Annotated in this window: 51 protein-coding genes and 1 pseudogene (1 of these 52 only partly in view); 18 read left to right on the top strand and 34 right to left on the bottom strand. The window is 71.9% G+C overall.

What is annotated here, in order from left to right; all coding sequences use genetic code 11:
- The first annotated feature begins 17 nt into the window (after nucleotides 1–17).
- Complete coding sequence (locus ACZ3I4_RS31790) at nucleotides 18–854, top strand: CAP domain-containing protein (protein ID WP_465385733.1); 837 nt, start codon at nucleotides 18–20, stop codon at nucleotides 852–854.
- A 43-nt stretch (nucleotides 855–897) separates the two neighbouring features.
- Here the strand turns inward: ACZ3I4_RS31790 and ACZ3I4_RS31785 are convergent, their stop codons facing one another.
- From ACZ3I4_RS31785 to ACZ3I4_RS31775, 3 genes are all read right to left on the bottom strand, one after another.
- Nucleotides 898–1,623, bottom strand: a complete 726-nt coding sequence (locus ACZ3I4_RS31785; RefSeq protein ID WP_465385732.1) for an esterase family protein — start codon at nucleotides 1,621–1,623, stop codon at nucleotides 898–900.
- Between the two features lie 135 nt (nucleotides 1,624–1,758).
- Nucleotides 1,759–2,688 carry an SIS domain-containing protein gene (locus ACZ3I4_RS31780; RefSeq protein WP_465385731.1) on the bottom strand — a complete coding sequence of 310 codons (930 nt, stop codon included), beginning with the start codon at nucleotides 2,686–2,688 and terminating at the stop codon, nucleotides 1,759–1,761.
- Complete coding sequence (locus ACZ3I4_RS31775) at nucleotides 2,685–3,131, bottom strand: MarR family winged helix-turn-helix transcriptional regulator (RefSeq protein ID WP_465385730.1); 447 nt, start codon at nucleotides 3,129–3,131, stop codon at nucleotides 2,685–2,687. Before ACZ3I4_RS31775 ends, ACZ3I4_RS31780 begins: the two co-directional genes overlap by 4 nt.
- Nucleotides 3,132–3,206: 75 nt before the next feature.
- On the opposite strand from ACZ3I4_RS31775, the gene ACZ3I4_RS31770 reads away from it, so the two are divergent.
- From ACZ3I4_RS31770 to ACZ3I4_RS31760, 3 genes are all read left to right on the top strand, one after another.
- Nucleotides 3,207–3,641 (top strand): MarR family winged helix-turn-helix transcriptional regulator, encoded by a 435-nt coding sequence (locus ACZ3I4_RS31770; RefSeq protein WP_465385729.1) that lies wholly within the window; start codon nucleotides 3,207–3,209, stop codon nucleotides 3,639–3,641.
- A 553-nt stretch (nucleotides 3,642–4,194) separates the two neighbouring features.
- A complete protein-coding gene (locus ACZ3I4_RS31765; protein ID WP_465385728.1) occupies nucleotides 4,195–4,602 on the top strand; it encodes a hypothetical protein in 408 nt (135 codons plus the stop codon).
- A 730-nt stretch (nucleotides 4,603–5,332) separates the two neighbouring features.
- Entirely contained in the window at nucleotides 5,333–7,378 is a 2,046-nt protein-coding gene (locus tag ACZ3I4_RS31760) for a cellulase family glycosylhydrolase (RefSeq protein WP_465385727.1), read from the top strand.
- Here ACZ3I4_RS31760 and ACZ3I4_RS31755 read toward each other — a convergent pair.
- The gene (locus ACZ3I4_RS31755) at nucleotides 7,359–8,270 is read right to left on the bottom strand and encodes a DMT family transporter (protein WP_465385726.1); all 912 of its coding nucleotides are present in this window, start codon (nucleotides 8,268–8,270) and stop codon (nucleotides 7,359–7,361) included. The genes ACZ3I4_RS31760 and ACZ3I4_RS31755 overlap by 20 nt on opposite strands.
- A 114-nt stretch (nucleotides 8,271–8,384) precedes the next feature.
- Between ACZ3I4_RS31755 and ACZ3I4_RS31750 the strand changes: the two genes are divergently transcribed.
- Complete coding sequence (locus tag ACZ3I4_RS31750) at nucleotides 8,385–9,566, top strand: cellulose-binding domain-containing protein (protein ID WP_465385725.1); 1,182 nt, start codon at nucleotides 8,385–8,387, stop codon at nucleotides 9,564–9,566.
- A gap of 2 nt (nucleotides 9,567–9,568) precedes the next feature.
- Here ACZ3I4_RS31750 and ACZ3I4_RS31745 read toward each other — a convergent pair whose 3' ends face one another.
- Together ACZ3I4_RS31745 and ACZ3I4_RS31740 are read right to left on the bottom strand one after the other, a co-directional pair.
- A complete protein-coding gene (locus ACZ3I4_RS31745) occupies nucleotides 9,569–10,987 on the bottom strand; it encodes a diguanylate cyclase domain-containing protein (protein WP_465385724.1) in 1,419 nt (472 codons plus the stop codon).
- An 8-nt stretch (nucleotides 10,988–10,995) separates the two neighbouring features.
- Nucleotides 10,996–11,514: a MarR family winged helix-turn-helix transcriptional regulator gene (locus ACZ3I4_RS31740; RefSeq protein ID WP_465385723.1), complete on the bottom strand. Its 519-nt coding sequence runs from the start codon at nucleotides 11,512–11,514 to the stop codon at nucleotides 10,996–10,998.
- 90 nt (nucleotides 11,515–11,604) lie between these two features.
- On the opposite strand from ACZ3I4_RS31740, the gene ACZ3I4_RS31735 reads away from it, so the two are divergent.
- Nucleotides 11,605–12,180, top strand: coding sequence for an NADPH-dependent F420 reductase (locus ACZ3I4_RS31735; RefSeq protein WP_465385722.1), 576 nt, complete (start codon nucleotides 11,605–11,607; stop codon nucleotides 12,178–12,180).
- 39 nt (nucleotides 12,181–12,219) lie between these two features.
- Here ACZ3I4_RS31735 and ACZ3I4_RS31730 read toward each other — a convergent pair whose 3' ends face one another.
- Nucleotides 12,220–14,016: a flavin-containing monooxygenase gene (locus ACZ3I4_RS31730; protein ID WP_465385721.1), complete on the bottom strand. Its 1,797-nt coding sequence runs from the start codon at nucleotides 14,014–14,016 to the stop codon at nucleotides 12,220–12,222.
- A gap of 75 nt (nucleotides 14,017–14,091) precedes the next feature.
- On the opposite strand from ACZ3I4_RS31730, the gene ACZ3I4_RS31725 reads away from it, so the two are divergent.
- Nucleotides 14,092–15,258 carry a GAF domain-containing protein gene (locus ACZ3I4_RS31725; RefSeq protein WP_465385720.1) on the top strand — a complete coding sequence of 389 codons (1,167 nt, stop codon included), beginning with the start codon at nucleotides 14,092–14,094 and terminating at the stop codon, nucleotides 15,256–15,258.
- Between the two features lie 44 nt (nucleotides 15,259–15,302).
- Here ACZ3I4_RS31725 and ACZ3I4_RS31720 read toward each other — a convergent pair whose 3' ends face one another.
- From ACZ3I4_RS31720 to ACZ3I4_RS31695, 6 genes are read right to left on the bottom strand one after another with little or no spacing between them, the layout of a single operon-like run.
- Nucleotides 15,303–16,004 (bottom strand): cation efflux transmembrane domain-containing protein, encoded by a 702-nt coding sequence (locus ACZ3I4_RS31720; protein WP_465385719.1) that lies wholly within the window; start codon nucleotides 16,002–16,004, stop codon nucleotides 15,303–15,305.
- Nucleotides 16,004–16,333: an ArsR/SmtB family transcription factor gene (locus ACZ3I4_RS31715; RefSeq protein ID WP_465385718.1), complete on the bottom strand. Its 330-nt coding sequence runs from the start codon at nucleotides 16,331–16,333 to the stop codon at nucleotides 16,004–16,006. Before ACZ3I4_RS31715 ends, ACZ3I4_RS31720 begins: the two co-directional genes overlap by 1 nt.
- A 50-nt stretch (nucleotides 16,334–16,383) precedes the next feature.
- A complete protein-coding gene (locus ACZ3I4_RS31710; RefSeq protein ID WP_465385717.1) occupies nucleotides 16,384–18,552 on the bottom strand; it encodes a molybdopterin oxidoreductase family protein in 2,169 nt (722 codons plus the stop codon).
- Nucleotides 18,553–18,594: 42 nt separating this feature from the next.
- A complete protein-coding gene (locus ACZ3I4_RS31705) occupies nucleotides 18,595–19,329 on the bottom strand; it encodes an SDR family NAD(P)-dependent oxidoreductase (protein WP_465385716.1) in 735 nt (244 codons plus the stop codon).
- A complete protein-coding gene (locus tag ACZ3I4_RS31700) occupies nucleotides 19,326–20,186 on the bottom strand; it encodes a fumarylacetoacetate hydrolase family protein (RefSeq protein WP_465385715.1) in 861 nt (286 codons plus the stop codon). The genes ACZ3I4_RS31705 and ACZ3I4_RS31700 overlap by 4 nt, the downstream gene beginning before the upstream one ends.
- A 19-nt stretch (nucleotides 20,187–20,205) precedes the next feature.
- Nucleotides 20,206–21,057 (bottom strand): SMP-30/gluconolactonase/LRE family protein, encoded by an 852-nt coding sequence (locus tag ACZ3I4_RS31695; protein WP_465385714.1) that lies wholly within the window; start codon nucleotides 21,055–21,057, stop codon nucleotides 20,206–20,208.
- Between the two features lie 76 nt (nucleotides 21,058–21,133).
- Here ACZ3I4_RS31695 and ACZ3I4_RS31690 point away from each other — a divergent pair, with 76 nt between their 5' ends.
- Nucleotides 21,134–22,849: a dihydroxy-acid dehydratase gene (locus tag ACZ3I4_RS31690; RefSeq protein ID WP_465385713.1), complete on the top strand. Its 1,716-nt coding sequence runs from the start codon at nucleotides 21,134–21,136 to the stop codon at nucleotides 22,847–22,849.
- 25 nt (nucleotides 22,850–22,874) lie between these two features.
- On the opposite strand, the gene ACZ3I4_RS31685 is transcribed toward ACZ3I4_RS31690, so the two are convergent.
- Nucleotides 22,875–24,485, bottom strand: coding sequence for a serine/threonine-protein kinase (locus ACZ3I4_RS31685; protein WP_465385712.1), 1,611 nt, complete (start codon nucleotides 24,483–24,485; stop codon nucleotides 22,875–22,877).
- A gap of 148 nt (nucleotides 24,486–24,633) precedes the next feature.
- Between ACZ3I4_RS31685 and ACZ3I4_RS31680 the strand changes: the two genes are divergently transcribed.
- Nucleotides 24,634–25,428 carry a universal stress protein gene (locus ACZ3I4_RS31680; protein ID WP_465385711.1) on the top strand — a complete coding sequence of 265 codons (795 nt, stop codon included), beginning with the start codon at nucleotides 24,634–24,636 and terminating at the stop codon, nucleotides 25,426–25,428.
- Nucleotides 25,429–26,163: 735 nt separating this feature from the next.
- Nucleotides 26,164–26,544 (top strand): hypothetical protein, encoded by a 381-nt coding sequence (locus tag ACZ3I4_RS31675; protein ID WP_465385710.1) that lies wholly within the window; start codon nucleotides 26,164–26,166, stop codon nucleotides 26,542–26,544.
- Nucleotides 26,545–26,600: 56 nt separating this feature from the next.
- Here ACZ3I4_RS31675 and ACZ3I4_RS31670 read toward each other — a convergent pair whose 3' ends face one another.
- Nucleotides 26,601–28,124: a class I SAM-dependent methyltransferase gene (locus tag ACZ3I4_RS31670; RefSeq protein ID WP_465385709.1), complete on the bottom strand. Its 1,524-nt coding sequence runs from the start codon at nucleotides 28,122–28,124 to the stop codon at nucleotides 26,601–26,603.
- 76 nt (nucleotides 28,125–28,200) lie between these two features.
- Here ACZ3I4_RS31670 and ACZ3I4_RS31665 point away from each other — a divergent pair, with 76 nt between their 5' ends.
- From ACZ3I4_RS31665 to ACZ3I4_RS31655, 3 genes are all read left to right on the top strand, one after another.
- Nucleotides 28,201–28,560, top strand: coding sequence for a YciI family protein (locus ACZ3I4_RS31665; protein WP_465385708.1), 360 nt, complete (start codon nucleotides 28,201–28,203; stop codon nucleotides 28,558–28,560).
- Nucleotides 28,561–28,709: 149 nt separating this feature from the next.
- Complete coding sequence (locus ACZ3I4_RS31660) at nucleotides 28,710–29,036, top strand: hypothetical protein (RefSeq protein WP_465385707.1); 327 nt, start codon at nucleotides 28,710–28,712, stop codon at nucleotides 29,034–29,036.
- A gap of 13 nt (nucleotides 29,037–29,049) precedes the next feature.
- Nucleotides 29,050–30,843, top strand: a complete 1,794-nt coding sequence (locus tag ACZ3I4_RS31655; RefSeq protein ID WP_465385706.1) for a RiPP maturation radical SAM C-methyltransferase — start codon at nucleotides 29,050–29,052, stop codon at nucleotides 30,841–30,843.
- Here the strand turns inward: ACZ3I4_RS31655 and ACZ3I4_RS31650 are convergent, their stop codons facing one another.
- Nucleotides 30,844–31,314 (bottom strand): hypothetical protein, encoded by a 471-nt coding sequence (locus ACZ3I4_RS31650; RefSeq protein WP_465385705.1) that lies wholly within the window; start codon nucleotides 31,312–31,314, stop codon nucleotides 30,844–30,846.
- On the opposite strand from ACZ3I4_RS31650, the gene ACZ3I4_RS31645 reads away from it, so the two are divergent.
- Both ACZ3I4_RS31645 and ACZ3I4_RS31640 read left to right on the top strand, forming a co-directional pair.
- The gene (locus ACZ3I4_RS31645; protein WP_465385704.1) at nucleotides 31,313–34,207 is read left to right on the top strand and encodes an AfsR/SARP family transcriptional regulator; all 2,895 of its coding nucleotides are present in this window, start codon (nucleotides 31,313–31,315) and stop codon (nucleotides 34,205–34,207) included. The two genes, ACZ3I4_RS31650 and ACZ3I4_RS31645, sit on opposite strands and share 2 nt — an antisense overlap.
- A gap of 69 nt (nucleotides 34,208–34,276) precedes the next feature.
- On the top strand, nucleotides 34,277–34,699 hold the full coding sequence (locus ACZ3I4_RS31640; protein WP_465385703.1) for a hypothetical protein: 423 nt from the start codon (nucleotides 34,277–34,279) through the stop codon (nucleotides 34,697–34,699).
- Between the two features lie 110 nt (nucleotides 34,700–34,809).
- Here ACZ3I4_RS31640 and ACZ3I4_RS31635 read toward each other — a convergent pair whose 3' ends face one another.
- The 5 genes from ACZ3I4_RS31635 to ACZ3I4_RS31615 all read right to left on the bottom strand — a co-directional run bounded on the left by ACZ3I4_RS31635 (nucleotide 34,810) and on the right by ACZ3I4_RS31615 (nucleotide 38,690).
- Nucleotides 34,810–35,007, bottom strand: coding sequence for a hypothetical protein (locus ACZ3I4_RS31635; protein WP_465385702.1), 198 nt, complete (start codon nucleotides 35,005–35,007; stop codon nucleotides 34,810–34,812).
- 41 nt (nucleotides 35,008–35,048) lie between these two features.
- Nucleotides 35,049–35,849 carry an AfsR/SARP family transcriptional regulator gene (locus tag ACZ3I4_RS31630; RefSeq protein WP_465385701.1) on the bottom strand — a complete coding sequence of 267 codons (801 nt, stop codon included), beginning with the start codon at nucleotides 35,847–35,849 and terminating at the stop codon, nucleotides 35,049–35,051.
- Nucleotides 35,850–36,153: 304 nt separating this feature from the next.
- Nucleotides 36,154–36,747 (bottom strand): bifunctional 4-hydroxy-2-oxoglutarate aldolase/2-dehydro-3-deoxy-phosphogluconate aldolase, encoded by a 594-nt coding sequence (locus tag ACZ3I4_RS31625; RefSeq protein WP_465385700.1) that lies wholly within the window; start codon nucleotides 36,745–36,747, stop codon nucleotides 36,154–36,156.
- Between the two features lie 114 nt (nucleotides 36,748–36,861).
- Nucleotides 36,862–37,686 (bottom strand): alpha/beta hydrolase, encoded by an 825-nt coding sequence (locus ACZ3I4_RS31620; protein WP_465385699.1) that lies wholly within the window; start codon nucleotides 37,684–37,686, stop codon nucleotides 36,862–36,864.
- Nucleotides 37,687–37,751: 65 nt separating this feature from the next.
- Nucleotides 37,752–38,690, bottom strand: coding sequence for an SDR family NAD(P)-dependent oxidoreductase (locus ACZ3I4_RS31615; RefSeq protein ID WP_465385698.1), 939 nt, complete (start codon nucleotides 38,688–38,690; stop codon nucleotides 37,752–37,754).
- Nucleotides 38,691–38,799: 109 nt separating this feature from the next.
- Between ACZ3I4_RS31615 and ACZ3I4_RS31610 the strand changes: the two genes are divergently transcribed.
- Entirely contained in the window at nucleotides 38,800–39,465 is a 666-nt protein-coding gene (locus ACZ3I4_RS31610) for a TetR/AcrR family transcriptional regulator (RefSeq protein WP_465385697.1), read from the top strand.
- A gap of 295 nt (nucleotides 39,466–39,760) precedes the next feature.
- On the opposite strand, the gene ACZ3I4_RS31605 is transcribed toward ACZ3I4_RS31610, so the two are convergent.
- The 4 genes and pseudogenes from ACZ3I4_RS31605 to ACZ3I4_RS31590 form a co-directional block, all read right to left on the bottom strand.
- Nucleotides 39,761–40,279, bottom strand: coding sequence for a GrpB family protein (locus tag ACZ3I4_RS31605; protein WP_465385696.1), 519 nt, complete (start codon nucleotides 40,277–40,279; stop codon nucleotides 39,761–39,763).
- On the bottom strand, nucleotides 40,260–41,387 hold the full coding sequence (locus tag ACZ3I4_RS31600; RefSeq protein WP_465385695.1) for a sensor histidine kinase: 1,128 nt from the start codon (nucleotides 41,385–41,387) through the stop codon (nucleotides 40,260–40,262). The genes ACZ3I4_RS31605 and ACZ3I4_RS31600 overlap by 20 nt, the downstream gene beginning before the upstream one ends.
- Before the next feature lie 906 nt (nucleotides 41,388–42,293).
- Entirely contained in the window at nucleotides 42,294–42,785 is a 492-nt protein-coding gene (locus ACZ3I4_RS31595; RefSeq protein ID WP_465385694.1) for a YciI family protein, read from the bottom strand.
- Between the two features lie 71 nt (nucleotides 42,786–42,856).
- A pseudogene (locus ACZ3I4_RS31590) lies at nucleotides 42,857–44,116 on the bottom strand (M14 family metallopeptidase); the annotation flags it as partial.
- Nucleotides 44,117–44,318: 202 nt separating this feature from the next.
- On the opposite strand from ACZ3I4_RS31590, the gene ACZ3I4_RS31585 reads away from it, so the two are divergent.
- Nucleotides 44,319–44,786 (top strand): GNAT family N-acetyltransferase, encoded by a 468-nt coding sequence (locus tag ACZ3I4_RS31585; RefSeq protein WP_465385693.1) that lies wholly within the window; start codon nucleotides 44,319–44,321, stop codon nucleotides 44,784–44,786.
- 111 nt (nucleotides 44,787–44,897) lie between these two features.
- Here the strand turns inward: ACZ3I4_RS31585 and ACZ3I4_RS31580 are convergent, their stop codons facing one another.
- Nucleotides 44,898–45,359: a VOC family protein gene (locus tag ACZ3I4_RS31580; protein WP_465385692.1), complete on the bottom strand. Its 462-nt coding sequence runs from the start codon at nucleotides 45,357–45,359 to the stop codon at nucleotides 44,898–44,900.
- Nucleotides 45,356–45,919, bottom strand: coding sequence for a DinB family protein (locus ACZ3I4_RS31575; protein WP_465385691.1), 564 nt, complete (start codon nucleotides 45,917–45,919; stop codon nucleotides 45,356–45,358). Before ACZ3I4_RS31575 ends, ACZ3I4_RS31580 begins: the two co-directional genes overlap by 4 nt.
- A 62-nt stretch (nucleotides 45,920–45,981) precedes the next feature.
- On the opposite strand from ACZ3I4_RS31575, the gene ACZ3I4_RS31570 reads away from it, so the two are divergent.
- The gene (locus tag ACZ3I4_RS31570; protein ID WP_465385690.1) at nucleotides 45,982–46,917 is read left to right on the top strand and encodes a helix-turn-helix transcriptional regulator; all 936 of its coding nucleotides are present in this window, start codon (nucleotides 45,982–45,984) and stop codon (nucleotides 46,915–46,917) included.
- Here the strand turns inward: ACZ3I4_RS31570 and ACZ3I4_RS31565 are convergent.
- From ACZ3I4_RS31565 to ACZ3I4_RS31535, 7 genes are all read right to left on the bottom strand, one after another.
- A complete protein-coding gene (locus ACZ3I4_RS31565) occupies nucleotides 46,904–50,155 on the bottom strand; it encodes a hypothetical protein (protein ID WP_465385689.1) in 3,252 nt (1,083 codons plus the stop codon). The genes ACZ3I4_RS31570 and ACZ3I4_RS31565 overlap by 14 nt on opposite strands.
- A 35-nt stretch (nucleotides 50,156–50,190) precedes the next feature.
- Nucleotides 50,191–50,811 carry a cupin domain-containing protein gene (locus tag ACZ3I4_RS31560; RefSeq protein WP_465385688.1) on the bottom strand — a complete coding sequence of 207 codons (621 nt, stop codon included), beginning with the start codon at nucleotides 50,809–50,811 and terminating at the stop codon, nucleotides 50,191–50,193.
- A 32-nt stretch (nucleotides 50,812–50,843) separates the two neighbouring features.
- Nucleotides 50,844–51,707, bottom strand: coding sequence for a phosphotransferase (locus tag ACZ3I4_RS31555; RefSeq protein WP_465385687.1), 864 nt, complete (start codon nucleotides 51,705–51,707; stop codon nucleotides 50,844–50,846).
- Nucleotides 51,708–51,722: 15 nt separating this feature from the next.
- Nucleotides 51,723–52,316 carry a hypothetical protein gene (locus ACZ3I4_RS31550; protein WP_465385686.1) on the bottom strand — a complete coding sequence of 198 codons (594 nt, stop codon included), beginning with the start codon at nucleotides 52,314–52,316 and terminating at the stop codon, nucleotides 51,723–51,725.
- 74 nt (nucleotides 52,317–52,390) lie between these two features.
- Nucleotides 52,391–53,923 carry a GGDEF domain-containing protein gene (locus tag ACZ3I4_RS31545; protein WP_465385685.1) on the bottom strand — a complete coding sequence of 511 codons (1,533 nt, stop codon included), beginning with the start codon at nucleotides 53,921–53,923 and terminating at the stop codon, nucleotides 52,391–52,393.
- Nucleotides 53,924–53,964: 41 nt separating this feature from the next.
- Nucleotides 53,965–54,654: a response regulator gene (locus ACZ3I4_RS31540; protein ID WP_465385684.1), complete on the bottom strand. Its 690-nt coding sequence runs from the start codon at nucleotides 54,652–54,654 to the stop codon at nucleotides 53,965–53,967.
- Nucleotides 54,651–55,627, bottom strand: the 3' portion of a protein-coding gene (locus ACZ3I4_RS31535; protein ID WP_465385683.1) for a sensor histidine kinase. The gene runs 565 nt beyond the window's last position; the window shows 977 of its 1,542 coding nt (coding positions 566–1,542); its start codon lies off the right edge, out of view; it ends in the stop codon at nucleotides 54,651–54,653. The genes ACZ3I4_RS31540 and ACZ3I4_RS31535 overlap by 4 nt, the downstream gene beginning before the upstream one ends.

The following is a 55,627-nucleotide window of genomic DNA, read 5'->3' as shown; positions in this document are numbered from 1 at the left end:
GCGCTGTTCACCGATCGATGAGGACCACCCCCTTGCGTACGCGCCACCGCCGGCCCACCCGCACCCGCACCCGCACTCTCGTCCTGGCCACCGTTGCCCTCGGTGTGCTCGGGGCGGGCGCGGCCGGGATCGCCTCGGCCCAGACCACCAAGAGCAGCGGCAATCGTCACCAAGCGGCCCCCACCCGTACGGTGGCCGCTGCTCCCATGCTGGGCCAGGCGACCCGGCTGACCGACGCCCGCCGTCCCCGTCCGCGCCCCACGCGGCCGACGACGCCGCCGCCGGTCACGACCGCGCCCACCACCGCCCCCACGGCCACTCCGACGACCGTCGCCCCCACGACGACGCCGCCGCCGGTGACCACCGCGCCCACCACGCCGCCGGCCACCACGGCGCCGGCGACGACCCCGCCGGTCACGACCCCGCCCGCCGGAGATTCCGTGATCGACCAGGCGCTGGCCCACATCAACGCCGCCCGCACCGCCGCCGGCCTGACCCCGTACGTGCTGGATGCCAACCTGACCCGGGCGGCCGAGGCGCACACCGCGCTCATGGTGGGCGGCTGCGGCCTCTCGCACCAGTGCCCGGGCGAGGCCGGGCTGGGCGAGCGTTTCACCGCGGCCGGCGTCAAGTGGAACTCGGCCGGCGAGAACATCGGCCAGGGCAACGCCTCCACCAGCGCGGCGTCGATTCTGGCGGCCGCCAACGGCCTGACCGACCTGATGCTGGCCGAGGTGCCGCCGAACGACGGCCACCGCAAGAACCTGCTCAACCCCGGCTTCAAGCGCATCGGCCTGGCCGTCACCCGCGGCGCCGACGGCCGGGTGTGGCTGACCCAGGACTTCGCGAACTGAGCAACGCCGGAGCGGGCCCGGGGCGGCTGCCCCGGGCCCGCTTTCAGCAGAAGCGCGGCAGGTGCTTGATCAGTTGGGCGCGCCAGGACGGCCAGTCGTGCGGGGTGTCGGTTCCCCACATGTCGAGCTCGTGCTTGATGCCCTTCTCGCGCAGCAGATGGGCCATCCGCGGCGTCGACGCGAGCGCGCCCGTGGTGTCCTCCCACCGGCCCTGACCGCAGACCAGCAGGATCGACAGCCGCTCGCGAAGCCAGTCGAGGTGGTCGCCGTGCAGGTGGGCCACGTAGTCGGCCGGGTTGTGGAAATAGACCGCGTCGCCGCGCTCGCCCCACGCGTTCCACGTGCCCGGGTCGTAGTTGCCGGAAAAACACAGCGCCAGCGGGAACAGGTCGGCGTGGCGGAACGCGAGGTTGAGGGCGTGGTAGGCGCCGAGTGAGCAACCGGCCACGGCGATCTCCGCGTCATGCCCGCTGTCCTGGCGGATGTGCGGCACCACCTGGTCGAGGATCCACGACTCGTACGCGCCGTGGTTGACCGCCCGTTCCTCGATCGGCAGGTGGTGGGCCGACCAGGTGTTCTCGTCGAACGAGTCGACGCAGTACAGCTTGACCCGGCCGGCCTCGATTAGGCTGTCGATCTCGCCGACCATCCCGTTGTCGCCCCACTCCCAGGCGTCGCCCTTCTCGGTCGGGAAGACCAGCAGCGGGCGGCCCCAGTGCCCGTAGACGGCGACTGTCCCGTGCTCCAGATGAACCGAGTAGTGGCGCATGAAAAACCAGTCTGCCGTCATACGCGCCCGCACACCACCGCGGGGCCTTACGGGACTGCCTGGCCGCGGCGCCGCCCTCGGCTTCGACCGTCTAGCCGCGGGGCCGCCCTTGGCTTCGACCGTCTGGCCGCGGCGTTAATGCGGCCACAGCTCCGGATCGGCCCATGCCCCGGTGATCGCGAGGTCGGCGTTCTGCCCGCGCAGGCGCGCGAACCGCAAGGCCAGACGCTGCAGCCGTACGGTCATCGGAATCTGATCTAGCAGCGGCGACCCGGTTTCCACGGTCGACCGCCATGTCGCCACCGGCAGGCGCTCGAGCCGCGCCGCGTGACGCAGCCCGTTGGTCAGCTCGTCCGGCTGCAGCACCAGCAGAGTGTCGGCCGGCGTGTACGGCACGGCCGCCCCGTGCAGCAGCCGGTCCGGGTCGAAGCCCTCGCACAGCATCCGCGCGCCCTCGCGGATCTTCAGGGCGCCCTCCCGGGCCGTGACCGCCCACGGCCCCGGACCGACGATCCCCATCGCGCGCGCCGGCATCGGCACGTCGTCGTCCCCGCCCGGGATCGCCGAGGCGGCCACCCGTACGGCCTCCGGACCGCCACCCGGCGCCCCGAGATGATGGGCGAGCTGGGCCAGCACCACGAGCGCGGCCGTGTAGCTCACCGTGTAGGTCTCGGACGTCTCGGCCACCGGAGTCCGCACCGCCTCGGGCCAGTCCACCTCGGGCCCGGTCACCGACACCACGGGCACGCCTGCCTCCAGCAACAGCGACCGGCTGCGCCGCGCGTGCTCCGTCCGTCCGGTGTGGGTGATCACGATCGCCGCGTCGCCCGCGCGCAGCAGTTCCGGTTCGAGCGCGTTGGCCGCGATCCACCGGGCGTCCACGCCACCGCGCCCGAACTCGGCCGCCCCCAGCTCGGCAGCGTGCAGGCTGGTCCCCGTGCCGACCAGCCACAGCCGCCGCGCACCCCCCAGCGCGGCCGCGGCCGCCTCGGTCGGCGCCGGATCGGCAAGGCTCGCGAGAACCTCCGGCTGAGCCGCGATCATGCGTTCGAGCTGCGAGGTCATGTCCGCTCCCCGTGGTAGGCCAGTAGCACCGTCAGCATGTGGGTGAACTGCTCGCGCTGCGCCGCCGTCAGCGGGGCCAGCACCTCGTCCTGAACGCCGGCGAGGATCCGGTCGAGCCGGGCCAGCTGACGCCGGCCCGCCGGCGTGAGCGCCACCAGGTTGCGGCGGCGGTCGGCCGGATCGGGCTCCCGCGACACCTGACCCCGGCCGGCGAGCTCGTTGATCACGGAGACCACGTCGCTGCGGTAGATACGCGTGCGATCGCTGAGCTGCGCCTGGCTGGCCGGGCCGAACTCGTCCAGCGTGGCCAGCACGGCGTAGTGCCACTTGCGCGCGTCGGCCCGGGCCAGCTCCTCATGCACCCGCTTGTCCGAGTGCATGGCCGCCAGCGACAGCAAACGAGTCGGCAGGCTGCGCAAACGCCCGGCGCCGGTGTTCTCCACGGGCGGCAGCCTATCACTTGCGTTAGTGGGACTAACTATCTAGCGTTAGTGCGACTAATGATGGGAGTGGTGGACATGACCTCGATTCCGTTCGGGCCGCAGCTGATCGGCCGCACCGAGAAGGCCCTGAACGCCCTGCTCGACCGGGCCCTCACCGGGACTGGACTCACCGAGCCGCAGTGGGTTTCGCTTACGTTGACTGTGGCCTCTGAGGGTGGGCTCGGGCCGTCCGAACTGGCCGGGCGCATCGCCGGGGCCCTGCGCGTCAGCGTCGCGGTCGCGCGTGGGCATCTGGTCGCCCTGGCCGGGGACGGCCTGGTCTTCACCACCGCTGACCTCACGGTGGCGCCGACCGATCGTGGCCTCGAGGTGTGGCAGGCGGTGCGGGCCGACATTGCTCGAATTACCGAGGCCCTGTGGGGTGACCTCCCCGACCCGGACCGCGACGTGGTCGCCCGGGTCCTCAACACCGTCCTGAACCGGGCGGATGTCGCCTTGAACGCCGCGTGACTCGTCCCTGTGTCGCTGCCTCGTTTCCGGCGGCGTGTTCAGGGGGCGGTCGTGGGTGTCTGAGCTCGGCCGCCGTTGTGACTACAGCCGGCGCTGGGCCTGCTGTCGGTCGATGCCGTCTCTCGCATCGCTGTCCGGGCTCCGGCGGTACCTTCCGGCGCAGGGCGCAGGGCGCAGGGCGCAGGGCGCAGGCGCCGGGGGCGGCGGGGGCAGCGGGGGCAGGGCGCTGCGCTTCGCGCAGCACGGTGACGGGATCTGTCTCCGTGCCGCCGACACCGTCTCCAGCAGGCGTTCCGGCGCAGAGGCAGAGTCCGAAGTTTGCGCCGATTCTGGCACCGATCCCGCCGCGCCCGCTCGCACGCTGTGGACAACTCCGCGATGTGGATAACCCCGATCCCGGCTTGACGGCGGCGTAACGTCAGCCCCAAATCCCAGGGTGGGTGGGGGAGGCGGTGGCTGCTCCCGGGCGTGTCCGATCCGTCGGCGTGTCGGGGGAGTGGTGGGCGGGTATTGATGGTCGTGGCTGGTGGTGGTGGCCCGTTACGATGCGCCGATGACGACGGTGGCCACGCGCGGCAACGCCCCGACCTCGAACCGGCCGGGGGTTCTGACCCTGGTCGGCGTGCAGTACGGCTTTGCTGTTCTCTACGGCGCCTGCCTGTGCTTCGCTCTTGCGCGCGCCGCCGAGTTGGCCGGGCACTGGCACGTTCCGGCCCAGGGTGACGGGGTCACGGCCGGGGCCGACTGGTCGTGGGCTCTGCCGGTCGGGATGCTTCTGCAGATGGCGCCGGTGGTCGCCGGTCTTGGTCTGTTCGTGTCGATGATGGCGTTCCTGCTTGGTTACACCGAGGGCCGCCGTCAGGCATATGGCCTGATCGGCGGCACTGTGGCGACGCTGCTGGTGCTGATCGTCTCGCTGACGCCGACCGCTCAGTCGGTCAGTGGCTGGCTGCTCGACTGACCGAGGCGTGGCCAGTCGCCGGGGATCAAGCCCTCCGCGCGGACAGAGCCAGCACGCGTGGAGCGGCCGCGTGGCGTGGCTGGCAGCGTGGGGCGGCCGCCTGGGGGACGCGGCCGTGGGACGGCCGAGTGGCGGGGCTGGCGTCGGACGGCCGAGTGGCGGGGCTGGCGTCGGACGGCCGAGTGGCGGGGCCGGCGTGGGACCGCCGAGTGCGCGGCGGTTGCGGCGCCACGCGACGACCAGCGCCGCGATCAGCACGACCCGCCGGTGCAGCACGGCCCGCAGCAGCGAGCCGTGGCGGCCGTGGGACCGCCGAGTGCCGTGGCGGCCGGTGGGCGGCCGAGTGGCGGGGGCGGCCGTGGGACGGCCACGTGGAGCAGCCCCGTGGGCACGTCGTGGCCAGCCGCGTGCGCAAACGAGTCCCGGATTGCGGCGGCGCTCGACCGGATAGGTGATCAGACGCGCAGGCGCGCACGTCGGACAACGGCGCCACCACATCCGCGTCCGACGGCTGACAAGTCGGCACCCGGCAGCGGACTGAGCCTCTGTTATCGCTAACAAAGCACGGAGATAGTACGAGCGCACCCCCACGCGCACAAGACACCTAAGCCAGATTTGGGAGCGCTCCCAAGATCTGGACGTATTGATTGACGTCGTTCTAAGGCCGTGGCTAACCTGCGCCGGACGTGTTTCGTGCGTGTTTCCCCCGATGCGGATTGAGGGACCCCCCATGGCTCATCTCCTCAGGCGACGCCGCCTTCATGCGGTTTTTGCCGGCCTCATAGCCCTGCTGACGCTGGCCGGCCTCTGGACCGCTACCGCGGCCGGCGCCGCGGCGGCGGGGTGCAAGGTCGTCTATACCGTGGGCGGGCAGTGGGGCGGCGGCTTCACGGCGAACGTGGCCATCACGAACCTCGGCGACGCGATCAACGGCTGGCGCCTGGCCTGGACGTTTCCCGCGGCGGGGCAGAGCGTCACCCAGGCCTGGAACGCGACTGTCACGGCGAACGGCGCCGACGTCACCGCGTCCAATGCAAGCTACAACGGCTCGCTGGCCACCAATGCGACGGTGAGCTTCGGCTTCAACGGCGCCTGGAACGGCAGCAACCCGGTCCCGCCGAGCTTTGCCCTCAACGGCGTGACCTGCACCGGAACGCCGACAACGAGCGGGCCGCCCACGACCACGACACCGAACCCGCCGGCGGGGAACGCGGCCGAGACGGTCGCCGCGATGCAGCCGGGCTGGAACCTCGGCAACTCGCTCGACGCGACCGGCGCCGACGAGACCAGCTGGGGCAACCCGCGCGTCACCGAGGCGCTGCTGGAGGGGGTCAAGGCGCAGGGCTTCAAGAGCATCCGCATCCCGGTCACGTGGGGCCAGCACCAGGGCGGCGCCCCGGACTACGCGATCGAGGCCGCCTATCTGGCCAGAGTCAAGGAGGTCGTCGACTGGGCGCTGGCCGACGGGTTCTACGTGATGATCAACGTGCACCACGACTCGTGGCAGTGGCTCAACTCGATGCCTGGAGCCAAGTCCCGGTACGACGCCACCTGGACGCAGATCGCCGCGGCGTTCCGTGACCACTCCAGCAAGCTCGTCTTCGAAAGTGTCAACGAGCCGCAGTTCAGCGACGAGGGGCAGAGCGAGACCTACCTGGACCAGCTCAACACCTCGTTCCACGGCATCGTGCGCGGCAGCGGCGGCGGCAACGCGAACCGGCTGCTCGTCCTGCCGACCCTGCACACCTCGGCCGACCAGACCCACCTGGACGCGCTGTCCGGCACGATCGCGAAGCTGAACGACAAGAACATCGCGGTGACCGTGCACTACTACGGATACTGGCCGTTCAGCGTCAACATCGCGGGCACCACCACGTTCGACACCACCACGCAGGCCGACCTCGTGGGCTATCTCGACCGTGCGGCGGCCGCGTTCACGGCCAGGGGCATCCCGGTCATCCTGGGCGAGTTCGGCCTGCTCGGCTTCGACCGTTCGCTGGACGCCGTCGAACAGGGCGAGAAGCTCAAGTTCTTCGAGTACCTCGGCTACTACGCCCGCCAGAAGAACATCACCACGATGCTCTGGGACAACGGCCAGCACTTCGACCGGAACACGCTGACCTGGAAGGACCCCGAGCTGTACGCCCAGACCAGGTCGAGCTGGACGACACGTTCGGGCACGGCGTCGACCGATCAGGTCTTCCTGGCCAAGTCGTCGGCGCTCACCGACCGGACCATCGCGCTCAACCCCAACGGCACGACGTTCACCGCGCTCAAGTTCAACAACGCCGATCTCGTACGGGGAACCGACTACACGCTGACCGGCAACGAGCTCACCTTGAAGGCGGCCCTGCTGACCAGGCTGGCCGGCGCGCGTGACTACGGCGTCAACGCCAAGCTCTCGGCCACGTTCAGCGCCGGCGTCCCGTGGCGGATCAACCTCATCTCGTACGACACCCCGTCCGCGGCCGCCGCGACCGGAACGACGTCGGCGTTCGCCATCCCGGTCACGTTCCGCGGTGACCGGCTGGCCACGATGGAGGCCAAGTACGCCGACGGCACCATCGCCGGGCCGCAGAACTGGACGTCGTTCAAGGAGTTCGCGTACACGTTCCGGCCCGACTACCCGGCCGGCACGGTCGCCCTGACCCCGGAGTTCTTCGCCGAGGTCAACGACGGCGCGAAGGTGACGCTCACCCTGCACTTCTGGAGCGGCGCCAAGCTGACGTACTACGTGACCAGGTCGGGAAGCTCGGTCACTGGTGCGACCTCGTAAGAGGCTCCTGAGCCGGCCTCCGGGGCCGGCTGCGGGACACGGCCACGCCGGCGAGGCACAGCGCCCCGCCGGCCAGAGCCAGCAGGCCCGGCACCTCGTCGAGGATCAGCCACGACAACAGGATCACGACGACCGGGACCGCGTACGTGGTCGAGCCCATCTTGCCCGCGGTCGTGCGGGCCAGAGCGTACGCCCAGGTCGTGAAGGCCACCGCCGTCGGGAAGACACCCAGGTAGACCACGTTGAGCGTGGCCGAGACGGGAGCGTCGGCGAGGTCGTGCACGAGCTGACCGGCGAACGGGAGGCACGCGACCGCCCCGATCAGGCAGCCGAACGTGGTGGCCTGCAGGGCGGACGCGTGCCGCAGGGCCGGCTTCTGGGCGACCACCCCGGAGGCGTACGTGACCGCGGCGACCAGGCAGAGCAACACCCCGAGCACGGACGCGCGGCCGCCGCCGGACATCGAGACGCCGACCACGACCGTCCCGGCGAACGACACCGCGATGCCGGCCAGCAGCCGCGGCGGAAATCCCTCGTCGAGCAGCCAGCCGGCGAGCAGCGCCATCAGCGCCGGGCCGACGTTCACCACCATCGCGGCGGTGCCCGCGTCGACCAGCTCCTCACCCCAGTTCAGCGCCACCATGTACAGCCCGAACCACAGCACGCCGGAGACGACGATGCCGGGCCACGCGGCCCGCGGCGGAAGACCCTGACGGCGTACGGCCAAAAACAGCAACAGCACCACTGAGCCGGACAGAAGCCGGCCGAGCGCGAGCGAGCCGGGCGAGAAATGCGGGGCCGCGGCCCGGATCCCGACGAACGCGGAAGCCCAGAGCACGACCGTGACGGAGGCGGCGGCGACGGCCGCGCCCGGCACACGGGGAGAAGTCATAGCGCCATCCCACCCCGGCGATCGTTCGGTCGCCAGCGAAAAAACTCCCGGAGGTAAGCGATGAAACGTCGAATAGCTTGGTCGGTCGCCTGTTTGATGGCGGCGTTCGCTGTTATGGCGGTCCTGCGCCCCGCGTACGCCGCGGTCGGCTGCCGCGTCACCTATGCGGTGACCAATCAGTGGTCCGGGGGCTTCGGCGCCTCGGTCACTGTCGCGAACCTGGGCGACGCCCTCAACGGGTGGACGCTGACGTTCGCGTTCCCGGATCAGGGTCAGAAGGTCCTGCAGGGCTGGAACGGCACCTGGGCGCAGAGCGGCGCCGCCGTCAGCGTGACCAGCGCGAGCTGGAACGGTGGAGTCGCCGCCGGGGGATCCCTCAGCCTCGGATTCAACGGCTCGTTCACCTCGGCCAACCCGCTGCCGGCCGCGTTCTCGCTCAACGGGACGGCCTGCACGGGCGCCGCGCCGACGACCCCTGCGACTACGCCACCGTCGACTGCCCCGCCCACGACGCCGCCCACGACACCGCCGGCTGGTAACGCCTGGAATCCGCCGTCCCAGCTCGTGGCCCCGCTGGCCGCCGTCTGGACGCATCAGGAGCAGACCTACAGCAATGGCAACCTGTACGGGTTCAAGAACTACGGCTGGGATCAGCTCTTCGCCGCGGGCGGGGCGATCAACTACTGCGTCCGCTGGGATTCCGCCGCCCACGTGACCGTCGCCCAGCGGGATTCGATCCACGCTGCCCTGCAGCGGCAGTACCAGAAGTGGATGGACCAGATGCTCGACAACGGGCAGGGCTGGAACAACTGGCCGTACCAGCAGGTGCCGGTCAAGGTCGTCGGCTGGGCCGTCCGCGACCGCGCGCAGCTCGAGTGGACTGACACCTCGGTCGACATCACCGTCGGCAACCTCAACGAGAACGCCCCACAGTGCGCCCCCGCCTGCGCCCGCTTCTTCCACCAGGACGGCAACTACGGCGGCTGCCCCGGCGGCGCGTCCCGCCACTACGACCACTCGCTGTGGCTGACCGCGGGCTTCAGCGGCGGCGCGGGCGGCGACTGGGGTCAGCGGGTCGGCTCGGAGTACTTCCTGAGCAACGTCGGCGCCTCGAACATGCACATCTTCCTGCACGAGCTGGGCCACACGTACGGCCTGGACGACTTCTACGACTGGGACCCGACACCCGGGCAGGGCTTCATCATGAAGGCCGGATCGGCCACCCAGATCACCGAGTTCGACAAGTGGATGTTCCGTGACTGGTGGCGCCACCTCAAGAGCCGCTACGGCCGCTAGGTTCAGGCGTCGGCGAAGGTGCGCCGGTCGCGACGGCGACCGGCCGCCTTGGCCGCGTACATCGCGGTGTCGGCCTCGTGCAGCAGCACGTCCAGCGACCGGTCGCCGCCGGCCGTGGCTACGCCGATGCTGGCGCCCACGGTCACCTCCACACCGCGGATGACCATGGGCTCGGTGAGCGCGGCTCGGATCCGGGTGGCCGCGTCGTCGCCATCGGGACCGGCCAGCACCAGGGCGAACTCGTCGCCGCCGATCCGGGACACCAGGTCCTCCGGGCGGACGGCCGACATCAGGCGGCGGGCCACGGTCACCAGCACCTCGTCGCCGGCCGCGTGGCCGAGACGGTCGTTGACGGGCTTGAAGCCGTCGAGGTCGATCAGCAGCACCGTGCTCGGCGAACGGACCAGGTCGGCGCCGAGCGTGTGGAAGGCGGCCCGGTTGCGCAGACCGGTCAGCGGGTCGTGGTGGGCCTGGTGGGACAGTTCGACGGCGAGCCGGCCGACGATCGCCACGGTCACGAACTGGCGTACGAGCACGAGCGTGAAGGTGGCGAGCAGCACCCACACCAGGACCGGCCCGAGCGAACCGTGGCGCAGCTGCTCGGCCGCGCCGGCGGCGACGGCGAGCAGGAAGGGAACGTACGGGAGGAAGGCCCATCCGCCGGTGAAGTGCCGCGCGGCGCCGGACGGCTCGGTGCGGGGCGTCTCCAGGCGGCTGGCGATCAGGGCGAGACCGGCCGCGAGCAGATAGCCGGCCCCGGCGCCGTGCGCGTGCCACGGGTGGCCGGCGACGTCGTTGTGCAGGCCGATCATGGCCACCGCGGCCAGGAACACCGAGGCCGCGCCGAGCGTGCGCGGGGCGTATCCCGTACGGCCGGGAAGGTTCTGCGACATGGTGACCAGCGCCACCGAGGCCGCGAGCACCTCGAAGGCCGTGAGGGTGGCGGCGAAGACCGAGGCGAAGCCGTCGTTGGCCGGGTCGAGCACGAGCAGCCAGGCCAGCGCGAACACGGCGCCGGAGACTGCGGCGATGTCGAGCAGCGAGCGGAAGCGGTGCGCGCCCGGTGTCCGCGGGGCGTGCAGATAGACGCCGAGTGGCAGCAGGAAGGCTGCGACCAGGGCGACCAGGTTGCCGGCGGCGTAGACGGCCGGGCCGCCGGCGATCTCGTCGGCCAGGAACAGCAGGTTCGCGAGGGCCCAGCTGAAGCCGGCGAGCGCGCCCACCCGCACCGACCAGCGGGCCCGGCCGGTCTCGTGGCGGATGCGGCGCCGATAGAAGTGCCCGGCCGCCCCGGCGATGATCGCCAGGATGGCGTCGGCCAGGCCCCGTCCGAAACTGATCGGCAGCCACAGGAGCAGCACCTGGAAGGCGACGGCGAGGATCGCCACCGCCGCCAGCTGTGCGCGCAGTGGCTTGGTCACAGCCGTAACTACGGCCGGTCGGGCTCACTACTGAGCGGTTCGTCGTAGCGCTCGTACACCGCCGCCCGGGCGCCTTCCGGGTCGAGGCGGTGCAGGATCGCGTCGGCGATGCCGGCCAGTTGCTCGATCTGCGCGGGGCTCAGAGCATCAATGACGTTTTCCCGTACGGTCGTCACGTGGCCCGGCGCGGCCTCCTGCACCTTCTTCCAGCCCTGTTCGGTGAGCCGCGCGTTGGTGGCGCGCTTGTCCTCGGGGCAGGGGAAACGCTCGAGCAGGCCGCGCGTCTCGAGCCGCTGCACGACGTGGGACAGCCGGGCCAGCGTCGCCGTCGTGTGCTCGGCCAGCGCCGTCATTCGCAGCGTGCGCCCGGGCGCCTCGGAGAGCATGGCCAGCACGAAGTAGTCGAAGTGCGTCAACTGCGCGTCCCGCCGGAGTTGGGAGTCCAGGGCGGCCGGCAGAAGTTCGAGCACGGCGGCCAGGCGCACCCAGGCCGCCTTCTGCTGGTTGTCGAGCCATCGGGTGTCCACGCTCACAAGTGTCTCATGGCGTTAGTTGTTGCTACAACCTCCGATCCATGCAATAGTTGTAGCAACAACCAAACAGGCTCTGGAGGAACCATGGCGAACATCAGCATCCTCGGCACCGGCAACATGGGTCAGGCCATCGGCGGTCTCGTCGCCAAGGGCGGCCACACCGTCCAGCAGCTCAACACCGCGAGCGCCGACCAGGCGGTCACCGGCGACATCGTCATCCTGGCCGTGCCGCACGCCGCGCTGGCCGACATCGTCGCCACCCGCGGCACCCAGCTCGCCGGCAAGGTCGTCGTCGACATCACCAACCCGGTCGACTTCTCCACCTTCGACGACCTGACCGTCCCGGCCGACGGATCCGCCGCGGCCGAGCTGGCCAAGGCCCTGCCGCAGTCCAAGGTCGTCAAGGCCTTCAACACCAACTTCGCCGGTACGCTGGCCACCGGCTCGGTCGGCGCCGAGACCACCGCCGTCCTGATCGCCGGGGACGACGCCGCCGCCAAGGCCGCCGTGAGCGAGGTCGTGACCGCCGCCGGTCTGCGCGCTGTCGACGCCGGTTCCCTCAAGCGGGCCCGCGAGCTAGAGTCGCTCGCCTTCCTGCAGATGACCCTGGCCGCCGGCGAGAAGCTGTCCTGGAACGGCGGGTTCGCGGCCGTAGCCTGACGCCCTCGGGCGCCGGCCGGAAGGCCGGCGCCCGGCGTGTCAGCCGGTGTGATGCGACTCCGGCAACCGGTAGACGGGCGTGGGCAGACCCTCGTACCGGGCCTTGAGCTGCAGGGCCAGATAGAGCGAGTAGTGCCGGGACTGGTGCAGGTTGCCCCCGTGGAACCACAGGTTCTCCTGCTGGGTCGGCTTCCACATGTTGCGCTGCTCGCCCTCCCACGGTCCGGGGTCCTTGGGCGTGTCCGAGCCCAGCCCCCACACCTTCCCGACGCGGGCCGCCGTGTCCGCGTCGACCAGGTCGGCCACCCAGCCGTTCATCGAGCCGTACCCGGTCGCATAGACGACCAGGTCGGCCGGCAGCGTGGTGCCGTCGGCCAGCACGACCGCGTCCTCGGTGAGGTGATCGACCTGGCCGTGCGCGAGCTTGACCCGCCCGTCGGCGACCAGGTCGGCCGCGCCCACGTCGATGTAGTAGCCGGAGCCGCGCCGCAGGTACTTCATGAACAGCCCGGAACCGTCGGCGCCCCAGTCGTGCCGGAAACCGGCCTTCTCCAGCCGCGCATAGAACTCGGCGTCCCGCTCGGCCATCCGCTCGTACAGGGGAATCTGGAATTCGTGCATGATCCGGTACGGGATCGACGCGAAGATCATGTCGGCCTTGTCGGTGGTGACCCCGTTGGCGACGGCCCGCTCGGAGTACAGGTCGCCCAGCCCGATGTCCATCAGCGAGGCCGACTTGACGATGTGCGTGGACGAGCGCTGCACCATGGTCACGTCGGCGCCGTGCTCCCACAGCGCGCCGCAAATGTCGAAGGCCGAGTTGTTCGAGCCGACCACGACCACTCGCTTGCCCCCGTACGCCTCGGGGCCCCGATGCCCGCTGGAATGCTGCTGCTCACCGCGGAAGACGTCCTGGCCTGGGAAGGAGGGCCAATTCGGCTTGCCTGACATTCCGGTCGCGAACACCACGTGGGCCGGCGTCAGCTCGACCGTGCCGCCCTCGCGCTCGACGATGACACTCCACCGGCCGCCGGAGAACTTCGCCGACCGTACGGTGGAGGAGGTCCAGTAGGGCACCTCCATGACCCGCGTGTACATCTCCAGCCAGTCGCCGATCTTGTCCTTGGGCGAGAAGACCGGCCAGTTCGGCGGGAACGGCAGATAGGGCAGGTGGTCGTACCAGACGGGGTCGTGCAGGCACAGGCTCTTGTACCGGCCCCTCCACTGGTCACCGGGCCGCGCGTTCTTGTCGATCACCAGCGCCGGTACGCCGAGCTGCCGCAGCCGGGCCCCGAGCGCGATCCCGCCCTGCCCGCCGCCGATCACCACCACGTACGGCTGCTCGGTGTGGCCCAGCGCGGCCGCCTCCTGCTCGCGCTTCTCCTTCCACGACTGCCGCCCCCGGGCCGGCGAATGCTCGACCCCCTGGGGCCGCCGCTCACCCTTGCGCTCCTCGAAGCCCTTGAGCTCGCGCAGCGTGGTCAGCAGCGTCCACGCGCCCTCGCCGGTGAGCCGCAGATGCCCGGCGCCGCGCCCGGTCGCGGTCTCGAACCGGATCCAGGCGTCGATCACGCCGTCGGCCTCGGTGGGTTCCTCGGTCAGCTCGAAGCCGGACGGATCGGTGCCGTCCAGCGTGTTCGCCAGCAGGTCGGACACGCCGTCGCGACCCTCGACCGTGGTGATGTTCCAGGTGAAGGCGACCAGGTCACGCCAGAAACAGCCGGGGGCGAACAGCGCGGCCGCGGCCGGCGCGTCCCGGGCCCGCAGCGCGGCCTCGAAGGACGCGAGCCAGTCGTCCACGCGCTGCCGTACGGAGAGCTCGGTTGTCTGCGTCATGGACACCACGAGACAGGCCCGACTCCGGTCCGCAACAGGGTTGCAACACATTGCACAGCCGGGCCATGCTCAGTCGTGGGCGATTTCCGCGCGGTGCGGCCGGGCACCGACCTGACGCGGCACGCCCGTGAGCTGCGCCGGGTGCACGACGCCGTGCTGGCCGGCGACCGTCCGCCGCATCGCCCGCGCGCGCTGGTCGAACGCTCGTGGTCCCGCGTGCTCGGGCTCGGTCTCGACCCCGGGCGGGCCAACGCGCGCGACCCGGCGCCGTTCGACGAGGTCGAGCGTCTGCGCCGCGAGTCGCCCCTGAGCCTGGTCGTCGACGACCTGCTGCGCCTGGCCGACGGCTTCCTGCTCGTGGTCACCGACGCGGGCGGCGTGATCCTGTGGCGGGCCGGGCCGTCCGCGCTGCTGCGCCGGGCCGACGGCCTCGGGTTCGGCGAGGGCGCGAACTGGACGGAGGCGGCCGTCGGCACCAACGCCATCGGGACGGCCCTGGTCGAGGCCGCGCCCGTGCAGCTCTTCTCGGCCGAGCACTTCGAGCAGGCCCAGCACGCCTGGTACTGCACGGCCCATCCGGTGCACGATCCGCGTACGGGCGATCTGCTGGGCATCGTCGACGTCAGCGGGCCCGCGCTCACCCTGCACCCGGCGATCGAGGCGCTGGTCGAGACGGGCGTACGGCTGGCCGAGGCGCAGCTGTGGCGCCATCACGCCGACCGGCTCGACCGCCTGCGCCGCTCGGCCGCGCACGTGGTCGCCACCGCGCACGGCCCACTGCTGATCGTGGACGAGCAGGGCTGGGTGGCCGTGGCGAGCGGCGTGGCCGCCCGCGACCGGATCGGCACGCCCCGCGAGGGTGCGGCCCTGGGCGTACCGGGAATGGGCCTTTGTCTTCCCGAACGCCTGCCCGAGGGCTGGCTGGTGCGCCCGGCCGGTCCGCAGGCCACCATCCACGCGACGCTCGACCTGCGGGCGGCGCCGGTCCTGGAGGTGCGCGGCGAGTCCGAGCCGTGGCGCACCCCGCTGACCCGCCGCCACGCCGAAATCCTCGGACTGCTCGACGCCTGCGGCCCGGCGGGCCTGACCGCGGCGCAGATGAGCCGTTTCCTGTACGGGGACGCCGACCACGTGGTCACCGTCCGGGCCGAGGTGTCCCGCCTGCGCCGCGCGATCGGCGCCCTGGTCGCCACCAACCCGTACCGCCTGGCCGCCGGCGTCTCGCTGACGATGCTGCGTTAGGAGGCCGTCATCGCCGGGGGACGAATGGACGCGCCGGTGGTCCCTTAACGCACCCGCGGGGCGCAGCAGCCGTCCTGGCAGCCACCGGCCGTGCTGGGGGCGACGGTGGCGAGCGGTGGGGTGCAGCAGGTGTCGCCGCGCCAGGCTTCCCGGCCCTCTTTGACGGCGACGGCGGCGATGACAAGCGCGGCGACAGGGTCGGCCCAGCTCCAGCCGAACAGGCTGTTGAGGGCGAGCCCGACGAGCAGGACCGCGGACAGGTAGGTGCACAGCAGGGTCTGCTTGGAGTCGGCGACAGCGGTGCGGGAGCCGAGTTCACGCCCGGCGCGGCGCTGGGCGTAGGACAGCCCGGGCATGACGGCCAGCGAGACCGCGGCCAGCACGAGCCCGGTGGTGGAGTGTGCGGCCTCCGCCCCGCCGATGAGCGCTCGAACGGACTCGACGCTGACGTAGGCGGCCAGGGCGAAGAACGAGAAGGCGATGATCCGCAGCGCGGTCCGCTCCCGTTCCGCGGGGTCGCGACCGGCGAACTGCCACGCCACGGCGGCGGCGGAGGACACCTCGATGACCGAGTCGAGGCCGAAACCGATCAGGGCGGTGGAGCCCGCGAGGGTGCCGGCCGTGAGCGCGATGATGGCTTCGACGACGTTGTAGGCGATGGTCGCGGCGACCAGCAACCGCACCCGGCGCGTCAGCGTGCGGCGCCGGTCCGGTGCCGCCCCGGCCGGGGTCAGCGACAGGCTCATCAGCAGCAGTCCTTCCCGGCGGCGTCGGGGCAGGCGGCCGGGTCCACCGCGAGGACGAGCCCGAGCAGGTCGGTGAGCGCGTGCCGGATGCGGGTGTCGGCGAGCTCGTATCGGGTGCGGCGGCCCTCCGGAACCGCGGCGACCAGGCCGCAGCCGCGCAGACAGGCAAGGTGGTTGGACAGGTTCTGCCGGCTGACACCCAAGAGGTCGGCGAGCTCGGCGGGATATCCGGGCGCCTCGCGCAGGGCCAGAAGCAGCCGGGCCCGGGTCGGATCGGACAGGGCATGACCGAACCGGGCGAGCACCTGCCCATGCGTCACCGTCTCCATGGCCCGACAATACAGTGAACGCTGTATTCAGCGAAACCTGTATCGAAGCGTCAGGGGGCGAGCGCCTTGATTTCGACGGGGATGCCGTTGAGGACGCTGTTGCCGGACAGGGGGTCGACGGTGGTCTCGTCGGTGAGGATGTTCGAGTTGACTCCGGGGTGGTCGGCCGCGACGGCCATGCGGGTGCCGGGCACGCCGTGGCCCCAGCCGTGCGGCAGGCTGACCACGCCGGGCATGACGGTGTCGGTCACCTCGACCCGCGCGGCCAGGCCGCCCGCCCTCGAGGTGACCTGGGCGTCTTCGCCGTCGCGCAGGTCGAGGCGGCTCGCGTCGGCCGGGTGAATCTGCAGCGTGCAGCGGTCGCGGCCCTTGACCAGGGCCGGCACGTTGTGCATCCAGCTGTTGTTCGACCGCAGGTGGCGCCGGCCGATCAGCACGAGCCCGTCGCGCGGCCGGTCGAGCGCCCCGCGCAGCCGGGACACCTCGTCGGCGAGCCCGTCGAAGTCGAGTTCGATCCGGCCGCTCGGCGTGCGCAGCACCTCGGGGATCCGCGGCTGCAGCGGCCCCAGGTCGACGCCGTGCGGGTTCTCCAGCAGCAGATCCAGAGACATTCCCTCGTACGCCCCGGAGCGCAGCGCCACGTCCAGCAGGCGCTCGGAGGGCGACGAGCCGGACGCCTCGGCCAGGCCCGCGCGGGTGAGCGCCTGACCCAGCATCGCGTCGTGCACGTCGGCCACCGTTCCGGGACGGCCGGACGCGATCAGCGTGAGCCGGGCCAGGATGTCGCACTCGTCGAGCGAGCCGGGCAACGCGGGCACGACCGGCGGGCTGTACGCGGCGAAGTTGCGAACGGCCAGGGCCAGGAAGGAGAAGTCGTAATGCCCCTTGCGCAGCGCGTCCGGTGGCGGCAGCACGACGTCGGCGTGCCGCGTCGTCTCGTTCAGGTACGGGTCCACGCTGACCATGAACGACAGGCCGGCCAGCGCCCGGTCGAGCCGCCCGCTGTTCGGGGTGGACAGCACCGGGTTGCCGGCCACGGTGATGAACGCGCGCACCTGCTCGTCGCCGGGTGTCTCGATCTCGTCGGCCAGCGTCGCCACCGGCAGTTCACCCTTGACCTCGGGCAGCCCGCGCACCCGGCTGTGCCACCGGCCGGTGCGGAAGCCGTGGCCCGTGCCGCGGCCCTTCGACGTGTGCGGCGCCAGCGGGAACATCACGCCGCCGGGCCGGTCGAGGTTGCCGGTCAGCACGTTCACCACGTCGACCAGCCACGACGTGAGCGTGCCGAATTCCACCGTGCACGTCCCGATCCGGCCGTAGACGGCGGCGCGCGGCGCGGCGGCCAGCTCGTGGGCCAGCGTGCGGATCCGGCCGGCGGGCACCCCGCAGACGTCGCCGACCAGCTCCGGCGGGAAGCCCGAGGCCAGCTCGGCCACGGCCGGGACGCCGTTGACGTGCTCCGACAGACGGCCCAGCGCGACGAGCCCGTCGGCGAAGAGAGTGTGGACGATGCCGAACAGCAGGTACGCGTCGGTGCCGGGCCGGATGAACAGGTGCTCGTCGGCGTGCGAGGCCGTACGGGTGCGGCGCGGGTCGACCACGACGAACCGGCCGCCGCGCCCCTGGATGGCCTTGAGCCGCCCCGGGAAGTCGGCCGCCGTGGCCAGGCTGCCGTTCGACTCCCACGGGTTGGCGCCGAGCAGAAGCAGCAGGTCGGTCCGGTCCAGGTCCGGTACGGGGATGCTCAGCGGACTGCCGAACAGGTGCCCGCAGGACACGTGCTTGGGCATCTGGTCGACCGTGCTCGCCGAGAACACGTTGCGCGTGCCCACAGCCTTGATCAGCGGAGTCAGATAGAGGCCACCGGCCATGGTGTGCACGTTCGGGTTGCCGAGATACATGGCCACGGCGTGCGGCCCGTACGTGTCGAGGATTGGTCGCAGCCCGGCCGCGACCTCGTCGAACGCCTCGTCCCACCCGACCTCGACGTGTTCGCCGTCCCGCTTGACCAGGGGCCGTCGCAGCCGGTCGGGGTCGTCGTTGAGCTGCCCGAACGTGGCGCCCTTGGGGCAGACGAACCCGTGGCTGAACACGTGCTCCCGGTCGCCCCGGGCGGTCACCACCCGGTCGTCGCGCACCGTCAGCTCGAGACCGCAGGCGGCCTCGCAGAGCGGGCAAGTCCGGTATGCCGTACGCGAGTCGGCCACGATGCCACCCACCTCCCGGGAAGGTTACTGGTGGGTATCGTGCCACGGAACGGCCTATTTGGGCAGACGCAGACCCTGCATCCCGCCGTCCACGGCCAGCGCGACCCCGGTGGTGGCCGAGGCGTCGGGCCCGGCCAGATAGGCGATCGCGTGCGCGATCTCCCCGGCCGTGACCAGGCGGCCCGACGGTTGCCGGGCCTCCAGCGCGGCCCGCTCGCCGTCCGGGTCGCCGGCCGCGGCCAGCAGCCGCTGCACCCACGGGGTGTCCGCCGTTCCCGGATTGACGCAGTTGACGCGGACACCCTCGCGCAGGTGGTCGGCCGCCATGGCCAGGGTCAGCGACAGCACCGCGCCCTTGGTGGCGCTGTAGAGGGCCCGGCGGGGCAGGCCCGCGGTGGCGACGATCGAGCACGTGTTGACGATCGAGGCGTGCGCCGACTCGCGCAGGTGGGGGAGCGCGGCCCGGCTGACCCGCACCATGCCCTGCACGTTGACGTCGAAGACGCGCGCCCATTCGGCGTCGTCGTTCTCCTCGACCGTGCCCTGGGCGCCGATGCCCGCGTTGTTGACCACGATGTCGAGCCCGCCGAACGCGGACGCGGCCTCGGCCACCGCCGCCCGCACGGAGGCGTCGTCGGTGACGTCGCAGCGCAAGCCGAGCAGCGGCGCGGGCACGGCGGTGTCGAGATCGAGCGTCGCCACCCGGTAGCCCCGCCCGGCGAGCAGGGTGGCGGTGGCCAGGCCGATGCCGGAGGCGCCGCCGGTGACGATCGCCCGCAGGCCGGTCATCGGGGGCCCACCACCTGCTGGCGGGCGCTGCCCAGGTGCTCGATGCCGAGCGTCATCACGTCGCCGGCCCGCAGATACACCGGCGGCTTGAGCCCCAGTCCGACTCCGGGCGGCGTACCGGTGTTGATCAGGTCGCCCGGTTCGAGCACCAGGAACTGGCTGAGATAGTGCACCACGACGTACGGGTCGAAGATCATGGTCTTGGTGTTGCCGGTCTGGCGGCGCACGCCGTTGACGTCGAGCCACATGGCCAGGTCGCGTACGTCCGGGATCTCGTCGGGGGTGGCCAGCCACGGACCCGCCGGGTTGAACGTCTCGGCCGACTTGCCCTTGACCCACTGCCCGCCGCGCTCCATCTGGAACGCGCGCTCGCTCACGTCGTTGACCAGCACGTACCCGGCGATCGAACCGGCCGCGTCCTCGACCGAATCCAGGTACGACGTACGCCGGCCGATCACGATGCCGAGCTCGACCTCCCAGTCGGTCTTGGTCGAGCCGCGCGGGAGGCGTACGTCGTCGTTCGGCCCGATCAGCGTGTTGGGCGACTTGGTGAACAGGATCGGCTCGGAGGGCACGGCCTGCCCGGTCTCGGCCGCGTGGTCGCTGTAGTTGAGCCCGATGCACAGGATCTGGTGCGGCCGGGCGATCGGGGCGCCGATCCGCTGCTCGCCGATCAGGCGCACGTCCCCGGCGGCGACGCGCTCGGCGACCGGCCCGGCGATCCGCTCCAGGCCGCCGTGGCCGAAGAACTCCTCGTCGAAGTCGGGCACCAGGTCGGAGACGTCCACATAGTCCGATTCACCGGCACGGACGGCGGGCTTTTCGGCGCCGGGGGCACCGAGGCGCATGAGAAACACGGGCGGGACTCTCCTCTTCTCAGGTGATCCAGTACGGCGTACGCAGACCTTTGGTGCCCACCTCGGCGGTGAACAGGCGTCCCGAGGCGGGTTGCCGCGTCAGATCGGCTGGGGAGAGATCCTGGGTCGCGGTCGTGATCACGAGGATGTCCAGCTCGGGACCGGCGAACGCGCAGCTGGTCGGCTGGGGCGCGTCCACCTCGACGACGGCCAGCAGGTCACCGGCGGGCGAGCGGCACTCGAGACGGCCCTGCCCATAGATGGCGATCCACAGGTTGCCGATCGCGTCCACGCACATGCCGTCGGGCAGGCCGCCGGAAATTTCGAACAGCTTCCGCCGTACGCCGTCCGGATAGTCCCGTCCGTAGACGATGCCGGGCACCGAGTCGATGCTGTAGAGCGTGCGGCCGTCCGGGCTCCAGCCCAGCCCGTTCGAGAGCGTCAGGTCGTCGTCGAGCACGGTCACCCGCCCGTCGCCCTCCAGCCGCACCAGCCGCTGGGTGCCGCGCGAGTCGTCGAGAGCCATGCCGCCGACCACGAACCGGCCCTGGGGATCGACCGCGCCGTCGTTGAGGCGGCTGCCCGGGCGGCCGAGGCGGGCCCGCGGCGTGTCCTCGCCGACCGCCAGCACGTCGTCGCGGGTGGCCACGAGCAGATCGCCGGTTTCCGACACGGCGACCACGCAGGCCAGGTCGTCGAACTCCCAGGTGCCGGTCACGGTGATCCGGCCGGGGGCGACCGTGCCGGCGTGCACCGCGCCGCCCAGGATGTCCACCCAGAGCAGGCGTTGCCGGTCGGCGTCCCAGATCGGTCCCTCGCCGAGGGCGTACGCCTGGTCGCCAGCCGGCCGGGCGACGAAGCGCGCAGTCATGTTCCGGATGGTAGGCGCAAGTTACGAGCAGTTGAAGGATCTTCCCGAGTTGCCGCGCCGGGGTTACGGTCATGACATGTCTGATCGACGCAGCGCACAGTGGTACGGCGGCGACGACCGGAACAGCTACATCCATCGAGCCTGGATGAGGCGCGGGCTGCCCGCCGACGCGTTCGACGGCCGCCCGCACATCGCGATCGCCAACACCGCCAGCGACCTCACGCCGTGCAACGCGCACCTCGACGAGGTCGGGCGCAGCGTGGCCGACGGCATCCACCGGGCGGGCGGCATCGCACTCAACCTGCCGGTGGTGTCGATCGGCGAGACGCAGGTGCGGCCGACCGCGATGCTGTGGCGCAACATGGCCGCGATGGCCATCGAGGAGATGCTGCGGGCCAACCCGATCGACGGCGTCGTGCTGCTCGGCGGCTGCGACAAGACCATCCCGGCGCTGCTCATGGCCGCCTCCTCGGTCGACCTGCCGGCCGTCGTGGTGCCGGGCGGCCCGATGCTGACCGGCACGTTCCGCGGGGTGCCGCTGGGCTGCGGGACCGACGTGTGGAAGCTGAGCGAGGAGGTGCGGGCGGGCACGCTCAGCTCCGACGAGTTCCAGCGTTCCGAGTCGTCGATGATCCGCAGCCGCGGCCACTGCAACACCATGGGCACCGCGTCGACCATGGGCCTGCTGGCCGAGGTGCTGGGCATGACGCTGCCCGGCATCGCGGGCACGCCGGCCCCCGACAGCCGGCTGCTCGAGGCCGCGCACGCCACCGGGGTGCTCGCCGTCGACCTGGTCGAGAAGGACCGGCGCCCCAGCGCGATCATGACCCGGGCCTCGTTCCACAACGCGATCGTGGCCCTGGCCGCCCTCGGCGGGTCGACCAACGCCGTCGTGCACCTGCTGGCCATCGCCGGGCGGCTCGGGGTCGAACTCACCCAGGACGACTTCGACCGGGTCGGAGCCGGGGTGCCGCTGCTGGTGGATCTGCAGCCCGCGGGCCGCTTCCTGATGGAGGACCTGTACCGGGCCGGTGGGCTGCACGCCGTGCTGGCCGAGGTGCAGGACCTGCTCGACTCCTCCGCGCTGTGCGTGACCGGCTCGGCCTTCACGTCGCATCTGCCGGACGCGCGGGTCTACGACCGGGAGGTCATCCGCCCCCGGGCCGACCCGCTGCAGATGGAGGCGGGCATCGCCGTGCTCTACGGCAACCTGGCCCCCGACGGCGCGCTGGTGAAACCGGCCGCGGCCACCCCGGCCCTGCTGCAGCATCGCGGCCCGGCCGTGGTGTTCGACTCGGTGGAGGACCTGAAGGCCCGGCTCGACGACCCGGCGCTCGAGGTCACGGCCGACTCGGTGCTGATCCTGCGCGGCTGCGGGCCCAAGGGTTACCCCGGCATGCCCGAGGTGTCGAACATGCCGTTGCCGGCCAAGCTGCTGGCCGAAGGCGTCCGCGACATGGTGCGCGTCTGCGACGGCCGGATGAGCGGCACCGCGTACGGGACCGTGGTGTTGCACGTCGCCCCCGAGGCCGCCGCCGGAGGACCGCTGGCCAAGGTCCGCACCGGCGACATGATCATCCTCGACCTGGAGAACCGCCGCCTCGACGTGGACCTGCCCGCCGACGAGTGGGCCGCTCGCGAGCCCTCGGCCGAGGCCGCCCGGGCCTATGCGGCCCCGAAGCGGGGCTGGGAGAAGCTCTATGTCGAGACGGTCGGCCAGGCTAACACCGGCGCCGACCAGTCCTTCCTGCTCGGCGGCACCGGCGACAAGGTGTCCCGCGAGTCGCACTGACCGGCCTGGTGCTCTGCCAGCTAGGCTAGGTGACGGTCGCCGCCGGTTGGCCGCTCGAGCAGGTCACCGTCATCGTGGTGACCGTGTTGCCGTGCTTGAAGCTCACGGCCGGCGCGGACGCGGGGCCGGTGTCGGCCGACTGCACCTTGAACGGCTTGCGGGCCGCGTAATCCATGATCTCCGCGGTGCCCGGGGACGGGCAGGAGGCGGTCACCGTGCCCGCGTCGGACGACAGGGTCCGGGTGACCGGCCCGGCCGGGGGATCGGTCGTCGGCGTCGCCGCCGGGGTGGCGGTCGGGACGGGTACCGGGCCGCCTGGGGGGACCGGGCCGCCTGGGGGCGCCGGGCTGGAAGCCGGGGGCGAGGAAGCAACGGGCCGGGTAGGTGTTCCGGCCGGCGCCGAGGTGCGGACCCCGGGTGTGGAGGCGGCCGCCGCGGTCGTGGTCGTCGTCCGTCCCGGCATCGCCGGCGGGACCTTCGACGAGCCCGGGGGGAGGGCTGGGGCGGCGGAAGGAGCGCTGGCAGTGGTCTCCTCCGACCCGTCCGGGAGCAGCAGCCAGCCCCCGGCGCCCGCGGCGCCCGCGGCGACGATCAGGCCGGCGGCGACCGCCCGGCGGCCACGCGACCGCCGGCCGGGCGTCCCGGCGGCCGGGGCGGGCAGGCCGGTTACCGCGGCGGAGGAGACGGTCACCAAGGCAGACGGGCCGGTCGCCACGGTCCCCGGGCCGGTCACTACGGCAGCCGGACCGGTCACCATGGCCGGCGGGCCGGTCACCATGGTCTCCGGGCCGGTCACCATGGTCTCCGCGGCCGTCGCGCCCTGGCTGAGCAGCGCGGAGACCTCGCGGGCGCTGGGCCGGCGGGACGGGTCCTTGATCAGGCAGCGTTCGCACAGGTCGGCGATGTAGGCGGGCACCCCGGCGACCGGTGGCAGCGGCGCGGGCTCCAGATAGATGTGCGCGGTCAGCATCTGGGTGGTGTCCTCGCTGTTCCACGGCGAATGCCCGGACAGCAGGCGGTAGAGCACCACGCCCAGCGCGTAGACGTCGGAGGCCGGTTCCACGGCGTCGTCCATCAGCCGTTCCGGGGCCAGGTAGGCCGGGGTGCCGTACACCTCCTGGTCGAGCTCGCCGGTTCCGCTGGGCGCGGTGGCGGCCGCGATGCCGAAGTCGACGACCTTGGCCCCGGTCGGGCCGAGCATGACGTTGGCCGGCTTGATGTCGCGGTGCACCAGGCCGACGGCGTGGGCGGCGGCCAGCGCGGCGGCGATCTCGGCGCAGATGCGCATGGCCAGGCGCGGCGTGACCGGGCCGTCGGCCATCCGGTCGGAAAGTGTGCCTCCTTCGACCAGCTCCATCACCACGTACGGGAAAACGTGCCCCTCGGTGGTCATCTCGCCGTAGTCGTGCACCTGCGCGATGTTCGGGTGTGACAGGCCGGCCGCGGCCTGCGCCTCCCGGCGGATCCGATGCTGCTCGCCGCCGCCCTCGACCGCCACGATCTTGACCGCGACCGTGCGGGCCAGCACGTGGTCCCGGGCCCGCCACACCACCGCCATCCCGCCCGCGCCGATCGGCTCGTGCAGCTCGTAGCGGCCGCCGAGGAGAAGACCGGCGAGGTCACTGCGTCCGTCCATTCGAGGCAGTCTGCCTGGATCGACGGACGTTCGCATCCTCCGCCCGGTCTGTCAGCCTGTGCACCCGGCCTTGTCGGCGGCGCCCGGGCAGGTGAAGGCTGGGGTCGTGCCGCCGAACGGCGACCGCCTGGGCTGCCCGGAGGCGGAAATGATCAAGACACGGATCGTGGTCGGTGTGGACGGATCGGCGTCGGCCGGCGCGGCGCTCGGCTGGGCCGCGACGGAAGCGGTCCACCGGCACGCGGAGCTGCGGGTGCTGACGGCGTTCTACCGCCGCCGGTCGACCCCCGGCCGCCCGGGCAGTCACTCGAGCGAGGAGCACGCCGTCACCGTCCTGCATCACGCGGTCGCGCAGGCCCGGGCGGTCGCCCCCGAGGTCGAGGTCAAATGCCAGGCCCTTCCCGGGTACGCGGTCCCGGTCCTGCTGCACGCGTCCGAGGGGGCCGCGCTGCTGGTCGTCGGGGGCCGGCACGAGGGCGGCCTGCCGGTTCTGCCCATCGGGTCGGTGAGCAACCAGGTCGCGACGCAGGCCCGCAGCTCGGTCGTGGTCGTCCGGGGCCGTTTCGCTCCGGACGCGGGCCCGGTCGTAGCCGGCCTGGACGACAGTCCCGCCGCCGCCACGGTCGCCGGGCACGCTTTCGAGGAGGCCGCCCTGTACGGCACCGCGGTCGAGGCCGTGACCGTCGGCAGCGAGAAGGCCCCGGATCCGCTCGGCGCGGAGCTGGACGCCCAGCTCGACCGGTGGCGCGAGAAATACCCCGAGGTGCGGGCGCACCGCGAGTTCGTGGCCGGCCGGGCCGACAAGGTCCTGGTCCAGCGTTCGCGGTCGGCCTGCCTGATGGTCGTGGGACCGCGCACCCACGGATATCAGGGTCTGATGCTCGGCTCGATCGGAAGCCGTCTTCTGCAGCGGTCCGGCTGTCCCGTGCTGATCGCCCGCTGAGCGCATTCCGGTGATCGATGCATTGTATTTCCAGGGGATATTTGAGAGCGCGCGAGAAAGGTGCACCCGGACGAGCGACTGCGAAAACTGGCCCGGCTCCTAGAATGCGCGTCGAATGGGCGCTCGGGAGGACTCATGGGGGAACCGGGTGAATCCCGCGACGGCGATGAAAAATCGTGGCGGAAACTCACTCCGAAAGAGATCCGTTTGCTCGGCGCGTTCGCTGTGGTTGTCGGCGCCCTTTCCGGCGTGGCCCAATTTCTCGGGTCCTTCATCGACAACGTGATTCTGCTGATCGTCGTCTGTGCCGCCCTCGTGGGCGGCTGCGTGGTCGCGGTCATGTCCTACCGGCGGGCGAAACGCTCGTTCTGGGCGGGTGTGCTGCTGGTCGCGGTCACGGCGGGCGTCGCCGCCGGATACGCCGTGGGGCGCCTCCCGGCCGGCCCCGGGCCTGCTGACGGCTCTGGCCCCGGGCCCGCTGGCGGCTCTAGCTCCGGATCTCCTGACGGTCCTGGTCCCGGGCCTACTGACGGTGTCAGCCCCGGGCCCGCTGGCGGCTCTGGCCCCGGATCTCCCGACGGCTCCGGCTTCGAGCCGGCTGACGGCTCCGGGCCCGCTGACGGCTCTGGCCCCAGGTCTGGCGACGGCTCTGGCCCCGGGCCCGCTGGCGGCTCGAGCCCCGGGCCGGCGGGTGGGACGGGCAGCACGGCCGCGGCGCCCGTGGCGGGGGATCCCGTGGGCGACTTCGCGATCACGCAGACCGCCGTGAAGGTGTCGGAACGGGAGGTGGCCATCGGGGTGAGCAAGCGGCGGGATCCGGCCGCCGGCCGGCGGTTCTGGGTGGTGATGGAGGTGTATCCGGTCAACGGGCACAGCGAGTTCTGGCCGATCAAGGACCTGTCCACGGCGCCGGAGAGATATCGCTACTTGTTCCGGCTTCCGACCGACGCGAGCGTCCGGCAGGCGTGGAACGCGCGCGCCTACGAGGTCGACGAGGTCACGGCGAGCCGGCTGCAAGCGACCCACGACAAGCGCCGGGTGCCGCCGTACGACGAGCGGGTCGACCCGCCGTGTGACGACTGCGCGGTGTCGGCGGGACTGCGGTTGCCGTTCTGAGCCTCAGCTGTTGCGCGGGCGGCGGGCGACTCAGCTGTTGCGCGGGCGGCGGCGACTCAGCTGTTGCGGGGACGGCGGGCGACGATGACGGCGTGGGTTGTGGGCCACTCCATCGGGGTGCCGTCCTCGGCGAACAGTGAGGCCACGGGGGCTATCCGGTTGTCGATCACCCAGTCGTTACGCAGCGGATGGGAGGCCGGGTCGAGGTCGAAGCCGGCCTCGGCCAGCAGGGTCACCCAGTCGGCGAAGTCGAGGCCGCAGAACTGCTCGTGGGTCTCCGACAGCCAGTTGTCGGTGTAGTCCTTGCGGGTCAGGAAGTCCATGGCCTGGCCCAGCGGCAGGCGGACGGTGCCGTCGGGCTGGGCGGCGTACTCGAACGGGAAGGCGAAGTCGACCGCGAACTGGTCGAGCCGGGCTCGCGTGGACAGCGAGCTCACGTACGCGGCGACCTCGGCCGACGGCAGCGCGGCCAGATCCGTACGGGGGGAAGCCGGGTTTGATCCGTCGTCGCCGGTCAGGCGCAGATGGACCGGGCGGGTGCGGTCGCCCGGACCGCAGACGTCGCTGTTGATCCAGACGCCGCCGGGGACGGTGTGGTCGTGGATGCGGCGGGCGAACTGGAGCAGCGATTCGCGCTGCCGGCCGTACGACCAGATCTCGTGGGTGAGGGCGAAGGTGAGCGTGGTGTCGACCGAGCGGTCGGGCAGCACGGCGCCACCGAGCACGTTGCGCTGGTAGAAGTAGACGTTCGCGTTGCGGAAGACGCCCTGCGCCTTCTTGTGCACGCATTCCTGGTAGAGATGCCGGGCCACCTCGACGCCGATCAGGTCGCTCTCGTGCAGGGCGTCGTCCCGGTCGGCCAGTTCGAGCACCGCGCCGGCGCCGCAGCCGATGTCGACGATCCGGCCCGGCTGCACGTATCGGCGCACCGCTGTCCATTTGCGCGCGGCGGCGTCGGCGAAGGCCTCCACGTACGTGCGGTAGTCGCGCGTCGCGGTCAGGCCGCCCTCGTCGCCGACGACCGGATCGTTCACCACCGTCTGCACGACCGTGTCCAGTCCGTAGCGGTCGTAGACGTCGACGGTCGCCGGGTGAGCGAGTTTGCGCCACGAGTCGTCGCCGGCGGCCAGCCGCAGCAGCACGTCCCAGGGCCGCTCGGGCGTGACCGGCAGGGCCGGGTCGGCCTCGACCGGCGCGATGCCGAAGCCGAGCTCCTCGTAGAGCGCCGCCACCTGCGGCGTCGAACAGGCGACCAGGGTGTTGCCCGGAGTGAGGTCGAGACCGGTGGCCACGGTGACGGACTTGAGCGTCACCTGCGCGAACCGGTCCGTCGGTGCGGTGTCGAAGATCGGAACCACCACCGACCGCAGCCCGGTTTCGACGCTGAACCGCTCGATCGCCGCCTCGCGCCGGTGATAGGGGATCGGGTTGCGCTTGGTGTTCTCGTGATTGGCCGACGTGACCGCCCAGACGATCGTGCCGGCGCCGTCGTCCACCAGCCGCTGCAGGTAGTCGGCCTGGAACTGCGTCAGCAGATGGTGCCGACCAGGGAAGAGCACGAAGCGCGGCGTCTCGGTCACGACTGATGATCTTAGCGGGGCGCCGGCCGGGCGCCGCCGGGCTTGCGCAGCGGACGGAACGGGTAGGTTCGCGGCCGTGCCTGTGCCGGATAGTCAGTCCCCTCTGCCGCATTTCATGATCCTTGTCTACGAACGGGACGTGCCGGACGATCCGACCGCCGTCTCGCCCACGTTCCTTCAGGCGCACCTTTCGCTGCCGCGGCAGATCGCCGAGACCGGTGGACGGATCGTGAGCGGGCATGCCGCCCGGCCGGCGTCGATGGGCGTGTCGATTCGCGGCAACGTGGTCACCGAAGGGTCCCTGATCGGCGGCGAGCGGGAGTTCGCGGGCTATTTCATCGTGGCCGCGGCGGATTTCGACCATGCGGTGTGGATCGCTCGGATGATTCCGGTGACGGACGGCTGGGTCGAGGTGCGGCCATTGATCGCCGCATGACAGTTCGGCCGGAAGTGTCGGCGACCTGACCGGTCCACGGTTCGGATGATCGGACAACTGCGGGCATTCCCGCTGTCGGTCCTCATCAATTCGATGGACTTCTTCTCCGGGGCGGTCGAACAATGCAGAGGACCGTTCTGGAGGTTCTCATGACCGACAACGCACCCGACCGGAACGCCGAAATCGACACCCTCATCGGCAAGGTTCTGCAAGCCGCGCCGGCGATCGAGGGAATTGACCAAGAACTTCTGGGCGAATTGCTGGAAGCGGGCCGGCGCGCCGTGCTCGGTGAGGCCACCGTCCACACCGTCGTGCACGGCCGGCGCACCGGCGAGGAGGCCTCGTTCGGCGGCCGCATCGGGCCCATCCGCATCGGCCGCCAGGCCGGCCCCGCCGTCGAGGTCACCGAGGGCCAGGTCACCGAGGGCGACGGCGACGGCCCAGCCGTGCAGATCAGCATCTGGGTGCGGCGGTGACCAGGGCCGTGCGATGAAGACGGCCCGGCCGGTCGTCATCGTGTCGATGCCGTTCCACGGCACCGACCGTCCCTCGATCCAGGCCGGCTTGCTCGCGGCGATCGCCCGCGAGCACGGCTTCCCGGCCCGGACGGTGCACGCCAACCTCGGCCTCGCCGCCCGGATCGGCCCGGCCGCCTACGAGGCGCTCGCCCAGCATCGCGACCGGATGCTGGGGGAGTGGCTGTTCTCGGTCGCGGCGTTCGGCGGCGACGCGCCCGACCCCGGGGCCTCCCTGCTCGGCTCCGGCCTGCTCGACGACCGGCCGGCCGGCCTGCCGGACGGCGAGCTGCTGCGGATCCGCGACGAGGTGATCCCGGCCTATCTGGACGAGCTGGCCGACGCGTACGGGTGGGAGGGCAGTGTGGTCGGGTTCACCTGCACGTTCCAGCAGAACACCGCGTCGTTCGCGCTGGCCCGGCGGCTCAAGCACCGCTATCCCGGCGTGGTGACGGTGTTCGGCGGCGCCAACTTCGACGACGAGATGGGCGCCGAATGGGTCCGCACGATCGACGGGCTCGACTACGCGATCCGCGGAGAGGCCGACGAGTCGTTCCCGCAGTTCCTGCACGCCTTGGCGACCGGGGAGGACCCGGCCGCAATCCCCGGGGTCGCCCGCCGCAACGCCGACGGCAGCGTGACCGCGACCCCGCCGAAGATCCCGGCCGGGCCGTCCACGGTGATGCCCGACTACGACGAGTTCTTCGCCGCGGGCGGGAACGACGGGGCCTGGATCCCGATCGAGACGTCGCGCGGCTGCTGGTGGGGCGAGAAACACCACTGCACGTTCTGCGGCCTCAACGCCACGACCATGCAGTTCCGCGCAAAGCCGCCCGATCGAACGCTCGACGAGCTCGACCGGCAGGCCCGCCGTCACGGCCGGTTCCGGTTCGCGGCCGTCGACAACATTCTCGACACCGGATATCTGCGTACGCTGCTGCCGGAACTGGCCCGCCGGCAGCGCGGGTACGAGCTGTTCTACGAGGTCAAGGCCAACCTGCGGCGCGACCAGGTGCGGTTGCTGGCCCAGGCCGGGGTCACCCGCGTGCAGCCGGGCCTGGAGTCGCTGAGCACCCACGTCCTCGCCCTGATGCGCAAAGGGTCGACGGCCGGGCAGAACATCAACCTGCTGCGGTGGGCGCTCTACTACGGCGTCGACGTGCAGTGGAACCTGATCTGGGGCTTTCCGGAGGAGACCCGCGAGGACTACGCGGAGCAGGCCGCGCTCGTGCCGCGTCTGGCCCACCTGCAACCACCGGCGGGCGCCGACCGCATCTGGCTCGAGCGGTTCAGCCCGCTGTTCACCGATGATCGGGTGCGCGGGCGCCGGCCCGAGCGGAGTTACGCGTACGTCTACCCGCCGTCGATCGATCTCGAGCGAGTGGCCTACTTCTTCGAGTTCGAGGTGGCCGGCGCCCTGCCCGCGGACGCGTACGACGGGCTGCGCCGTTCGGTCGCGGGGTGGCAGCACGCTTGGAACGGCCCCCAGCGACCCTCGCTGACGTTCCGGCACGCCCCGCGCCACCTGCAGATCTATGACGCGCGCCAGCCCGGGCACGAGTGCACGCACACGTTCGACGGCCCGGCCGCCGACATCTACGCGGCGTGCTCGGATCGTCCGGCGCGCGCGAATGCCGTACGGGAAAGGGCCGGTCTGAACGCGCAAAACGTGCAGGAATCGCTCATCGAGTTCGAGCGGCTGGGCCTGATGTTTCTCGAGAACGACACGGCGCTCGCGCTGGCCCTGCCGGCCGTCGCGGGCCGGTAGTCAGACGGCGTTGGAGAAACGGATACGGAGATGATCGATGCGATTGAGCCGCGGATCCGGCATCACCCGGTTGTCGATCCAGCTCACCACGGCGCTGTTGCCCCTCGGGTCGATCCACGGCCGGGCCGACACCTCGTGCCGGAACGTCGCCAGCGTGACACCCACGTTGTCGACCACGTCGACCGCCATCGTCAGCGTCACCCGGGCAAACACGTACGGATTGCGCACGGAAGCGTCCGTTTGCACGACCAGACTGCGCACATAGGTGCCGTTCGCCCCCTCGACGGACTGCACGAAAGCGATCGCCGACGCGCGCATCGAACACGGCGTCTCGGACGGCGACGCGCAGGCGGTGACCGACCAGCCGTCGCCGCCGGCCGGATAGATCGCCTGATCGGGCGGCGCCGGAGCCGTCCCGCGCGGCGGTCCGATCATCAACCGAGCCAGCACGGGCAGGAGTGTCCTGGTCATGTCGTTTCCTTTCTCCCCCGTCCGGAACGGGCACCCGCCCGGACCGTCGGCGACGATCGTCGCCGGAACCACTGCATCAACCACTGCACCGGGCGTTGCACTGACCTTCGAGGTGCTCGGCCCGCTCACCGTCCGCCGCGGCGGTCATCCCGTACGCCTCGGGCCCGTGCAGCAGCAGGTCGTGCTGGCGGTCCTGCTGCTCCACCGCGACCGCCCGCTCGGCCTGGCCGCGATGATCGACGCGGTCTGGGGGGAGAACGCCCCCGCCTCGGCGGTCAACCTCGTGCAGCGGCACGTGTCGGGGCTGCGGCGGCTGCTCGAACCTGACCGGGTCGCGCACGCGGCGACCAGCCGGCTGTCCTGGACCGGCTCCGGCTACCGGCTGAACGTGCACGACGACGCGTTCGACCTGGCCCGCTTCGAGGCCGGGGCGCGCCGGGCCCGGACGATGCGCGACGGCGGCGACCCGCAAGCGGCCGCGGGCGAGCTGCGGGACGCCCTGCTGCTCGTCCGCGGCCCGCTCGGCGACGGCCTGACCAGCCCGTTCCTCGACGCCGAACGGGAACGGCAGACGGAACGGACGCTCGGCGTGCTCGAGGAGCGCATCGAACTCGACCTGACCGCCGGGGACGCCGCCGCGGTCGTCGACGAGCTGCGCCGCCTGGTCACCGAGCATCCGCTGCGCGAGCGGTGGCACGAGCTGCTCATGCTCGCGCTGTCCAAGGCCGGGCGCCGCGCCGACGCGCTCGCCGCCTTCCAGCATGCCCGGCGGTTGCTGCGCGACGAGCTCGGAGTCGACCCGGCCGCGCCGCTGCAACGGCTGCACCAGAGCATCCTGACCGGAGACGCGGGCGAACAACCGGTCGCGCCGGCCGCCGTGCCCGCCCAACTGCCGCACGCGCTGCCCGACTTCGTGGGCCGCGAGACCGAACTGGCCCAGCTCGACCGGCTGGCCGGCCTGGGCGCGGGCGTGGCCGCGATCTCGGGGACGGCCGGGGTCGGCAAGACTACCCTGGCCGTGAACTGGGCTCACCGCGTACGGGATCGGTTCCCCGACGGTCAGCTCTACGTCAACCTGCGCGGGTTCGACCCGAACGGCGAGGCCACCGAGCCGGGCAAGGTGATCCGCGGGTTCCTCGAGGCGCTGGCCGTGCCGGCCGACCGGATCGGCGCCGACCCCGACGGGCACGCCGCCCTGTATCGCAGCGTCGTCGCCGGCCGGCGCATCCTGATCGTGCTGGACAACGCGCTCGACGCCGCTCAGGTGCGGCCGCTGCTGCCCGGCACGCCCGGCTGCCTGGTCGTCGTGACCAGCCGCAACGAGCTGCTCAGCCTGGTCGCCCTGGACGGCGCCCGCCCGGTGCACGTCGACCTGATGAGCGCGGAGCAGGCCCGCAACCTGATCGGCCGGCGGCTCGGCCGCGACCGGGTGCACGACGAGCCGGCCGCCGTCCGTCAGATCATCGACGCCTGCGCCCGGCTGCCGCTCGCGCTGTCGGTGGTGATCGCCCGCGCGGCGGCCCACCCGCAGTTCCCGCTGTCGGCCACCGCCGAGGAACTGCACCGCGCGCAGGGCAGCCTCGACCCGTTCGACGCCGGCGATCTGGTCACCAACGTACGGGCGGTGTTCGCCTGCTCCTACAAGGCGCTGACCGGGCCCGCCGCCCGCCTGTTCCGGCTGCTCGGCCTGCACGCCGGCCCGGAGATCTCACTTGCCGCGGCCGGGGGACTGGCCGCCGTGCCCGCCGCCTCGTTGCACGCGCAGATGAGCGAGCTGGCCCGCGCGCATCTGGTCGCCGAACGCGCACCCGGACGGTTCGGGCAGCACGACCTGTTGCGCGCGTACGCCGCCGAACTGGCCGCCGAGACCGAGTCCGACGAGGAGCGGCACGCGGCGGTCCGGCGCATGCTCGACCACTATCTGCACACCGCGTACGCCGCCGACCGGATGCTCGGCGAGTTCCGCGACGACCTGATCGGGCTCGAACCGGCCGTGCCCGGCGCCCGCACCGAACAGCCGGCCGACCAGCGGGCCGCACTGGCCTGGTTCGCCGCCGAGGAACCGGTGCTGCTCGCCTCGCTGCGGCAGGCGGTCCGCGACGGGCTGGACCGGCACGCCTGGCAGCTCGGCTGGACGCTGATTCCGTTCCTGGACCGGCAGGGCCGTGCCCACGACCTCGGCGCCGCGCAGGAACTGGCCCTGGCGGCGGCGAAGCGGCTGACCGAACCGCGGGGCGAGGCGGTCACCCGGGTCGGGCTGTCGGTCGCGTACATCCGGCTCGGCCGCTATCCCGAGGCGCGGCAGCAACTGCACATCGCGTACGGCATCTTCGAGAACCTCGGCGAACACACCGGCATGGGACACGCACGCCGGTCGCTGGCCTGGGTCCTCGACTGCGAGGGCCGCTACCGCGAGGCGCTGGCCTACGTCCAGGAGGCCCTGAACCATTTCCGGCGGGGCGGGCACGAGGCCGGGGAGGCGCGGGCGCTCAACGCGCTGGGCTGGTTCCACTCCCGCCTCGGGGAGCACGAGGAGGCGCTGCACTACTGCCGGCAGGCGCTGGCGCTGCAGAGCCGTCTCGGCGACCGGTGGGACCAGGCCGACACGCTCGACAGCGTCGGCCGCGCCCACTTCAAGCTCGGCCGGTACGACGAGTCCGCCGCCTACTACACCGAGGCCATCGAGCTGTACGTCGAGTTCGGCGACCGCCTCGACGAGGGGCACGCGCTCATCAACCTCGGGGACGCCCGGGCCGCCGCCGGGGACCGCCCGTCGGCCGTCTCGGCCTGGCAGCGGGCGGTGGAGGTGCTGGAGCGGCTGGACTCGCCGGACGCCGACGCCGCCCGTTCCCGGCTCTTAACGGATCCGGCCGGGCCGCTAAGCCGGGAGTAAGAAACCGCGAACCGGGGGGCTGCACTGTGTCTCTCGTAGACAGCATCGCGCTGTCGCGGAGAGGAAGACATGTCCGACATCCAGTTCCCGAACGTGCTGTTCGGGAAGGGCCAGTTCACCGCCGAGGTCAAGGACAACAACGGTGAGCCGACCAACGTACTGGAGGCCAACGCGCCGTTCAAGGTCGAGACCGAGTGGGAGATCCCGGCTCTGGCCGCCCTGCTTCTCGGTGGCGTGTGGACGGTCAGCGTCTACGCGGAATCGATCGGGCCGGGCCCGGAACTGCGCATCGGATCCGACACCGTGCCGCTCAACGGCGGCACGAAGTATCGGTCGACGGTGATCGTGCCGCCGCAGGCACCGATCCAGAACAACCCGACCCCGCCCACCGGGGGCGTCTACAAGCTGGTCACCGTGCTCACGCACCGCAACTTCGGCCAGAACAGCGACGTCGCCGCGATCGTCGAGGGGCCCGTGGTCCGGATCGCCTGACCGCCTGATCGCGTTATCGCCTTATCGCGTTTCTCGCCTTATCGCGTTATCGCCACGGAGCACCCGGTGGCGGCCTCCCTGCTCGGAGGTCGCCATCGGTGTCCGCCCGGTCAGGCTATTTCCGGTGGGGCCAGGCTGACCTCGCCGATCGAGCCGCTGTGCAGGGCCGCACGGTCGCCGTGGTCGATCACCACCATCTCGCCGGTCTCCCGGTCGATGACCAGGCGCCGACCACACAGGTCGTCCTCGCAGGCGAACAGCAGTCCACTGGGGTTCGCGGTGGCTCGCAGCCGATGCTCGATGGCCATGTTCCGACCGTACGCCTCCGCCCGGCCGGCGGCCCGGCGGCTCACGATGCCATCAGCGTCAATCCGTCGTGTCGCGGGTTGCGCAGTTCGTGAAAGTACGCGGTTGTGGCATATGACGGCCGGATCCGCAGACCGTCCCAGAGGCGCTCGGTCAGCCGGTGATACTGGGCGAGCGCGAGATGCCGCAGCCCCGCCGCCGCGTAACAGGCCATGAGCTGCCGGTTCACCGGCTCGTTGCACGGGTCGGCCTCGACCAGCCGCCGGGCCAGGAACGTCGCCGGCCCGTACGTGCCCTCCTCCAGGTAGCCGTCGATCAGCCGGCTCTGCAGGTCGATCATGTCGAGCCGCAGCGACTCACGGACCGGCGCCGCCCACTCGAGATACCGGTCGTCCTCCAGGAAGTCGGCCTCGTACAGCTGGCAGGCGGCCTCACGTTCCCGCATCGCCGCCGCGTGCGCGCCGCGGCGCTCGAGCTGGTCGGCCTCCGCGCGATGGTGCTCGAACTGCTCGAGATCCGTCCAGACGGCCACGGAGTCAGGCAGCCGATAGGTGTCGAACCGCCGTTCCACCCCGGCCAGCGGGTGGGCCGCGCGCAGAACCCGGCGCAGCCCCGTCAACGTCACGTGCAGGTTGTTGCGTGCGGCGGTCGGTTCGGCGTGCGGCCAGAAGGTCTCGGTGAGAACGTCACGCGGCACCGCGGCCCGGCGGTGGGCCAGCAGGTAGGCCAGAACGTGCCGGACCCGCCGGCGCGAAACGGTGTCAGCTTGAACGCCGTCGATCGTGACGCGGAAGCCACCCAGGAACCGCGCGGCCAGCAGAGGTCTTCCATCGGTCGGAATCATGGCTGTCACTCCTGTGCCGAGACACCTTTTCCTTCAGCGGCTCATGCTGCCGGGCGGGCTTGCACTGCCCGTTGCAGTCGTCGTTGCAGCGGCCCCGAGCCGGCTAGCCTGCTCACTCCGGCGTCACGCGTTGAGTAGCTCGCCGATCTGTTCGCGCCAGGCTCCGGCTCACGTGCTGAGTAGCTCGCCGATCTGTTTGCGCCGGGCTCCGGCGTCAGGCGCTGAGCAGCTCGCGGATCTGTTCGCGCCGGGCTCCGGCTCACGCGCTGAGTAGCTCGCCGATCTGTTTGCGGCGGGCTCCGGCTCACGCGCTCAGTAGCTCGCCGATCTGTTCGCGCTGGGCGGGGTCGGCCAGGGCGGCGCCCAGCGCGACCACCCGGGCGCCGGCGTCGAGGAAACCCGGGGCGGTGGCGATGGACAGCCCTCCGGTGGCGACGAAACAGACGTCCGGGAAGGGCCCTCGCAGAGCGGAGATCCAGGCCGGCCCGAGCGCGGCCGCCGGGAAGGCCTTGAGCCATCGGGCGCCGGCCAGCCACGCCCGCTGCACCTCGGTCGCCGAACCGACGCCGGGCAGGTGCGGCATTCCGGCGGCCTGGCTGGCGGCGAGCACGGCCAGGTCCAGCCCGGGAGCAACCGTGTACTGCGCGCCCGCCGCGGCCGCCGCGCGTACCTGCTCGGCGGTGATGACCGTTCCGGCCCCGACCCGCAGCCCCCGCTCCCCGGCGGCGTCCACGGCCGCCCGCAAGGAGTCGATCGCGTCCGGCGTCGCGATGGGCACCTCGAGCACGCTCACCCCCGCGTCCCAGAGTTTGCCCGCGACGGCGACGGTCTCCTCCGGCGGCAGACCGCGCAGGATCGCCATGACGCGCCGGTCGCCGAAGATCTCGTCGAAATTCATGCCGTCTCGATTCACTCGGCGATTATCCCTTCGGACGCCGCCTTCCTTGCCCTGCCTGTCTTTCGTCCGGGGCTCGGCGGGGCAGCTGTGGCGCCCCCTCGCGTTGACCCATCTTCAGGGGCGCCACAGCCAGCGGAGTGCGTCGGGGAGCAGGACGCCGCCGTGGTTGGGGTTGTGGCCGCCGTCGCCCAGGGCCAGGCGGAAGTCGTAGCCGGCCTCGGCCAGGGCGGCGGCCACTTGCAGGTTCGCCGCCAGCCAGTTGTTGTCGGGTTCGTTCCACCGCAGGTCGCGGTGGCCGGCCTGGAGGAACAGCCGGAGCGGTTTGCGGGGAACGGCGCGGATCAGGGCGGGGTAGGGGTTGCCGCCGGGCATCTGGACGAAGCTCGAAAGGCAACAGATGGCCCGGTCGAACCGGTCGGGACGCAACCAGGCCGCCGTGAACGCGCAGTTCCCGCCGCTGCTGCCGCCACAGATGGCCCAACCCGATGCAGTGATGCTGAACCTCTCGCTCACCTGCGGGATGACCTCGTCGATCAGAAACGTGCAGTACCGATCGTCGAAGGCGTCGTACTCGGCGTTGCGGTTCTTCTCTGTGCCGCGACGACCCGGGTCGACGAACAAGCCGATGGTCATCGGGATGTCGCCGCTGTGCACGAGATTGTCCAGCACGATCGCCGCGCGCATCTCGGCGTCCGGGTCGAGATACCACCAGCCGTCCTGGAACACGGCCAGCCTCGCCGGCGCCGACGGCTTGTATCCGGCGGGAGCGTGAATCCAGAATTTGCGTGTGGTGCCCGGATAGACGGCGCTGTCGTCGTGGCCGAACTCGAGGGTCCGCCCGGCCGGCACCTCCGAGCGGCGCATCGAGTCGGGCCCGTGCTCGTAGCGGACGTCGGACTGATCGACAGGAAGCGGCCGGAAGCGCTCGACATGAACCACTCGCGAGACAGTAGGGTCCGCCCCGCCTCGCCGGCCATGGAATTCCCGTCGGGTGACTTCGCGGCCTAGATCGCGGCGGGCTTGTACGAGCCCGGCTTGGCCTGGGCGACCGGAAACGTCACCCCGGTGAGGTCTTCGGACACGGCCCACAGCCGTTGTTGGACGGCGACCTCGTACGACTCGGGGCTGGAGGTGACCAGCCGCGGGTGGCCCTTGATCTCGTTGCGCCCGCCGGGACCGTAATACTGGCCGCCGAGCGCGGCGGGGTCGGTGGCGGCGCGCAGGGTCGGCAGCGCGCCCATCGCCGGTGTCTGGGTGATCAGCGGCGCGAGCCAGGTCAGCGGAAGGCGGAGGGCCGCGGGGCTGTTGCGGGCCAGTTCGGTGCTGGACAGGCCGGGATGCGCGGCCATCGCGACGGTGGTGCCGTGCGGCGCGAGGCGACGCTGCAGCTCGTACGTGAACATCAGGTTGGCCAGCTTGGACTGACCGTAGGCGGCGGCCCGGCCGTACGAACGCTCCCATTGCAGGTCGTCGAAGTGGATCGCGGCCCGGATGCGGTGGCCGGTGCTGCTGACGGTCACCACGCGCGAGCCGGGCACCGGCAGCATCAGGTCCAGCAGCAGCCCGGTGAGCGCGAAGTGGCCGAGGTGGTTGGTGCCGAACTGCATCTCGAAGCCGTCCCGGGTGGTCTGCTTCGGGGTGTACATCACGCCGGCGTTGTTGATGAGCAGGTCGATCCGGTCGAGCCGCGACCGCAGCGCCGCCGCCGCGGTCCGGACCGAGTCGAGGGAGGTCAGGTCCAGGGCCTGCACGGTCACGTCGCCGGTCATGCCGGCCGCGGCCTGCTCGCCCTTCTCGACGTTGCGCACGGCGAGCACCACGGACGCCCCGCGCGCGGCGAGCGCCTTGGCCGTCTCGTACCCGAGTCCGGTGTTGGCTCCGGTCACCACGGCCACCCGCCCGCGCTGGTCCGGAATGGCCGCCGTCGTCCACTTGTCGCTCATGCTGGGCTCCCGATCAACTAAAGTACCGAAGGTATCTTGCCCCTTCGACATTAAAGTACCTCCGGTACGAAGTCAACGTACCGGAGGTACTTAAGTTAGGCTGATCGTCGTGACTTTTCAGCGAGCACGAACCGAGGAGCAGCGCGAGATCCGTCGGCGGGCGATCCTCGACATGGCGTCGGCGATGCTCGACGAGATGCCGGTGGCCGCGATCACCCTGAACGAGCTCAGCCGCCGCGTCGGCCTGGCCAAGCCGAACGTGCTGCGCTACTTCGAGTCCCGCGAGGCGGTGCTGCTCGAACTGCTCGACCACTTCCTGCAGGAGTGGCTGACGGAACTGGCGGGCGAGCTAAACGCCGGCGTCGACGAAGATCTGCCCATGGCCGGGCGGGCGGCCGCGGTGGCCGACATTCTCAGCCGCTCGCTGTCCGCCCGGACGGTGATGTGCGACCTCTTCGGCGCCCAGAGCAGCGTGCTGGACCACAACGTCTCGGTCGAGGTCGTGGCCCGCTACAAGCGCGCCTCCCTGGAACGCCTGACCACCATGACCGGACTGATCCAGAAGTGCCTGCCGGAGCTGGGCGAGGACGCGGCGCTGTTCAGCCTGCAGGCCATGCTCACGGCCGGTGCGCTGCCGGCGTACAGCACGCCGCCGCCCAGCCTGCAGGCCGCCTATGAGGCCGAACCCGAGCTGGCCCGCTTCCATCTGGAGCTGAAGGACTACCTGAAGCGGGCTCTCACCGCGACCCTCCTGGGCGTGCTGCCCCGCCAATGACGGTGCGCTCGTCCGCCCGGAGGCGGCCTGTTCATCGGCCTGGGGCTGGCATGTTCGTCGCCCGGGGTGCGTGCTTGTCGGACCGTGATGGCGTGCGGCCTGCGGGAGAAGGCCGGGCTAGCCCGCTTCCCAGACATTCACTGGCGGGAGGCCGCGTTCGGCGCGGGCCCCGGTCCATGATCTGCTGGATCAGGGCTGGCTCGTCTTCGGTGTGGGCGTCGCCGTCGGGACTGTGCTCGATGGCCAGGGCGGGCTTCCGGGCCGTGATGGCGTGCGGCCTGCCGGGAGGGACCGGCTAGCCTGCTTCCCAGACGTTCACTGGCGGGAGGCCTCGTTCGGCGCGGGCCCGGTCCATGATCTGCTGGATCAGGGCCGTCTTGCCCTCGGTGTAGGCGTCGCCGTCGGGGCTGGTGGTGGCCAGGCGGCGTTTCAGGGCGGCGTATGCGGCCCGGTCCGGTGCGTTCTGGCGTAGGTGGTCGCGCAGGATGCGCTGGTTGCGCGTTTCCCAGGTGTCCGTGGTGACGATGTGCAGGTGGTAGCCGGGGCGGCGGTAGAACAGCCGCCGGGGCATGCCGGCTTCGACGTAGGCGTAGCCGAGTTCGCTCAACGCCGCTGCGCGTTCGCGCACCGCCTCCAGCGCGGGGGCGGCGGCCATCAGATCGATGATCGGCTTGGCCGGGAGGCCGGGCACCGCGGTGCTGCCCACGTGCTCCGCGGCGGTCACCGTGTCGCCCAGGGCGGCGAGCGCCTCCTGCAGGGCCTGTGCCGCCAGCGCGGGCCACGCCGGATCGTAGTCACGAATCTCGATGGTCACCTGGTGATGCTAACGAGGGAAACGTGATGACCATGGCCACGCCCGGGTCGCGTGCCTCGGCGACGGCGCTTCCGCCGTGCGCCGCGGCCAGTTGCCGGACGATCCACAGGCCGAGCCCGGTGCCCTCGGAGCCGCCGACCGCGAACTGGCTGAACAACCGTCCGCGCAGCTCGCCGGGAATGCCGGGGCCGTGATCGCGCACCTCGAGCCGGTCGTGGCCGGTTCCGCTGATGACGCTCACGACTACCGGCGGCGAGCCATAGCGCATGGCGTTCGTGAGCAGGTTGACGAGGATCTGCTCGAAACGCTGCTTGTCCACGTACAGGGTTTGCGCGTCGTCGATGTCGACCGTCACGCCGGTGTCCGTGTTGCGCACATGGGTGAGCGATTCCTTCACGAGTGCGCGTGCCGGATATTCGCGCAGTTCGAGTTGAAGCTGGCCCTCGTTGTCGATCCGCTGCACGTCGAGCAGTCCCTCGGCGAGCCGGGTGATGCGCGCGGTCTGCCGCAGGGCGGCGTCGAGCATGTCCGCTACCGGCGGCGTCGCCTCGGGCTGCAGCTCCTCGAGCACTATGCGCACAGTGCTCAGCGGAGTGCGCACATCGTGCGCGAGTGTGCTCATCATGGCCGCGCGCCACTGCTCGATGCGCGCAAGTCGCTCACGATCCTCGCGCAAGTGGCGCGCTTGGGCCTCGATGAGCAACGCGACGGCGATCGCGACCGGCATGAGAATGAGCGCGCTGCTCAATACGAGCGGCGGCTGGTGCGTGAGGATGAGCGGGACCAGATAGGCGAGCGTGGCCGGCACCGCGTAGGCGAGCAGGATCCAGCGGGGGAAGTGCATCGCCGCCCAGGCGTAGACGAGCACCAGGAACGGCCCGGTGCCGCTGGCCGAGCCGCCGAACGACCAAGTGGACAGGCCGAGCACCGCGAACGAGGGCAGCCCAAGCCAGGCGGACGTGTTCGGTCTGACCCGGCTCCACTGCGGCAGCAGGGCCACGAAGCCGACCGCGAAGTCGCACGCCGCCACCAGCAGCAGCCGGTCCGCGCGGGCCGGATCGTTGCCGATTCCCAGCAAGGCCAGCAGGCCCGCCAGAATCAGGAGCACCCCGGCTTGCCGGGCCGCCGCGCGCGGCCCGGTTCCGAGAAGTCGAAAAAGTCCGTTCTGGTATATTTTCCGAGTATACGGGAGTGCCCCGGGCCGCTCCGCCGGGTTACCGGGCGGCAGCCGGCCGGCGTCACCGACGCCCGCCCCAATCGCCGCGGGCGGACGAACGCTGCCAGCGTCAGTAGCGGGCCCGACTAGCCCGGGGTGGACGAATGTTGATGGCGTCTGCGCGATTGCCGGGTTTTGTGAGCGGACGAGTGCTGTGCGCATCAGAAGCGGGCAGGGAATCGCTTCTAGGTGGATGAACGTCGGGCGTCGGCTGCGGCCGCTGGCGTGCGACGGGTGGATGGGCGCTCCCGGCGGGCGCGGCGGTTGTGGGGTCCCATGGGCAAAGGGGGTGCTGTGGGCGTCAGCAGCGGTCAGGGGATCGCCACGGGCCGATGCATTTCTGGCTTCCGCTGCGGCTGCCGGCTTGCCACGCGGGGTGGATGAACCTTCGGGCGTCGGCTGCGGCTGCCGGCCTGCGACGGGGTGGATGAACGCTCGGCGTCGGCTGTGGCTGCCGGCTTGCCGCGGGGTGGATGAACCTTCGGGCGTCGGCTGCGGCCGCTGGCCTGCGACAGGGTGGATGAACGCTATCGGCGTCAGCGGTCGCTGGGGGTTCGCCATGGGCGCACGGGCACTGCCGGCGTCCGCAGCGGTCACCCGGAGCGCCACGGGCGGATGAATGCCGGCGGCGTCGGCTGCCGGGCGGTCGGAGACAGGGCGGATGCCGGCGGCGTCAGCGAGAGCTGCCGGCTTGCCATGGGTGAGGGATGCCGGCGGCGTCAGCGGTGGCTGGACATGGGGTGGATGGACGCTGCCGGCGTCAGCGAGGGCCGCGGGCTTGCCATGGGTGAATGGATGTCAGCGGCGGCCGCCGGCTCGCCATGGGTAGACGGTGGCGTCGGGTGGGGCGGAGCGGGTGGCGGCCTCGAGGGAGGGGGCTTCCAGGAGGGCGGCCCGGCCCACGTGGGCGGCGCCGTCGAGGGCGAACAGGTCGCCGTACGCGAAAAGGTGTTTGGACGTGATCGGGGAGACGCCCCCGGCCATGACCAGGTAACCCGCGGTCGCCGGGATTGTGCGGCCCAGCAGGGAGACGTAGCGGCAGAGGGTCACCGACTCGAACACCCCGCCCTGGTAGTAGGGCTCTTCATAGGCGAACGCGCGCGCGGCCGAGACGTCGGGCAGGTCGGCTATGTGCAGGCTGCCGGTGGATTCGCCGTGAGTGTCGAGGGTGGGGCCGCGGGCGATGAGACGGTCCGCGTACGGGTCGAGGAAGGTCCAATGCCTCTCGGTGAGCTCCATTTTCAGCTGCAGGGAGCCGGGACGGTCGCGGCCGTACACAAAGAACTGCACGAATACCTCTGTCGGACACGCAATGCCGCCCGGTGAACGAGCACCGGGCGGCATCGGCGGAACGGTCAGGAACAGTACGTGGTTTGCTTGCCGATCACCTTGTACGGGCAGTCTGCCACCTCGGCCAGCAACAGGGCGGCCTCCCGGTTGCGCGATGTCTCGCGGGTGATGACGCTCGCCGGCGGATAGAAGCCACCCCCGGACGACGTACGCGGGTACATCTCGAACGTATAGGCGAAGATTTTGTGCGTTCCCCACAGCCAGTCGAGCAGGTCGCCGTCGGTGATGTACAGGTCGGACGACTGTTCGGGCGTGTAGTTGTTCGTCGCGGCCATCTGCCGGCCGAACGTGGAGAACGTGTTGTAGTCGTCCGTCGTCATCCCCGTGGTCGTGTTCGCGGTCGTGTGACCGAACGGCCAGAGAACCAGTTCCGAGTACGTGTGGAAGTCCATCGCCGCGCGGATCTGCTGCTTTCCGGCCACGACGCGGCTGGTGACGAAGTCGCGGACGGCCCGGGTCTCGGGGGCCGAGAAGGCCGACGGGCCGCGGTAGGTTGCCGACGACGTGCTGCCCGACGAGCCGCCGCAGCAGCCCCAGCGGTAGCCGTAGTTGCGGTTGAGGTCGGTGCCGACGTTCGACGAGCCGCTGTTGGGCTGACGGTTCTTGCGCCACGACCGGTAGCTGCCGGTGGCGACGTCGTACTCCGAGCCGTCCGGGTTGACGGACGGGACGATCCAGAGCTCGCGGCTGTTCACGACGTTGCGGAGGCGCGTGTCGCTCGCATAGCCACTCGTGTAGAGGTTGAGGACGTAGAGCGCCATCTCGACGGTCAGGTGCTCCCGCGCGTGATGGTTGGCGTCGTAGAGCACCTCGGGCTCGTTCTCGTCCGTGCCCACGTTGTCGGAGATCTTCACGGCGACGATGTCGCGGCCCTCGTACGTCTTGCCGATCGTGCGCTTGCTCGCGATGGCGGGATAGGCGGCGACGACCCGGTTCACCTCGGCGATCATCTCGCTGTAGTTGTGGTAGGGCGCGTCCGACGGCGGGAAGTCGAACGTGGACAGCACCGGCTGCACGGTGAATCCCTGACGCTGCAGGGCGCGCACCTCGGCCGGTGTGGCGGTGACCGTGACCACGGCGTGCTCCACGCTGTCGATGGCCACGCCGGTACGCGCGATCTGGTTACGCTGCCCGGCGCCGCGCACGTCGTAGATCTCGTACTGCGCGGGCTCCGTGCTCCCGGCCGGCGCGGCGTCGGCGGGCACACCGGCGACCAGCGCGCCCAGCATCGCGACGGCCAGGGCGGCCACGGCCGTACGTCGTCGTCTCATGAACGACCTCCAGGGGGAAGATGGTGTCCACACCCCACCACTGGCGGTGCATCGATGGCAATCTATTCGGGCATGCCATTGAATACCTCTTACGGCCTTATAGGCCCGGGCCGGCCGGCGGCCACCCGTCCGGGACTGCCCGTTACGACATCGTCAAGGCCGGATCTTTATTCATCGGGTGCCGGGCTGTGAGCATGGCTGCATGACAGGGAAGAGATTCGAGGTGCGGCGGTACGAGGAACCGGACCGGGATGACGTGCTGGCGCTGGCGCCGCAGCTGACGATCGGGGTGGCGCCGTGGCGCGACCCCGCCGCGGCCGAACGGGCGGCACGCGGCTGGATCTCCTCGGCGATCGGCCGGGCCGGCGGGGAGGACAGCGCGGTCTTCGTGGCCGCCGGCTCGGACGGCGTCGCCGGGGTGGTGAGCGTGGCCGAGCGGACGCACTTCACCGGAGAGGTCGACGCCTACGTGGGCGAACTGGTGGTGGCGGCCGGCGAGGAGGGCCATGGCGTGGGCGCGGCCCTGATGGACGCGGCCGAACAGTGGGCGCGGCGGCGTGGTCTCGGCCGGCTGACGTTGGAGACGGGCGCGGCCAACGCGCGCGCTCGCGCCTTCTACGGACGGCTGGGATATCAGGAGGAAGATGTTCGCCTGAGCAGACGCCTGTGAACGGGCACCGCCCATCCCGGTCGTGCGCTACGGCCCGGTGTTGCGCCCGGGCCGGCCGGAGCCCCCGGTTCCGTCCCGGTGCTCCTGGCCGGCCCGACGAGGCGTACGTCTTCAGTCGAGGCAGAATTCGTTGCCCTCGGGGTCGTTCATGACGATGAAGCCGTAACTCATCGGGAGGTTGGGCTCGGAACGGCTCACCCGCTTGGCGCCCAGCGACACCAGGCGGTCGCACTCCTTCTCGAGGGCGGCCATCCGCTCATCGCCCTGCAGGCCGGGCGCGGCGCGGACGTCGAGGTGCACGCGGTTCTTGGCGATCTTGTCCTCGGGGACCTGCTGGAAGAAGATGCGCGGGCCCGCGCCGTCGGGGTCCTCGAGCGCGGAGGCGGCGTTACGGCGCTCCATCGGCACCTTGTTCTCCTCCAGGAACTCGTCCCACGCGGCCAGCGGGTCGGCGCCGGGCTCCAGCTCGACGCCGGGCGGGCCGGGATGGACGTAGCCCAGGGCGTCGCGCCAGAACGTCGACAGCGACTTGGGGTCGAGCGCGTCAAAGGTGACCTGGATCTGGCGGCTCATCGGGTGGCTCCTCTCAGGTGGAGGTCGCGCAGCAGGGCGACCTCGCTCAGGTGGTGGATCATTTCGCGGTGGATGTGCAGCACCAGCGTGGCCATCGACGCCTCGGGGTAGGGCTCGGCCGGGCCGCACGGACGGCGCAGCCCATCCTCGCCGAGGCTCCGCACACCGGCCAGCCACACGCCGAGCTGCTCGTCGAGCTGTTCGCGGGCGAGATCGGCGCTTCCCGCGTACGGCCAATCGTCGTAGGAGGCGGGCGCCGCGCCGAAGTGGGCGGCGTTACGGAGGGCCAGCACGCCGACGATGACGTGCCCGAGCCGCCACGCGATGGTGGTCACCGGCGCGGGCTCGGGCTGGGGGACCGCGAAGTCGATCGTGTAGTCGCCCCGGCCGGCCCGCACCGGGGCGGCCGACGTGCCGCGCGGGCGCACACTCCACGCGTCCGGCACGGGCTCCCAGAAGTATTCGTCGTCGGTCAGGCCGTCCAGCCGGGCCCGCACCTGGTTGTCCCAGTGCCATTCCCACTGCTCGCGCAGCGTCCGGTTCCAGTCGAATCCGTCCATGGGGACACCCTGACACGGAACGAGGACAGGATCGGTCCGCTACGTCGGGGAGAATCGCCGGCATGGAGGACATGGGGACGACCGAGCGCGTGCTGGCCCTGCTCGGGTTGCTGCAGCAGCGCCGGGTCTGGACGGGTCCCGAGCTGGCCGGGCGGCTGGGTGTCACCACGCGTACGGTCCGGCGCGACGTCGAACGGCTGCGGGTTCTCGGATATCCGGTGCACGCGGGGCAGGGCGTCGGTGGCGGCTATCAGCTGGGGCCGGGCCAGGATCTGCCGCCGCTGCTGTTCGACGACGAGGAGGCCATCGCCACCGCGGTCGCGCTGCTGGCCGGGGCGGAGAGCGGCGATGCGGCCCTGCGGGCGCTGACCAAGCTGGACCGGGTGCTGCCGGCCCGGTTGCGGCACGAGGTGCGGGCGCTGGCCGGGTCGGTGGAGTCGTTCGGCGGGGGCGGGCGGCCGGCCGTGGACTCCGAGGCGCTGATGACACTGGCGCGGGCCTGCCGGGACGAGGTCGAGGTGGCCTTCACCTACAAGGAACAGCCCCGGCGGGTGGAGCCCTATCGGCTCGTGGCCTCGGACCGCCGGTGGTATCTGCTGGCCTTCGACCTCGCCCGCGACGATTGGCGTACGTTCCGGGTCGACCGCATGTCCGAGATCTCCGGCAACTTGCGGCACTTCGCCCCGCGCGACGCCCCGGAGGCCGCCGAGTTCGTGCAGGAAAGCATCTCCAGCCGCGTCTACCGCCATCAGGCCCGGTTTCTCGTACGGGCCGGGGCGGACACCGTACGCGCCCAGATCCCGGCCTCGGCCGCGGTGGTGCGCGACCGGACCGCCACGACCTGCGAGGTGACCAGCGGCGCGGGCAACCTCGACTTCATCCTCATGCACATGGCCCTGCTCGGCCACGACTTCGAGGTGCTCGACCCGCCGGAGTTGCGCGACCGCTGCGCGATCCTGGCCGGTCGGCTGGGCCGGGCCGGCGTCACCAGCTCATGACCACCTCGGTCGCCGCGTCCCGGACGTCGGCGTCGCCGTGCTGCCGCAGCGACCGCAGGCGGTCACGCCACTCGACCGGCCAGCCCAGCCGGTAGCCGCGCCGGGTGAGCGCGACCGCGAACAACCCGCCCGCGAGATCGCCACGCCGCTCGAAGTCGGTGGCCCGGGCCAGCTGCCGGCCGGCCTCGAACATAGACTCGCGCCGGGTCAGGTAGCCCTGGAGGGTCCGCGACACGTGATAGGCCACGATCGGACGGCCGGCGCAGCGGTCGGCCACTTCGTCGAGCACGTCGACGCCGCCCAGCGCGACCATCATCGTGAGCGCCGGCTTGAGGAACCCGGGCCGGTCGGCCAGTTCCCGCGCCGCGGCCAGCATCGGCCCGCGATCGACCGCGGGTCCGATCCGCGCGGCCCAGCCGTCCACGGCGTCGGCGATCTCGTCGAGACGTTCACGCCACGGGCGGTCGCGGTCGGCGTTCCCGGCGTCGTCGGCCGTGTCGGCCTCGGCCAGCCGCTGCCACACCGCGCCCAGCCCGCCCCGGCGCAGCGTGCCGACCAGCGCCTCGGCCTCGTACCCGCCCAGATAGGCGTCGAGGTCGGTGAGCCGGTCGACGACCAGCCCGGTGACGTCGCCGAGCCAGGGCGCCCAGTCGGGCACCAGCAGGAAGGCGGTGCTGCGTACGGTCCGGTCGTCGCTGCGGCAGGCGGCGTCCACCAGCGCGGCGAAACGGGACCGGTAGCGCCCGGCCACTCCGTCCGGTTTGGCCGCCAGCACGGCCTGGCGCTCCTCCCGGCTGCCCCGCACCCCGGCCTCGAGAATCGTCCAGCTCTCGGGGGCCCACAGGTGTTCCCGCGCGGCCGCGATCACGGCGGCGCGCACGTCCCGATGCTGACCGTCCTTCCCGTACGCCGCCAGCAGCGTCCCCATCGACGCGGACGGACCGAACCGGCCGAGCAGGCGCGCGGCCTCCTTGCGGCTGGTCACCTTGGCCGGGCCGAGCAGAACCGGGTCGAGCAGGGCGGGCAGGCGCGACGGCCGCACGAACCGGGCCGCCCGCCCCGCCGCGTACATCGCCACCCGCGCCCGGTCGTCGCCGGCGTGCGCGAGCAGCGTGGCCATCGCCTCCTCGGGCCGGTCGGTCCACACCAGCGCGCCCAGCGCCGCCTCGGCCAGCACCACGTCGGACGAGCTGGCATAGCGCAGCACGACGGCCGAGCCGAGCACCGGAACGCGCGCGGCGGCCCGGATCGCGGCCGCCCGCTCGGGCCGGGTGGCGCCCGGGTCGGCGGCGATCCGCTCCTGCAGTTCGGCGAACAGGACCTGCTGGCGCGGCAGCCACCGCTCGCAGAAGTGCGGCCACGGCGGCACCCAGCGCACACCCTCCTTGAGGAAACGCCCGCGCGGCGGCCGGGTGAGCACCCGGTCGAGCAGGTCGGTGCGGCTGCCGCACAGGGTCGCCCAGATCGTGGCCGACCCGGCCACGATCGACACGTCCAGGTCGAGCACCTCGGCCACGCGTACGGGCCGGGTCCGCGGATCGGCGAGCCACAGATCGGTCGCCGTGCGCACGACCGACGGCACGTTGCCCGGATCGAGGGCCCGGCGCAGCAACGCCTGCAGCCCGGCGACGTTCCACGCGCGGCGCCCGAGCGCGCGGGTCAGCGCGAACAGCGGTTCGAAGAAGCCGCGGTCCATGCCGGCCTCGACCCAGCCGCGCAGCCGGTCGAAGACCATCAGCTCCTGGCCGCGGCGCAACGTGCGGTCGTAGCGGCCGAGCACCGGCACCGACTTGCCGGCCGCGGTGAGGTCGATGGTGAGCAGCGCCCAGTCGCGCAGCGCCGGTTCGCCGACGTGGTGCTGCAGCACGCGGACGGCGAGGGCGCCCAGGGCGGCCAGCGACTGCGCGGACACGTCGCGCGCCTCGACCGCGTCGGTCGTGAGCCGGGTCAGCCGGTCGGCCACCGCCGGGGTGATCAGCGGCGCCACCTGGGCCAGCGCGGTCAGGGTGGCCGAGCGCACCGGATCCTGCTCGTTGCGCAGCCGGTCGAGCAGACCCAGGGCGCCGGCCACCGCCTGCGAGTCCCGCGAGCGGCGGGCGGCGTCGATGAGATTCCCGTACGCCGCGGCCCGCACCTCGGCGTCGCCGCTGCTGGTCGCCCCGGCGATCGCGTCGCGCGCCTCGGGCCACGGCAGAAAGGCGCTCAGCGAACGGAGCACGGCCTCGTTGTCCCGGGCCCACGGGCGGGTCATCTGGCGGCGCGCCTCATCGGCCCGTACGGCGTGCGGCAGCAGATCCATCGTGGCCGGGTCGAGCCGGGCGCCGGCCGAACCCACGGTCCGGGCGTGCAGCGCGCCGCGCCGGCTCGGCGGCAGAGCGGCCAGCAGGTTCGCGTATCCGGATCCGTCCCGGACCCGGCGGGCCAGCGGCAGCACCTCGTCGTCGGGCAGGACGGCCAGACGGCGGGTGAGCGCGCGGGGCAGCGGGCGGTGGGCCACCCAGGTGGCCCGGCCCGGCGCGGCGAGCAGCGCGGCGACCCGGCGGGGGTCGAGGGCGGCCAGGACCCCGTACCGGGAGAGGTCGCCCGGCAAATGGTTGGCGGGGCCGTGGCGCTCCAGCAGGTCGAGCAGACCGGCCGGATCGCAGTGCAGCACGGCGTGACCGTTCCGGGCCCAGAGGCGCTCGCTCATCTCGGGGTCGGCCGGCTGGAGCTGGGCGGTCAAGTGCTCGAGCAGCACGGCCGGATGGCGGCGGGCGACGGCGGTGAGGTTGGCGGCGTAGTCGAGCTCGGGCAGCGCCTCCCGGACGACCCCGGCACTGCACGCCGGGAGCAGGGCGGCCGCCTCCTGATCGCCGTAGAGGTCGCGCACCCGGGGGAGCAGCGAGTCGGCGAGGCCGGGCGCGTGCACCCGCCGCAGGGTGCGATAGACGAGGCGGCGCTCGGCGGCCGGGCGGTCGAGATCGAGGTCGAACCCGGGCGAGGTGAGCACGCTCTCGAGGGCCCGGGCCCGCAGCGCGGCCTCCGGGCCGGCCAGGGCCAGGAGCACCTCGCCGGTCGCGCCGGTCACGAGCGCGGCGGTCAGGGCCAGCGAGCGTTCGTACGGCCCGGCGGTGTGCAGATCGGCGCAGACCTCGGCGCGGTCGGTGGCGGCGCGCGCCCAGGCCGAGACGCGCGTCATCCTCTCCCCGTATGGGAAAGGGTCGAGCGAAGCGAGCAGATCGTCCGTGGCCTTGAGCACGTCCTCATTCTGCTCAGTCGATCAAGGGGTTTTCGTCAGTAGGTCAGCTCGAGCACGAACCACTCGCCCGGACCGGTCAAGGTGAGCGGGCCGCCCGGGTGGTAGGCCACCGCGCCGTCGCGGGCCAGCTCGGCCAGCACGTGCGGGCGGTCGCCGAGGTCGAGCTTGCGGGCCTCGTCGCCGCCGACCTCGACCGTCCACACGGCGACGTGCGGGTGCAGGATGACCGGCAGCCGCCCGTCCTCGGTGGCCGGGCCGGGACGCTGCCCCTCGACGCTGCGGTCGCCGGGGCCGATGTCCTGCGGTTCGGGCCGGTTCTCGCCCAGGTCTTTGAGCTCGACGAGCCGATTCTGGTAGAACCGCGAGCCGATGTTGGTCAGCCGGTGCACGGGCGAGAGCGGGCGATAGACCGACCCGCCGCGATACTCGTTGAGGAACCGCGGCTCGCTGCCGTCCAGCCAGTCCATGCGGGCCTCGGAGCCCGAGATCGACAAGACGACGTACGGATTGTGGTGCAGATGCCACGGGTGGGTCGCGCCGGCCCGCAGCGAGACGTCCCAGATCCGGACGGCCTCGTTGTCGAGCAGCACGGTCTGGCCGACACCGTCGAGAACGACACGCTCGCCGGCGGGGGAGTGCACAACCTGACCCTTCACGCCGACCACCCCATCATCAGTGGTGGTCGATGTCAAAACTCGCCGGTGACGCGGGCCAGGGTGCGCAGGCCGATCCGGGCCATGGCCGGGTTGGTGCCGGCGTAGTACCAGGGCAGACCCATCGCCTGGGCGAACGCCCACGCCCGGCCACGCTCCCATTCCAGTTCGGACGGTTGCAGCGCCTCGCGCAGGGTGCGGCGGGGGCCGGCGTCGAGCAGGTGCCAGGCGCTGGTCAGGTCGAGGGCGGGGTCGGTGGCGGACAGCCCGCCCACGTCGAGAATGCCGGTGAGACGGCCGCCGGCGACCAGGACGTTGCCGGGGATCAGGTCGCCGTGCGTCATCGCGTCGGGGGTGTCGCCCCGGGGCAGTTCGCGCAGCCGCGACCAGAGCGGGCGCAGGCCGGGGTCGTGCCTCTCCAGGCAGATCTCCATCCACTCGTCCTGGGACTTCAGGTCGCCGCCGCGGCCCGCGCCCGAGAACGTGCGGCCGTGGGTGGGCAGGGAACGTACGGCGGAGATGAACTCGGCCAGGTCGCGAGCGAAGTCGTCACCGAGGGGCTGGTCGCCGGCCACCACGCCGGGCAGCCAGGTCTGGACCGACCAGGGCAGCGGGTAGCCGGCGCCGGGCTCACCGAGCGCCACCGGTTCCGGGGTGGCGAAACGCGTCCGGCCGGCCAGTTCCGCGGCCGCGGCGGCCTCACGCTCCAGCCACTCGCGGGCGCCGGGACGGGGCTGCAACGGGAAGCGGACCGTGTACGCGTCGCCGAGCCGGAAAATCGCGTTGACGGTCCCCTGCGTGGCGAGCTCACGGAGCGGCAGGTCGCGCCACCGCGGGAACTGCGAGTCGATCAGCGTGCGGGCCGTGGCGGGGGAGACGTCGATCTGGTCGGCGTGCATCGTCGGGGTGGCGGGTCAGAGGCCGTCGCAGGTGTTGCGGACGTCGGAGATGAGCTGGCCGACCCGGTTGACGTCGAACGTGACGTACGCCTGCTGAAGCTGCTGTGCCTGCGCGGCCAGCACCCGGTATTCGGTGTCGCCCTGGCCCGCCGCCTGAGCGAGCGCGATGGCCCCGCCGACCTGGAAGGTGGTCAGCTCGGTGACGGTCTCGGGGGCCCAGCTGTCCGGCACCCGGTCGAAGACACCGCAGGCCGCGGCGGCGTCGGCGGCCGGGTCGTCCCCGCCCCCGCCCACGAACGAGCTGGCCGCCCACAGGATGCCCACCACCAGCGCGCCCACGAGCGCTCCGGCGCCCGCGGCGACGAGCAGCCGTCGTGAACCGCCATCCCGGGGCCGCACCCCGGCGGCCGGCACGCCGGCTTCGGTCGTAACCGGCGCCGGGCCGGTCGTGCCGTCGTTCGGCCAAGCCGCGGCGACGTCCGGCCCGGCCGGCTCACCGGCCGGTCGCTGCCACGGATCGCCCCCGGCTGCGGGCGCCGTCCCGGCTGCGGGCGCGGGAGGGTGAGCCGGGGCGGGCGGGGACTGCTCGGGCTGCTGGGGCGTCGTCATAGCCCGAAAGACTTCCATATTCGCCGAACGTGGTCACTACGGCACGGGAGTCCCGAATCCGGTCATCGCGGCGATCAGGCGGCCACCGTCCGGGGAACCGGCGCGTGCACCTCGACACTGTCGCCGCCGCGGCGCTTGGCGCAATACATGGCCGCGTCGGCCAGTTCGACCACCGACGGCAGCGCGGAGGCCGGGCCGCCCGCCACCCCGACGCTGAGCGTGGCCGGCCCGTCCAGGGTCCGGACCGCCTCAACCATCCGCTGCGCCACCTCGCGGGCCAGCGCGCTGCCGACGCCGGGCAGCAGCACCGCGAACTCGTCGCCGCCGAGCCGGGCCACCAGATCGTCGTCGCGCACCAGCCCGGTCAGCGCCGCGGCGATCGCCTTGAGGGCGGCATCACCGGCGGCGTGCCCGGCCGTGTCGTTGATCTGCTTGAACTTGTCGGTGTCGATCACCAGCACGGTCGACCAGATGTCCGGTCCGGCCTGGATGCGGCACACTGCCGAGTCGAACGCGCGCCGGTTGGCCACGCCGGTCAGCGGGTCCATCCAGGCCGCCGCGCGCAGCTGCTCCAGCGACCGCATGTGCTCGACCGAGGTGAGCGTGCGCAGGCGCTGGTGCCACAGGGCGGCGGCCAGAGTCGCCCCGTACGCCGCCCCGGCCGCGGCCGCCGCGGAACCCTGCCGGGCCAGCAGCACCGTATGCGTGTGATGGTGGGCCGCGGTCAGCACCACGCCCGTGTCGGCGGGCAGGGCGGCGATGGCGGCCTCGATGACCTGCAGCGCCTCGGTCAGCCGGCCCGTGCGGCGCAGCGCGACCGCGTGGAACGGCCCGGCGAAGGCGAGCAGCAGCGGGCTCATCCCGCGCCCGCGGAGCCGCTCGAGGAGGTAGGCGATCTCGGTGGCGGCGGCGGCCGGATTGTGCCGGTCGGCCTTGGCGCAGGCCGCGGAGAGCAGCGCGTAGTCGGACCACACCGCGGCGTCCGGGCCCTGTGCCTCCCCGGCCGCCCGCACCCCGTACGCCTCGGCCTGCGCGGTGTGGTTCTCGGCCGCCTCGACCTGACCGACCTGGTAGAGCTCGAGCGCCCACAGCAGGTGCAGCTCGGCCAGGTTGATCAGCCACATCGCCCGGTTGCCGTTGGCCGGGCCGGGTGCGGCGCTGAGCGCGTACGCGGCCTCGTAGTGGGCTCCGACGAGCTCGTAGAGGCGCAGCTCGAAAAAGGCGATCGCGATCGCGACCCGGGCGTTGACGGCGGCCACCGGTTCCGTCTCGTCGACGACCAGGGCCTCGGCCGTCACCAGATCCCGCAGCGCGCCGTCCAGGTCGTACTCGGCCGTGTGCGCCTCGCCGACCCGCGCCCGCGTGCCGGCCCGCGTGGCCAGCGCGGCCGCCCGCCAGCCGGGCGAGCAGGCGGAGTCCAGCATCCGGGCGACGGCGTCCTCGAACGCGGGCATGTCACCGAGCACGTTGAACGCGGCCACCCGGACGAAGTGCAGACCGGCGTGCCCGCCCTCGCCGAGCAGCGCCTCGGCCTGGGCCAGCGCCTCCACGGCCTGACCGGCCTGAGCCTGTTCGAGCAGACGTACAGATTCCTGAGTGGGATGCATCGCCCCTCCTGGCCTGTTCATCGGCCAGGACCGGCCGCAAATCAGCGTTTTGTGAAGCGGTACTCGACTTCCGGCCGACCGGGCCCGCCGTAACGCGGGTTTCGCGCCACCTGTCCGGTTTCGGCGAGGTGCTCGAGGTAGCGCCGCGCGGTGACCCGGGAGGCGCCCATCCGCGCCGCCACCTCGGCCGCCGACAGCCCGGCCGGTCCGTCGGCGGCCCGCAGAACCCCGAGAACCAGATCGAGGGTGCCCTGGTCGAGGCCCTTGGGCAGCGAATCGGGGGAGGAGCCGCGCAGCGCCGCGAACGCGCGATCGATCTCGTGCTGTGCTGCCACCTGCTCGGGGCCCAGCATCTGCCGCCGGTACCGGGCGTACCCGAGCAGTTTCTCGCGGAAGGTGGCGAAGGTGAACGGTTTGAGCAGGTAGTGGGTGACCCCGAGGGAGACCGCCGACCGGACCACCGCGAGATCGCGCGCCGACGTCACGACCAGCACGTCCGTGCCGATGCCGGCCGCGCGCAGGGCCCGGGTCAGCTCGAGCCCGAACATGTCGGGCAGGTTGAGGTCGAGCAGCACCAGATCGACGGGGGTCGAGCGGAGCGTGGCCATGGCCCGTTGCGCGGTGTGCGCGACCGCCGCCACCTCGAAACCCTCGACCCTTCCCGCGTACGCCGCATGAGCCTCGGCCAGCAGCGGCTCGTCCTCGACCACGAGGACTCGGATGGCGCTCACGGACGGACCGGAAGCCGGACGGTGATCACGGCGCCGCCGTCCGGTCCCGCGGACACCTCGATGCTCCCGCCGTGCCGGTCGGCCACCTGCTTGACCAGCGCCAGACCGATCCCGCGGCCCTGCGCCTTGGTCGTCCAGCCCCGCGCGAACGCTCCGGCCGGCAGCCCGGGCCCGGTGTCACCCACCCGCACCAGCACCTCACCGTCCGACTCGACCACCAGCACCGTCACCACCCGCGGCGGCCCGGTGCCGGCCACCGCCTCGAGCGCGTTGTCCACCAGGTTGCCGACCACGGTGATGAGGTCACGGCTGGGCAGCGGCGTGGTGTCCGCGAGCCGAGACGCCTCGTCGATCACCAGTTGCGCGCCCCGCTCGGCGGCCTGGGCCGACTTGCCCAGCAGCAGGGCGGCCAGCGCGGGCTCACTCACCGCCCCCACCACCTGATCGGTGAGCTGCTGGGCCACGGCCAGTTCGGCGGTCGCCAGTTGCAGTGCCTCCTCGGTGCGGCCGAGCTCGACCATGGTCAGAACGGTGTGCAGCCGGTTCGCGGCCTCGTGGGCCTGCGACCGCAGCGCCTCGGTGAGGCCCCGCACGGAATCCAGCTCGCCGGTGAGCGTACGCAGCTCGGTGTGGTCGCGAAGCGTCAGGACCGTGCCGACGGTCTGGCCCTCGGAGCGGATCACCCGCTGGTTGGCCACCAGCACCCGGTCACCGGCCAGCACCGGCTCGTCCGCGGCCGGGGTCTTCGACGCCAGCAGCTCGCTGATCTCGGACGGCATGTCGAGCGAATCGCCGGTCAGGCCCAGCAGCCGCCGGCCCTCGTCGTTGACCAGCGTCACCCGGCCCGCCCGGTCGGCCACGACCAGTCCCTCGCGCACCGAGTGCAGGACCGCGTCGTGGTACTCGTACATCCGGGTCATCTCGGCCGGGCCGAGACCGTGCGTCTGGCGGCGTAACCGGCGGCTGAGCAGCC

The sequence above is a fragment of the Actinoplanes sp. NPDC021490 genome (assembly GCF_055562135.1).
The sequence above is the reverse complement of the archived record's forward strand: the minus strand, read 5'-3'. Positions and strand labels throughout refer to the sequence as shown.

What these genes read in the sequence shown, in the direction of transcription:
- ACZ3I4_RS31790 (WP_465385733.1), top strand. Translation starts at nt 18, where the DNA reads ATGAGGACCACCCCCTTGCGTACGCGCCACCGCCGGCCCACCCGCACC.
- ACZ3I4_RS31785 (WP_465385732.1), bottom strand. Translation starts at nt 1,623, where the DNA reads ATGCGCCACTACTCGGTTCATCTGGAGCACGGGACAGTCGCCGTCTAC.
- ACZ3I4_RS31780 (WP_465385731.1), bottom strand. Translation starts at nt 2,688, where the DNA reads ATGACCTCGCAGCTCGAACGCATGATCGCGGCTCAGCCGGAGGTTCTC.
- ACZ3I4_RS31770 (WP_465385729.1), top strand. Translation starts at nt 3,207, where the DNA reads ATGACCTCGATTCCGTTCGGGCCGCAGCTGATCGGCCGCACCGAGAAG.
- ACZ3I4_RS31765 (WP_465385728.1), top strand. Translation starts at nt 4,195, where the DNA reads ATGACGACGGTGGCCACGCGCGGCAACGCCCCGACCTCGAACCGGCCG.
- ACZ3I4_RS31760 (WP_465385727.1), top strand. Translation starts at nt 5,333, where the DNA reads ATGGCTCATCTCCTCAGGCGACGCCGCCTTCATGCGGTTTTTGCCGGC.
- ACZ3I4_RS31755 (WP_465385726.1), bottom strand. Translation starts at nt 8,270, where the DNA reads ATGACTTCTCCCCGTGTGCCGGGCGCGGCCGTCGCCGCCGCCTCCGTC.
- ACZ3I4_RS31750 (WP_465385725.1), top strand. Translation starts at nt 8,385, where the DNA reads ATGGCGGTCCTGCGCCCCGCGTACGCCGCGGTCGGCTGCCGCGTCACC.
- ACZ3I4_RS31735 (WP_465385722.1), top strand. Translation starts at nt 11,605, where the DNA reads ATGGCGAACATCAGCATCCTCGGCACCGGCAACATGGGTCAGGCCATC.
- ACZ3I4_RS31730 (WP_465385721.1), bottom strand. Translation starts at nt 14,016, where the DNA reads ATGACGCAGACAACCGAGCTCTCCGTACGGCAGCGCGTGGACGACTGG.
- ACZ3I4_RS31720 (WP_465385719.1), bottom strand. Translation starts at nt 16,004, where the DNA reads ATGAGCCTGTCGCTGACCCCGGCCGGGGCGGCACCGGACCGGCGCCGC.
- ACZ3I4_RS31715 (WP_465385718.1), bottom strand. Translation starts at nt 16,333, where the DNA reads ATGGAGACGGTGACGCATGGGCAGGTGCTCGCCCGGTTCGGTCATGCC.
- ACZ3I4_RS31705 (WP_465385716.1), bottom strand. Translation starts at nt 19,329, where the DNA reads ATGACCGGCCTGCGGGCGATCGTCACCGGCGGCGCCTCCGGCATCGGC.
- ACZ3I4_RS31695 (WP_465385714.1), bottom strand. Translation starts at nt 21,057, where the DNA reads ATGACTGCGCGCTTCGTCGCCCGGCCGGCTGGCGACCAGGCGTACGCC.
- ACZ3I4_RS31690 (WP_465385713.1), top strand. Translation starts at nt 21,134, where the DNA reads ATGTCTGATCGACGCAGCGCACAGTGGTACGGCGGCGACGACCGGAAC.
- ACZ3I4_RS31685 (WP_465385712.1), bottom strand. Translation starts at nt 24,485, where the DNA reads ATGGACGGACGCAGTGACCTCGCCGGTCTTCTCCTCGGCGGCCGCTAC.
- ACZ3I4_RS31680 (WP_465385711.1), top strand. Translation starts at nt 24,634, where the DNA reads ATGATCAAGACACGGATCGTGGTCGGTGTGGACGGATCGGCGTCGGCC.
- ACZ3I4_RS31660 (WP_465385707.1), top strand. Translation starts at nt 28,710, where the DNA reads ATGACCGACAACGCACCCGACCGGAACGCCGAAATCGACACCCTCATC.
- ACZ3I4_RS31655 (WP_465385706.1), top strand. Translation starts at nt 29,050, where the DNA reads ATGAAGACGGCCCGGCCGGTCGTCATCGTGTCGATGCCGTTCCACGGC.
- ACZ3I4_RS31645 (WP_465385704.1), top strand. Translation starts at nt 31,313, where the DNA reads ATGTCGTTTCCTTTCTCCCCCGTCCGGAACGGGCACCCGCCCGGACCG.
- ACZ3I4_RS31650 (WP_465385705.1), bottom strand. Translation starts at nt 31,314, where the DNA reads ATGACCAGGACACTCCTGCCCGTGCTGGCTCGGTTGATGATCGGACCG.
- ACZ3I4_RS31640 (WP_465385703.1), top strand. Translation starts at nt 34,277, where the DNA reads ATGTCCGACATCCAGTTCCCGAACGTGCTGTTCGGGAAGGGCCAGTTC.
- ACZ3I4_RS31635 (WP_465385702.1), bottom strand. Translation starts at nt 35,007, where the DNA reads ATGGCCATCGAGCATCGGCTGCGAGCCACCGCGAACCCCAGTGGACTG.
- ACZ3I4_RS31630 (WP_465385701.1), bottom strand. Translation starts at nt 35,849, where the DNA reads ATGATTCCGACCGATGGAAGACCTCTGCTGGCCGCGCGGTTCCTGGGT.
- ACZ3I4_RS31625 (WP_465385700.1), bottom strand. Translation starts at nt 36,747, where the DNA reads ATGAATTTCGACGAGATCTTCGGCGACCGGCGCGTCATGGCGATCCTG.
- ACZ3I4_RS31615 (WP_465385698.1), bottom strand. Translation starts at nt 38,690, where the DNA reads ATGAGCGACAAGTGGACGACGGCGGCCATTCCGGACCAGCGCGGGCGG.
- ACZ3I4_RS31585 (WP_465385693.1), top strand. Translation starts at nt 44,319, where the DNA reads ATGACAGGGAAGAGATTCGAGGTGCGGCGGTACGAGGAACCGGACCGG.
- ACZ3I4_RS31580 (WP_465385692.1), bottom strand. Translation starts at nt 45,359, where the DNA reads ATGAGCCGCCAGATCCAGGTCACCTTTGACGCGCTCGACCCCAAGTCG.
- ACZ3I4_RS31575 (WP_465385691.1), bottom strand. Translation starts at nt 45,919, where the DNA reads ATGGACGGATTCGACTGGAACCGGACGCTGCGCGAGCAGTGGGAATGG.
- ACZ3I4_RS31570 (WP_465385690.1), top strand. Translation starts at nt 45,982, where the DNA reads ATGGAGGACATGGGGACGACCGAGCGCGTGCTGGCCCTGCTCGGGTTG.
- ACZ3I4_RS31555 (WP_465385687.1), bottom strand. Translation starts at nt 51,707, where the DNA reads ATGCACGCCGACCAGATCGACGTCTCCCCCGCCACGGCCCGCACGCTG.
- ACZ3I4_RS31550 (WP_465385686.1), bottom strand. Translation starts at nt 52,316, where the DNA reads ATGACGACGCCCCAGCAGCCCGAGCAGTCCCCGCCCGCCCCGGCTCAC.
- ACZ3I4_RS31545 (WP_465385685.1), bottom strand. Translation starts at nt 53,923, where the DNA reads ATGCATCCCACTCAGGAATCTGTACGTCTGCTCGAACAGGCTCAGGCC.